Source organism: Myroides sp. C6-3 (genome assembly GCF_050522425.1).
Lineage (GTDB): Bacteria > Bacteroidota > Bacteroidia > Flavobacteriales > Flavobacteriaceae > Flavobacterium.
On the sequence record NZ_JBMVQP010000009.1, the window covers coordinates 1 to 57,671 of the forward strand.

The 57,671-nt window shown below is 37.1% G+C and carries 49 protein-coding genes (1 of these 49 running past the window's edge); 21 read left to right on the forward strand and 28 right to left on the reverse strand.

Annotated features, from left to right (window positions below):
* The 4 genes from ACPDG9_RS05430 to ACPDG9_RS05445 form a co-directional block, all read right to left on the reverse strand.
* Positions 1-1,822: S8 family serine peptidase (locus tag ACPDG9_RS05430; RefSeq protein WP_430526743.1), on the reverse strand; the 1,822-nt coding region annotated here is incomplete at its 3' end.
* A 134-nt stretch (positions 1,823-1,956) separates the two neighbouring features.
* Complete coding sequence (locus tag ACPDG9_RS05435) at positions 1,957-3,123, reverse strand: porin (protein WP_430526744.1); 1,167 nt, start codon at positions 3,121-3,123, stop codon at positions 1,957-1,959.
* A 258-nt stretch (positions 3,124-3,381) separates the two neighbouring features.
* Positions 3,382-5,040 carry a thiol-activated cytolysin family protein gene (locus tag ACPDG9_RS05440; RefSeq protein ID WP_430526745.1) on the reverse strand — a complete coding sequence of 553 codons (1,659 nt, stop codon included), beginning with the start codon at positions 5,038-5,040 and terminating at the stop codon, positions 3,382-3,384.
* Positions 5,041-5,585: 545 nt separating this feature from the next.
* The gene (locus ACPDG9_RS05445) at positions 5,586-7,586 is read right to left on the reverse strand and encodes a S8 family serine peptidase (RefSeq protein ID WP_430526746.1); all 2,001 of its coding nucleotides are present in this window, start codon (positions 7,584-7,586) and stop codon (positions 5,586-5,588) included.
* 140 nt (positions 7,587-7,726) lie between these two features.
* Between ACPDG9_RS05445 and ACPDG9_RS05450 the strand changes: the two genes are divergently transcribed.
* Entirely contained in the window at positions 7,727-9,829 is a 2,103-nt protein-coding gene (locus ACPDG9_RS05450) for a M3 family metallopeptidase (protein ID WP_430526747.1), read from the forward strand.
* A 119-nt stretch (positions 9,830-9,948) separates the two neighbouring features.
* Positions 9,949-10,422, forward strand: a complete 474-nt coding sequence (gene rlmH, locus ACPDG9_RS05455) for a 23S rRNA (pseudouridine(1915)-N(3))-methyltransferase RlmH (RefSeq protein ID WP_430526748.1) — start codon at positions 9,949-9,951, stop codon at positions 10,420-10,422.
* Between the two features lie 3 nt (positions 10,423-10,425).
* Here rlmH and ACPDG9_RS05460 read toward each other — a convergent pair whose 3' ends face one another.
* Both ACPDG9_RS05460 and folP read right to left on the reverse strand, forming a co-directional pair.
* Complete coding sequence (locus ACPDG9_RS05460) at positions 10,426-11,034, reverse strand: hypothetical protein (protein WP_430526749.1); 609 nt, start codon at positions 11,032-11,034, stop codon at positions 10,426-10,428.
* The gene (gene folP, locus ACPDG9_RS05465) at positions 11,031-11,855 is read right to left on the reverse strand and encodes a dihydropteroate synthase (RefSeq protein ID WP_430526750.1); all 825 of its coding nucleotides are present in this window, start codon (positions 11,853-11,855) and stop codon (positions 11,031-11,033) included. The genes ACPDG9_RS05460 and folP overlap by 4 nt, the downstream gene beginning before the upstream one ends.
* 126 nt (positions 11,856-11,981) lie before the next feature.
* On the opposite strand from folP, the gene ACPDG9_RS05470 reads away from it, so the two are divergent.
* From ACPDG9_RS05470 to ACPDG9_RS05495, 6 genes are all read left to right on the forward strand, one after another.
* Entirely contained in the window at positions 11,982-12,527 is a 546-nt protein-coding gene (locus ACPDG9_RS05470; RefSeq protein ID WP_430526751.1) for a DUF1599 domain-containing protein, read from the forward strand.
* 20 nt (positions 12,528-12,547) lie between these two features.
* Positions 12,548-13,648 carry a BT_3928 family protein gene (locus ACPDG9_RS05475; RefSeq protein ID WP_430526752.1) on the forward strand — a complete coding sequence of 367 codons (1,101 nt, stop codon included), beginning with the start codon at positions 12,548-12,550 and terminating at the stop codon, positions 13,646-13,648.
* Positions 13,649-13,655: 7 nt separating this feature from the next.
* A complete protein-coding gene (locus ACPDG9_RS05480) occupies positions 13,656-14,735 on the forward strand; it encodes an ABC transporter permease (protein ID WP_430526753.1) in 1,080 nt (359 codons plus the stop codon).
* A 12-nt stretch (positions 14,736-14,747) separates the two neighbouring features.
* Positions 14,748-15,326: a TlpA family protein disulfide reductase gene (locus ACPDG9_RS05485; RefSeq protein WP_430526754.1), complete on the forward strand. Its 579-nt coding sequence runs from the start codon at positions 14,748-14,750 to the stop codon at positions 15,324-15,326.
* Between the two features lie 2 nt (positions 15,327-15,328).
* The gene (gene tpiA, locus ACPDG9_RS05490) at positions 15,329-16,081 is read left to right on the forward strand and encodes a triose-phosphate isomerase (RefSeq protein WP_430526829.1); all 753 of its coding nucleotides are present in this window, start codon (positions 15,329-15,331) and stop codon (positions 16,079-16,081) included.
* A gap of 131 nt (positions 16,082-16,212) precedes the next feature.
* Entirely contained in the window at positions 16,213-17,079 is an 867-nt protein-coding gene (locus ACPDG9_RS05495; protein ID WP_430526755.1) for an AraC family transcriptional regulator, read from the forward strand.
* On the opposite strand, the gene ACPDG9_RS05500 is transcribed toward ACPDG9_RS05495, so the two are convergent.
* The 6 genes from ACPDG9_RS05500 to ACPDG9_RS05525 form a co-directional block, all read right to left on the reverse strand.
* Positions 17,076-17,612 (reverse strand): DUF4269 domain-containing protein, encoded by a 537-nt coding sequence (locus ACPDG9_RS05500; RefSeq protein ID WP_430526756.1) that lies wholly within the window; start codon positions 17,610-17,612, stop codon positions 17,076-17,078. The two genes, ACPDG9_RS05495 and ACPDG9_RS05500, sit on opposite strands and share 4 nt — an antisense overlap.
* Complete coding sequence (locus ACPDG9_RS05505; RefSeq protein WP_430526757.1) at positions 17,612-17,944, reverse strand: DMT family transporter; 333 nt, start codon at positions 17,942-17,944, stop codon at positions 17,612-17,614. The genes ACPDG9_RS05500 and ACPDG9_RS05505 overlap by 1 nt, the downstream gene beginning before the upstream one ends.
* 82 nt (positions 17,945-18,026) lie before the next feature.
* Positions 18,027-18,542 carry a GNAT family N-acetyltransferase gene (locus tag ACPDG9_RS05510; protein WP_430526758.1) on the reverse strand — a complete coding sequence of 172 codons (516 nt, stop codon included), beginning with the start codon at positions 18,540-18,542 and terminating at the stop codon, positions 18,027-18,029.
* Positions 18,543-18,709: 167 nt separating this feature from the next.
* Positions 18,710-19,966, reverse strand: a complete 1,257-nt coding sequence (fabF, locus tag ACPDG9_RS05515; protein ID WP_430526759.1) for a beta-ketoacyl-ACP synthase II — start codon at positions 19,964-19,966, stop codon at positions 18,710-18,712.
* Between the two features lie 75 nt (positions 19,967-20,041).
* The gene (locus tag ACPDG9_RS05520) at positions 20,042-20,605 is read right to left on the reverse strand and encodes a TetR/AcrR family transcriptional regulator (protein WP_430526760.1); all 564 of its coding nucleotides are present in this window, start codon (positions 20,603-20,605) and stop codon (positions 20,042-20,044) included.
* A gap of 223 nt (positions 20,606-20,828) precedes the next feature.
* Positions 20,829-22,451: a mechanosensitive ion channel family protein gene (locus ACPDG9_RS05525; protein ID WP_430526761.1), complete on the reverse strand. Its 1,623-nt coding sequence runs from the start codon at positions 22,449-22,451 to the stop codon at positions 20,829-20,831.
* Between the two features lie 251 nt (positions 22,452-22,702).
* On the opposite strand from ACPDG9_RS05525, the gene ACPDG9_RS05530 reads away from it, so the two are divergent.
* Complete coding sequence (locus ACPDG9_RS05530; RefSeq protein WP_430526762.1) at positions 22,703-24,151, forward strand: hypothetical protein; 1,449 nt, start codon at positions 22,703-22,705, stop codon at positions 24,149-24,151.
* Between the two features lie 167 nt (positions 24,152-24,318).
* On the forward strand, positions 24,319-25,116 hold the full coding sequence (locus ACPDG9_RS05535; protein ID WP_430526763.1) for a hypothetical protein: 798 nt from the start codon (positions 24,319-24,321) through the stop codon (positions 25,114-25,116).
* 74 nt (positions 25,117-25,190) lie between these two features.
* Here ACPDG9_RS05535 and ACPDG9_RS05540 read toward each other — a convergent pair whose 3' ends face one another.
* The 6 genes from ACPDG9_RS05540 to ACPDG9_RS05565 all read right to left on the reverse strand — a co-directional run bounded on the left by ACPDG9_RS05540 (position 25,191) and on the right by ACPDG9_RS05565 (position 32,811).
* Entirely contained in the window at positions 25,191-26,522 is a 1,332-nt protein-coding gene (locus ACPDG9_RS05540) for a DUF4374 domain-containing protein (RefSeq protein WP_430526764.1), read from the reverse strand.
* 34 nt (positions 26,523-26,556) lie between these two features.
* Positions 26,557-28,893 (reverse strand): TonB-dependent receptor, encoded by a 2,337-nt coding sequence (locus ACPDG9_RS05545; RefSeq protein ID WP_430526765.1) that lies wholly within the window; start codon positions 28,891-28,893, stop codon positions 26,557-26,559.
* Between the two features lie 234 nt (positions 28,894-29,127).
* Positions 29,128-30,021, reverse strand: coding sequence for a 23S rRNA pseudouridine(2604) synthase RluF (gene rluF, locus ACPDG9_RS05550; protein ID WP_430526766.1), 894 nt, complete (start codon positions 30,019-30,021; stop codon positions 29,128-29,130).
* Positions 30,022-30,070: 49 nt separating this feature from the next.
* A complete protein-coding gene (locus tag ACPDG9_RS05555) occupies positions 30,071-30,898 on the reverse strand; it encodes an alpha/beta hydrolase (protein ID WP_430526767.1) in 828 nt (275 codons plus the stop codon).
* 33 nt (positions 30,899-30,931) lie between these two features.
* Positions 30,932-31,714, reverse strand: a complete 783-nt coding sequence (locus tag ACPDG9_RS05560; protein WP_430526768.1) for a zinc ribbon domain-containing protein — start codon at positions 31,712-31,714, stop codon at positions 30,932-30,934.
* A 2-nt stretch (positions 31,715-31,716) separates the two neighbouring features.
* Complete coding sequence (locus ACPDG9_RS05565; protein WP_430526769.1) at positions 31,717-32,811, reverse strand: Nif3-like dinuclear metal center hexameric protein; 1,095 nt, start codon at positions 32,809-32,811, stop codon at positions 31,717-31,719.
* Between the two features lie 67 nt (positions 32,812-32,878).
* On the opposite strand from ACPDG9_RS05565, the gene lpxK reads away from it, so the two are divergent.
* Both lpxK and ACPDG9_RS05575 read left to right on the forward strand, forming a co-directional pair.
* Positions 32,879-33,916, forward strand: coding sequence for a tetraacyldisaccharide 4'-kinase (lpxK, locus tag ACPDG9_RS05570; protein ID WP_430526770.1), 1,038 nt, complete (start codon positions 32,879-32,881; stop codon positions 33,914-33,916).
* Positions 33,876-34,700, forward strand: a complete 825-nt coding sequence (locus tag ACPDG9_RS05575) for a purine-nucleoside phosphorylase (protein ID WP_430526771.1) — start codon at positions 33,876-33,878, stop codon at positions 34,698-34,700. The genes lpxK and ACPDG9_RS05575 overlap by 41 nt, the downstream gene beginning before the upstream one ends.
* Before the next feature lie 145 nt (positions 34,701-34,845).
* Here the strand turns inward: ACPDG9_RS05575 and ACPDG9_RS05580 are convergent, their stop codons facing one another.
* From ACPDG9_RS05580 to ACPDG9_RS05610, 7 genes are all read right to left on the reverse strand, one after another.
* Positions 34,846-36,627: a MutS-related protein gene (locus ACPDG9_RS05580; RefSeq protein ID WP_430526772.1), complete on the reverse strand. Its 1,782-nt coding sequence runs from the start codon at positions 36,625-36,627 to the stop codon at positions 34,846-34,848.
* Positions 36,628-36,844: 217 nt separating this feature from the next.
* On the reverse strand, positions 36,845-37,246 hold the full coding sequence (locus tag ACPDG9_RS05585; protein WP_430526773.1) for a DoxX family protein: 402 nt from the start codon (positions 37,244-37,246) through the stop codon (positions 36,845-36,847).
* Positions 37,247-37,257: 11 nt separating this feature from the next.
* Positions 37,258-37,902: a hypothetical protein gene (locus tag ACPDG9_RS05590; protein ID WP_430526774.1), complete on the reverse strand. Its 645-nt coding sequence runs from the start codon at positions 37,900-37,902 to the stop codon at positions 37,258-37,260.
* A 44-nt stretch (positions 37,903-37,946) separates the two neighbouring features.
* The gene (locus ACPDG9_RS05595) at positions 37,947-38,543 is read right to left on the reverse strand and encodes a Crp/Fnr family transcriptional regulator (protein WP_430526775.1); all 597 of its coding nucleotides are present in this window, start codon (positions 38,541-38,543) and stop codon (positions 37,947-37,949) included.
* Between the two features lie 15 nt (positions 38,544-38,558).
* Entirely contained in the window at positions 38,559-39,821 is a 1,263-nt protein-coding gene (locus ACPDG9_RS05600; RefSeq protein WP_430526776.1) for a hypothetical protein, read from the reverse strand.
* Between the two features lie 117 nt (positions 39,822-39,938).
* Positions 39,939-41,198 carry an FAD-dependent oxidoreductase gene (locus ACPDG9_RS05605; protein ID WP_430526777.1) on the reverse strand — a complete coding sequence of 420 codons (1,260 nt, stop codon included), beginning with the start codon at positions 41,196-41,198 and terminating at the stop codon, positions 39,939-39,941.
* A gap of 149 nt (positions 41,199-41,347) precedes the next feature.
* Positions 41,348-41,725, reverse strand: a complete 378-nt coding sequence (locus ACPDG9_RS05610) for an MBL fold metallo-hydrolase (RefSeq protein ID WP_430526830.1) — start codon at positions 41,723-41,725, stop codon at positions 41,348-41,350.
* A gap of 152 nt (positions 41,726-41,877) precedes the next feature.
* On the opposite strand from ACPDG9_RS05610, the gene ACPDG9_RS05615 reads away from it, so the two are divergent.
* A complete protein-coding gene (locus ACPDG9_RS05615) occupies positions 41,878-42,426 on the forward strand; it encodes a 5' nucleotidase, NT5C type (protein ID WP_430526778.1) in 549 nt (182 codons plus the stop codon).
* Positions 42,427-42,477: 51 nt separating this feature from the next.
* Here ACPDG9_RS05615 and ACPDG9_RS05620 read toward each other — a convergent pair whose 3' ends face one another.
* The 3 genes from ACPDG9_RS05620 to ACPDG9_RS05630 form a co-directional block, all read right to left on the reverse strand.
* Positions 42,478-43,365: a bifunctional 5,10-methylenetetrahydrofolate dehydrogenase/5,10-methenyltetrahydrofolate cyclohydrolase gene (locus tag ACPDG9_RS05620; RefSeq protein WP_430526779.1), complete on the reverse strand. Its 888-nt coding sequence runs from the start codon at positions 43,363-43,365 to the stop codon at positions 42,478-42,480.
* Positions 43,366-43,449: 84 nt separating this feature from the next.
* Complete coding sequence (gene ffh, locus ACPDG9_RS05625) at positions 43,450-44,787, reverse strand: signal recognition particle protein (protein ID WP_430526780.1); 1,338 nt, start codon at positions 44,785-44,787, stop codon at positions 43,450-43,452.
* 168 nt (positions 44,788-44,955) lie between these two features.
* Positions 44,956-45,528, reverse strand: coding sequence for a hypothetical protein (locus ACPDG9_RS05630; protein WP_430526781.1), 573 nt, complete (start codon positions 45,526-45,528; stop codon positions 44,956-44,958).
* Between the two features lie 178 nt (positions 45,529-45,706).
* On the opposite strand from ACPDG9_RS05630, the gene ACPDG9_RS05635 reads away from it, so the two are divergent.
* The 8 genes from ACPDG9_RS05635 to ACPDG9_RS05670 all read left to right on the forward strand — a co-directional run.
* Positions 45,707-46,282 carry a sigma-70 family RNA polymerase sigma factor gene (locus ACPDG9_RS05635; RefSeq protein WP_430526782.1) on the forward strand — a complete coding sequence of 192 codons (576 nt, stop codon included), beginning with the start codon at positions 45,707-45,709 and terminating at the stop codon, positions 46,280-46,282.
* A gap of 79 nt (positions 46,283-46,361) precedes the next feature.
* The gene (locus ACPDG9_RS05640) at positions 46,362-47,288 is read left to right on the forward strand and encodes a FecR family protein (RefSeq protein WP_430526783.1); all 927 of its coding nucleotides are present in this window, start codon (positions 46,362-46,364) and stop codon (positions 47,286-47,288) included.
* Positions 47,272-50,619: a SusC/RagA family TonB-linked outer membrane protein gene (locus tag ACPDG9_RS05645; RefSeq protein ID WP_430526784.1), complete on the forward strand. Its 3,348-nt coding sequence runs from the start codon at positions 47,272-47,274 to the stop codon at positions 50,617-50,619. Before ACPDG9_RS05640 ends, ACPDG9_RS05645 begins: the two co-directional genes overlap by 17 nt.
* Before the next feature lie 11 nt (positions 50,620-50,630).
* Positions 50,631-51,893, forward strand: coding sequence for a RagB/SusD family nutrient uptake outer membrane protein (locus ACPDG9_RS05650; protein ID WP_430526785.1), 1,263 nt, complete (start codon positions 50,631-50,633; stop codon positions 51,891-51,893).
* Positions 51,893-52,813, forward strand: a complete 921-nt coding sequence (locus ACPDG9_RS05655) for a phosphodiester glycosidase family protein (protein WP_430526786.1) — start codon at positions 51,893-51,895, stop codon at positions 52,811-52,813. Before ACPDG9_RS05650 ends, ACPDG9_RS05655 begins: the two co-directional genes overlap by 1 nt.
* A gap of 2 nt (positions 52,814-52,815) precedes the next feature.
* Positions 52,816-54,516 (forward strand): BACON domain-containing protein, encoded by a 1,701-nt coding sequence (locus tag ACPDG9_RS05660; RefSeq protein ID WP_430526787.1) that lies wholly within the window; start codon positions 52,816-52,818, stop codon positions 54,514-54,516.
* Positions 54,517-54,679: 163 nt separating this feature from the next.
* Positions 54,680-56,362: a pseudouridine synthase gene (locus ACPDG9_RS05665; RefSeq protein WP_430526788.1), complete on the forward strand. Its 1,683-nt coding sequence runs from the start codon at positions 54,680-54,682 to the stop codon at positions 56,360-56,362.
* A 434-nt stretch (positions 56,363-56,796) separates the two neighbouring features.
* Positions 56,797-57,671 carry the 5' portion of a DUF445 domain-containing protein gene (locus tag ACPDG9_RS05670; protein WP_430526789.1) on the forward strand. It continues 358 nt past the right edge of the window, so the window shows 875 of its 1,233 coding nt (coding positions 1-875); the start codon lies at positions 56,797-56,799; the stop codon falls past the right edge of the window.

The window sequence follows — 57,671 nt, forward strand, 5'->3', positions numbered from 1 at the left end:
CATTCAACGTTTCCATCACTGGATTCGGCCATACCGCAAACAGCGACTCATCAATTTTAAATTCTTCTGTTGATAAAGTATCGAAATCACCGGTACTTATAAGTAGAGAATACTCCTGTTTGCCTTCCTCTAGTGTTCCTTTATGGGAAACCACAATTGTATAAGTTCCTGCTTCAGCAGCATCGATTTCAATTTTCTCGACGTTATCTACATCATTATCTCCTTTTAATGCGACGAGATTATTAAAATCTTTATTTAACTTCCACGGAAAGAACTCTTCTCCGTCCTTATAGACACGTAAATCTAAATCATTTACTAAGGAAGGATTATGTAGTACATAATCTTCATCAAAATTTCTTCTGCTAAATTCCCCTTCTGGATCAGTCCATGTTAACGTTGCGATGAACTTACCACCCCCTTCTTGTACGGTAAATTCTCTTTCTAGTGTTTCTCCTTGTTTTAATTCACCTTCTTCCATCACTGCTTCCCCTTGGAGGTTTCCTAAAAGTACTTGCACTCCTGCTTTAGCATTAATCAACCCCCAACCAAATTGGTGGTCCGGCCCTGGAGCTATACCTGCTTCATCTGCGGTATGCACCAGTAAAGCGCGAATGGTTGCAGATTTCAATGGCATTTCTCTGTTCTCCATCGCCCATTGTTGCCACAGCGCAATAATACCGGTAACAGCAGGTGCTGCCATAGAGGTCCCCCCGATACTAGAATAGACATCTATTCGAGGTGAACTGCTAATTGGACTAGGCAAGCGGTAATAACTAGAATACACATCAACTCCTTTTGCTGTGATATCTGGCTTTATGCGAAAATCATTACTTGGTCCTTGACTACTAAAGTCTGCAAGACGAACACTTCCTGGACCTGTATAGTTGGACACCTGTCTTACAGCCCCAACAACAATAACGTTTTTTGAGACAGTATTACCTAAAAGCATATCTGCTCCGTTTTTCGTTGGATTTACTTTCCTAAAATCTCTTTGATCATTTCCTGCAGCAACTACTGGTTGATAATACTTATAGGTATGCGCAAGCCAATCGTAGAGCATTGCCGTATAATCATAGCTTCCAAAATAATATTCAGGAGCTAATACGCGTCCATTTTCATCAATTGCAGCCATTCCGTAAGAATGATTAGACACTAACAACCCATTAGTTTCAGCTTCTTCACTCATTTCATTTGCATCATTATCCCAATTGTAACTAACAACAACTGCCTCAGGAGCCATTCCTCTAGCATTAGCTGAGATTCCCCTTGCAGCGATCGTACCAATAACGTGGGTTGAATGAGAGTACCCTCTCACAAATTGATTCAAATCACTTCGATCTAATGCTGCAACGTTAGGTATATTGTCCTTTGCTAATACTCTTGAAGCCCCTTTCCCATCACCAAATTCCACATGGGTCGTTAAAGCCGAAGCCCCATCCCATACACCAACCGTCACTCCTCTTCCATCTAAATTTAATCCTAAACTCCCTCCTGCTGCAACATCATTCACCTTAGCTGTTATACGACTCCCTTCATTATGGGTAATATAATAGATGTAATTTCCAAACTCATCTACACGTTGCAAACTATACATCCTTCCCTCTTTGGTAACACCTCCTAATGTGATATTACTGTCTTTAGCCAACGCAATTGCTTTTTGCTTTTCTAAAATATAACTCTTTAAGCGTTCTCTTTTTTTGTCTATTGCAATACGCTCCTTATAACTCGTTGTTATTTTGTTTTTTTGAACTTGATTTTGTGCCGTTACACTCCATCCACAAAGCATTAAAAAACTAAATAAACTAACAATTCTTTTATTCATGATCTTATGTTTGTTATGCTTACCCTACCACTCAATGTTATCATCAAGACCGTGAAGTTAAAATTTAAATTACCCAAACAAATAACGTTTGGTTAATTTTAACAAAAAAACCTTTTCAAATGAACTGTATCGACTTAAAGTACTTTTAGAGGAGCTATTAACCCTATAGCGATACGTCCTGTGTTGTAATTTTGTTGATTTAAATTTTCTTTCGCATAATTTGAATAATTGTACCAACGCCCAACATAAGCAGCAAAAAAACGCAAATCGACCTTTTTAAAAGGGCGATATTGCACCATCGGGATTATTCCATAACTTTTTCTCAGGTGACTATATCCTGTATTTGTTGCTGTACTATTTTTTGCATATCCATTACTCGTCATCAGCGTTAGAGAAAGACAGAACTGCTTTAGTACTTTATAATCTATTCTTGTCCAATGATCAATATAAGCAACACTTTCCAACAATTCAGGTTCTTCTTTAGCAAACATTGCACTAATAATGCCGTTTTTATCTATTCCATTATGGCTATACTGAAAATCATACATCCAAACTAGTCGCTCATTTTCATATTTATTTCCTAAAGCAATGTATTGCATTCCTCTATTCTTAGCTTGCGTAAAATAGCTATAACTATAGGATGTTTGAAACTTGTCGTTCCAAAAACTACCTCTCCAATTTGCAACAAAAGCATAAGGAGTTTTACTTTCCACACTTCCTTTCGGCATTGAAAACTCACCTACTTCATCCAGTTTATTAGCACTCGCATTCATCAGCTGAAAATTAAAACGATGCTTGTCATTCGCTTGATAAGCAACGCCAAGTCCAACAAGGTAATTCTCGGCTCGACTAAGGATATCATTATACGTTAATACTTCAACCGCATTTAAATCGTATTCATAACCTCCCCAATCAGCACCGAGTTTTCCAAAAGAAACATTGATTTTCGGCAAGGCCTTCACCTCTACAAAAGCAAGATTTACCGCTGAGCTCATCATATCTAAAGTACCAGGAACAGGTTTCGCATTAAATCTATTTCTAAATCGAACCGACACCCTGTCGTGGATCTTTGCCTTAATATCGATTCGCAACTCATCTGCAAAAAAGCGACTTGTTTGAAGTTTATTCTCATCAAAATTAGCATCAAAACCCGATCGAGCATACAATCTTACATCAAAGTCTTTTATCAAACCTTGCTTTGTTTGGGGAATTAAGGGAGGTAAAGAATCATTTGTTTTACTTTGTTGTCCAAAAATAAAAGAGGACATCCCAATCATTACGAGACTAACTAATCGCTTCATACATTCGTTATTTAAACATTATCTATCTTTTTAATAATTTTTAATAAATTTTATTTGAATAATAAATCAAATAAATCACAAAAAATCACAAACAAAACCAAAACAAATAATATGCCATTTTTCAATTGACGTTAAATAAATACGCTTTATCGCTTAGAATAGCACTACAAGTGCTTTGTTCTACTTTCAAACAAAAAAAATCCCCTAAAGAAGATTCATCTTTAGGGGATCTCTGAGAAAAAGATTCTTACAATTAGTTTACTGTGTTACAGTAAAAAGAACATACGGACTATCTCCTGTATCGATTCTTCCTCTTATTCTTAAATTTCCTTTTGCTTTTTCAATAACAGGTCTTGTACTGTTATTATATAATTCTTGTTCGGTTATTTCTTTAAAGTCAACGAGGACATTATTGGTATAAAATTGTCCCCAAGGAGCATACGTTCCAAAACTTACTAAGCCATCTTTGAGTGTATAGGTAATCTGATTAAACGTTCCTGTAGCACTTCCTGTTCTATGAACCGCTAAACAGTACCCGTATTTTCTAGCTGGAATAATCGTCGGGGGACTATTGTAAAAGGAACTTCCATACCAAGGAGATGAGTTTTTTAAAATTAGCTCTTGATTGGTATTGTTGTGAATCAAAATTAGCGCTGAATTGGCAATTCCATATTCTGATTTCAATCTACCTAATGCAGCTCTAGCCTCATTATATGAACCAGCGACATAAGGAATATTTCTACATTCTTTATACTTATTTTTTGCCGTCATTTTGATCGTAACAGGCTGATTACTTCCTACGTGAACAGCAGCATATTCTATTGGATATCCTGGATTTTGTTTTGAGACTTCTGCTCCATTTACGACAAAATTTCTGATAGATTCGAAGTTACCCGCTTGACTTTCAAAAGCGGTTAATGCCCCACTTGTTGCATTCCCTCCAAGTTGCTTAACATATACCCTAGAACTAGATAACGTTTTGGCATATTTAAGTTTTTGTTCAGCCGTTAGTTCGATTGTTGGATTTTTATAAGCAAAATTCAGTGCTTGTTCCAATTCCATTGAACTTTCACTTGATTCATAAACAAGGGTATAAAGTCTACCATAACTAACAGAAGAAATGTAAACAGGTGGTCGATCTTTTCCCATGAATTTATCCAACTCATTAGAGGGATAGTCTGCTTTAACCCACCCTAAATCACCTTGTAAAGTTGATTTAGGATAGACAGAAACGGTAAAAAACTTTTGTTTTAATGTTACTGCATAATAGCTTTTATTCATATTAAAGTCTATTCCAAAACTAGCCCCTAGACTTACTCCTGTTCCTCCAGTGTAACCAACATTTAACGCAAGCTGAAGTTGAGAACTACTAAATGCTCGTTGTATATCTATGGTATAATTGGCTGGGAATTTTGTATCAGAACTATAGTAACTATCCAATGCAATCTCCAAAGCATTTTGTACGCGTCCCGCTGTGGGATTTGCAATAACTTGACTAGAAGATATGGTCGTATTAGAAGAAAAGGCATCCACTTTAACCTCTATGGGATTTCTGCCATTTTCACCTATAGGAATTGCTGCCAAAGCACCTGTTTTAATAGACTGACCTTGGATAAGATTTCCTGGCCACATCAGATGAGTCCCTGCACCAAATTTAGCGAAGTTATCAAATGTCTTTTCTTGATCTTCAATATTCTCCACACAATTACTATCCGTTTGTCTGGTAGTAACCAAAGGAACACTTATTCTATTCGTAATCAAAGCAGTAGGAGGACCTGCATTGATACTTTCCTGTACAGCCTCCTTTTTTATTCTCATCTGTTCTTTTGTTGTATTGTCATCGTGACTACAACTAAACAGTGCTATTTGTGCAACTGCTACTACTACTAATTTTACTCCTTGCTTTTTTCTATTCATATATTTAATTTAATATTTCCAATCAACTCAGCTGACCTTATTTAAAATAAAAGCAAAGTATATTTTTCCTTCTACCGGCTAAGACAAGGGGCCGAAATAAACTTGCTATTTACTTTTGAAATTATTCTAGTTGCTGCGAAACTATCCGATTTATCAGCTATAGGTGCGAAAGCTCATTTGGTTGCTATTTCTTCTTTATTTACCTACAAACTACTCCTTAAAAAAACTATCTACTGCGCTTTTTTCTCCATTTACATACCTAATTATTATTCTAACAGTATCTCTTTCTTAAAAGAGAATTTTCTTTTCTATTTCCAATGCTTTTAAATCGATTAAAAATTACACAAATCACATATAAAACATAATAAGATTAAATTATAAATAACAATTAAATGAAAAACAAATACTTAACTAAACTAAAACCTGTTTTATATAAAAATAAATCAGCGCAATTTAATTTTTTTCTCTAAAAAACAAATGATAAAGTATAAAAAACAAAAAATCCCTTTAAACGCACTGTTCAAAGGGATATAATTCTATAAAAATTACTTTTTGATAAACTTGATTTGATATTTTTGTCCACCTCCTTTTAGTTGAAAAAAGTACATTCCACTAGATAAAAAGGAGAGATTAAAACTTTGCCTATTTGATCCTGCGAGGGGGACGTCATATAACAGTCTTCCATTCCTATCGTGTACTGTTGCCTGCACTGCTGCAAAAGTAAGTGTCTTAGGAATTTCTACATGTAAGACATCCTCTACAGGATTAGGCCAAGCAACCAATTGTTGTACATTTTCTTCAAAGTCTTCAACTATCTTTTGCACACCTGAATACACATCTGAATTTATGATCAAACTAAAGTCTTGTATTTTATTCACTAAAGCCCCCTTATGAGAGATGACAACGTCATAGCTTCCGATTTCCGGTTGATCTATGTCAATGCGTTCTACATTATCAACGGTATTATCTCCTTGTACAGCAGGATCGTTTCCAAAACTTTCCAGTAATCGCCATGGCAAATAGATTTCCCCATCCTTATACACGCGAATATCTAAGTCATTAACTAATTGTTTGATTCCGGAGTACTCCTGAAAGTTTTTCTCTTGATAGGTTCCTTCAACATCCGTCCACACGATAGTAAAAGACAGGCGATTCACTTTTTCTGTGAGTTTGACCTGCACTTTTTTCTGCTGTTTATTTTGCAGGTATTCTTCACCTATAAACGCTTTGTCCTTTTTAGCGGCATCTAGGAGTTGAATACCATTCCATGCATTAATTACTCCCCATCCTGTTCGTGCATTAGGTCCTTTTTGGAAAGGCATTTCTTCCGCACTATTAATCATAATTCCCTTCATAGTAGCAGCTTTGTAGGGGAATTGGTTTTGGGTAATTGCCCATTGTTGCCAAAGCAAGAGAATACCTGATACTGAAGGAGCTGCCATTGAGGTTCCGCTTAATATGGCATAGAGATTATCTTTTTCAATTTCGCCTGTACTGTAGCGATATTGATAAGCAGATGAAAAGACTTCCTCTCCTATAGCAACTATATCGGGTTTAATTCGAAAATCATTTGTTGGACCAGTACTGCTAAAGTCCGTTTCACGTAAATCTCCCTCTTTTCCCATACCTATAGCGCCGACAACGATTGCATTTTTAGCATTTGCATGCCCCAACAATAAATCCATTCCATCCTTTGTTGGATTAATCAATGTTGCATACAGTTTGTCATTACCCGCTGCAACAACGGGTTGTAAATAAGGATAACGGTAAGCTATTTTATCCATATTAACAGCATCTGTTGTATAGGATCCAAAAAAATCAGCCGACAAAAGCGGTTGTTTTTTATCATCTACTGCGGCAATACCATAGGAGTGGTTTGATACCAAAATCCCCCTTTGTCCCAACGCTCCCATCTTTGCCATATCATTAGTCCACTTGTAACTAAAAGCTTCCGCTTGAGGTGCCATTCCTAAAGCTCTAGGACTAATTCCCTGTGCTACAATAGTACCTGTAACATGTGTAGCGTGATTTCTTCGGCGCTCTATTGTACTAAATTCTGTCGCTCCTTCCTCTACTTTATCTTCCCAATTTTCTAGTAATTTTACTTTTGTATGAGTGCCTTTTGAGAATTCAATCTGTCGATTAAAAGCTAAATCCCCATCGATAACCCCTACAATCATTTCTTGTCCCATTAACTGATTAAAAATTGGATCTTCTGCATTTGCCAATTGATCCACTTCGCTAATTAAACGAGAAACTTCATTGTGTGTCTTAAAATAAATAACAGCATTGCGTTCGATTCGCTGTGCCTGAAAATAGTTGAATTCATCAACAAATTCACTCTTAAAAGTCAGATGATTACCTTCATAAACCAACAATTCTCGTCGTCTTATTTGTTCTGTTTCTTCTAATTCCTTCAGTAAACTACGCGATTCGCTTGTCGTGTATTTTTTTTCTAATTGATTTCGAATCGCACTAGGCTGAGCAAAGACACTTGTTCCAACAAGAAAGCAAATACAAGTTAAACAGTATTTTATTTTAGACATAACTAACGGCTGTAATTAATAAAAAAGCACACTTAACAAATAAATTGTAGCAAAAGTGTGGTTTAAATTTATAATAAATTAAGTCAATTCCAATATATTTCTATCTTTGACAAACAGTAAATTTAAAACTATTCTACCTTATGTATGTAAAAAAAGTGATTATTGGCGTTGCGATTGGCGCTTCTTTATTTTCTATGTCTTGTAAAAACAAGACAAATTGGGATGAGACAAATGCTTTTTACTTGGAAAGTGATTTGCCTTACCATACGGCAGACTTTTCAAAAATAAAAAACAAAGATTTTAAACCCGCTTTATTAGAGGGGATGCGCCAACAAAATGAAGCTATTAAAAAAATTGTTTCCATTGCCGAAGAACCTACTTTTACGAATACAATGGAAGCATTAGAGCTATCAGGTCTCTTGCTTAATAGAGTAAGTAACGTTTTTCACCTATTGACAAGTGCAAATACGAATTCAGAACTAATTGCTATTAACAACGAATTGGCTCCCGTTTTTGCGGCTCATGAAGATGGGATTTACCTAAATGATGCTTTATTTGAGCGTGTTAAAAATTTATATTTATCCAAAGACGAACTTTCTTTAGAGCCTGAACAAGTGCGTTTAATTGAAGTTTATTATGAGCGCTTTATACAAGCAGGTGCAAATTTATCTTCCGATGCAAAAGAGCAATTGAAAAAAATAAATCAAGATATTGCTGCACTAACCGCTTCTTTTAGCGATAAACTTTTAGCTGCGACAAAAGAAGGAGGTGTTACTTTTAGTTTAGAAGAATTAGCAGGTTTATCAGAGGCTACTCTTTCATCGCTTGACCGCAAGGGCGAGGGATATAACCTTGCACTAAGTAATACCACACAACAGCCTATTTTAAAACAGTTGGATCAAGCGTCAACCCGTGAAAAATTGTTCCAAGCCTCTTGGAATAGAGCGGAAAAAAAAGATAAAAACGACACGCAAGAGCTCGTTTTAAAAATAGTTAAGAAGCGCGCTACAAAAGCCAAATTACTAGGTTTCAATACGTATGCAGAATGGAGTTTACAAGGCACTATGGCGCAAAACCCTTCTCGTGTTTTCGAGATGTTGAACACCTTAAATCCTCGTGCTGTTGAAGCAGCGAAAATTGAACTACAGGAATTGCAAACTATTGCTGCTGAAAAAGGAGAATTCACTTCTATAAAAGCAGCTGATTGTTCTTATTATGCTGAGAAACTAAAAGAAAGCAAATACGCATTGAATCAAGAAGAAGTCAAACCGTACCTTGAACTAGATCGAGTATTGAAAAATGGTGTGTTTTTCATGGCAAAATACCTATATGGACTTTCCTATGTTGAGCGCACAGATCTACCTGTTTGGCATGATGATGTTAAAGTATATGAATTCTTCAATAAAGATGAAAGTTCCCTTGGTTTATTTTATACTGATTACTACCAACGCGATTCAAAACAAGGAGGTGCATGGATGAGTAATATTGTTGATCAATCCTTCTTAACACAACGTCAACCTGTTGTTTATAACGTTGCCAATTTTGCTAAACCTGCAGATGGGGCTCCTACCTTGTTAACAATAGACGAGGTTATTACATTATTCCATGAGTTTGGACATGCCTTACATGGTTTATTTGCGGAGCAGAAGTATCCAACACTTTCTGGAACAAATGTAGCGAGAGACTTTGTTGAATTTCCCTCACAATTCCATGAGCACTTTGCCTTTCATCCCGCTATATTTAACAACTATGCGAAGCACTATCAAACAGGTTATGTAGTACCTACAGATATACTTGAAAAAATCAAAGCATCTGCTAGCTTTAACAAAGGCTTTAATTTAACCGAATTGCTGGGCGCTACGATTTTAGATTTAGCCTGGCATTCTATCGATGAAAATACGGTTATTCCTTCAATCGAAGAGTTTGAAATACAAGCATTAATGAAGAACAACATTTATTTAGAGCAAGTTCCTCCAAGATATAGATCTACCTATTTTAGTCACATTTTTGGTGGTGGATATGCTGCGGGCTATTACTCCTATAAATGGTCAGAAATGCTTGATCATGATACCTATGCTTGGTTAGAAGAGAACGGAGGAATATCGCCTCAAAATGGAAATACATTGAGAAAAATGTTATTTTCAAAAGGCAATACAGTTCCACTAGACAAACTGTACCACGCATTCAGAAAAAAAGATCCTACTATTGAAGCGTATTTAAAATATCAAGGATTTACAGAATAGTTTTACGAACAATAACCAGAAGAGGCGTCAAAAATGACGTCTCTTCTCGTTTTATAAATCTTCTTGCAAACCACTAGAACTAAAAGGAAAATAGTACCTTTGTCCCAAATTCAAAACAGATGAATATTAAACTACTCGCTATCGGAAAAACAGACAATAAAGAATTGCAAACATTGATGAATGATTACATCAAACGCTTGTCTTTTTACGTAAAGTTTGACCTGGAGATTATTGCCGATATCAAGAATGCTAAAAATTTGTCTGAAGCACAACAAAAACAAAAAGAAGGAGAATTGATTTTAAGTAAAATTGTTCCTACGGACTTTCTGATCCTACTTGACGAAAAGGGAAAAGACTTTACGAGTGTGGGTTTTGCTGATGAACTGCAAAAAAGAATGAATACAGGGATCAAGACTTTGGTATTTGTCATTGGGGGACCTTATGGGTTTTCAGACGAGGTATACCAAAATGCAAAAGGGAAAATATCACTTTCAAAAATGACATTTTCCCATCAAATGATTCGTTTATTTATTATTGAACAACTCTATCGCGGATTTACAATTTTGCGCAATGAGCCTTATCACCACCAATAGGTGTTAGTAGATTTTATCTTGATTTAAGAACTGTGGACGCAGTTTAGCTGCTTCAATCGAAATGCGCATTTGCAGATACTGTTCAAAGTTCAACTCCTTACTGAATCCTAATTGTAAGCTATCTCTATTTTGAACTACCTCTGTTAACTGCTTTCTGTCGATTGCATTTCCTTCAAAAAACACGTCATTTGAAGCATTTACATAAAGTAAATTAGCTGTTGACGTTGGGCGTTCAAAACTGTAATCAATAGTTTTAAACGGAAAGAACGACAAGTGTTTGTTTAGGGTATCAGCATAGCTATAAAAAACGCCCTTTTCATCTTGGTGCATGTTGTTTTTATCGTACTTTTTATTCTTTACTTCCGCTACCATTTCTAAGACCTCTTTGACATTGAGTTCTCTTTGCACGTGAAAAATGAAGTTTGTTCCTCCAATTCTATTGTTGTCATTTAGATGTGGGTGAATACCATCTTCAGCGAATTCAATATAAATAGGCGAATGATCGTCAACTCCTTCTTCTACGATATAGGCCGCACGTGCTAATTTCATTTCTTTTTTATCACAGCTTAAAAAAAGAAATAGAAAAGGTAATACAAACAGTAATTTTCTCATATCATCAATTGGTTTAAAATTTTTCTAACTTCATTTGCTTCTTTCACATCGTGAACACGCAAAATTTGGGCTCCTTTTTGCAAGGCGACTGTATGGAGTACGCTTGTACCGTTCAAGGCTTCTTGCGCTGTACATCCCAACAGATTGTATATCATGGACTTTCGAGAAACCCCTACTAAAAGAGGCAAGTCAAAATGGTGAAAGTGTTCTAGCTTTGCCATTAACTCATAGTTTTGCTGGCGTGTTTTCGCAAAACCAAAACCTGGATCAAGTATAACATCGTTGATTTTAGCAGCTCTAGCTTTAGCCAATCGCTCAGAGAAGTAGTAACGCATCGCTACAATTAGGTCTTCATAATCCGTTAACGATTGCATCGTTTGAGGATTTCCTCTCATATGCATCATAATATAAGGCACTTGCAATTGACCAACTACCTCCATCATTTGTTCGTCTAATAATCCTGCTGCAATATCATTAACAATCGCTGCGCCTGCTTCGATCGCTTCTTTCGCTACTTTCGCTCGAAAAGTATCGATAGAAATCTTTAGCTGAGGAAATGCTTGAACTAACAGAGAAACGACACCAACTAAACGCTTTAGTTCATCTTCTTCTTCCACAAATTCAGCACTTGGTTTTGAAGAATAAGCCCCCACATCAATGAAATCAGCACCCTCTTTTAGCATTTTTTCCGTTTGATTGAGAAAATCGATGTCTGTCTTATACTTACCTCCATCGTAGAAAGAATTGGGTGTTACATTTAAAATCCCCATAATACGAGGACGAGATAAATCAATCAATTCTCCTTTACAATTTATTGTCATACAACACAATTCAATATTTTATCCTATTTTTACTTCTATTAAATTCTTCAAAAGATGTAACATTTTTTTCAATGCCATCGTATTATTACTATTTTTGAAGAATAATCCATTACAAATATAGCTTAAATGAGTACTACTTCTATACAATACGATCAGGTAATTGCAATTTGCAAATCGTTGTTTCAAAAAAAAATGCACGATTATGGATGCGCATGGCGTATTATGCGTCTAAGTTCTTTAACTGATCAGATTTACATCAAAGCACAACGCTTGAGAAGTATTCAAGAAAACAGTGTACGCAAAGTAGATGAAGGCGAAGTTCCTGAATTTATAGGGATCATCAATTACTGCGTTATGGCTTTAATTAATGCTGAAATAGGAGTTGGAAAGTATCCAGACCTATCTGCTGAGGAAGTAGAGGCCCATTATGACAAGCAGGTTTTAGCAACTAAAACCTTAATGGAGAACAAAAATCACGATTATGGAGAAGCATGGCGCGATTTACGCGTGAGCTCTTTAACAGACTTGATTTTACAGAAGTTACTTCGCGTTAAACAAATTGAAGACAACAAGGGGAAAACCTTGGCTTCTGAAGGAATCGAAGCGAATTATCAAGACATGCTAAACTATGCTGTCTTTGCCCTAATCCACCTTGAATTAATAAATGAATAAATAACCATCAACCACTAACTATGAAAATCATCACGCAATTGTCGCGCATATTTGTAGGCGTATTATTTATTTTATCCGGTTTAGTTAAACTGAATGATCCTACAGGTTTCTCTTTTAAGCTAGAGGAATATTTTTCAGAAGCCGTTTTAAACTTGCCTTTTTTAATGCCTTATGCCCTATCCTTAGCTGTAGTATTGGTTATTGCAGAAGTAATTTTAGGAGTAGCCTTATTGCTTGGGTTTATGCGAAAATTGACGTTGACGTTATTATTCTTAATGATTGTTTTCTTCACCTTCCTGACCTTTTATTCGGCTTACTTCAACAAAGTAACGGATTGTGGTTGTTTCGGTGATGCTGTTCCTCTAACACCCTGGGGTTCATTCACCAAAGACATTGTCTTGTTGGTTTTTATCCTCATTTTAATCAAATTTAAATCTTATATTAAACCTATATTTCAAGCCAAAACAAATAACTTAATCATGATGATTACGCTTATTCTGTGTTGCTTCATGGGGTATTGGGTGTTGAATCACTTGCCATTAAAAGACTTTAGAGCCTATAAGGTAGGTACTGATATACAAAAGGGCATGGAAATTCCAGAAGGAGCTCCTAAAGCAGAATATCAAATGACGTTTTACTATAACGTCAATGGAAAAGAAGAAAAGTTTACGGATAAAGAATTAGGTAATATTCCAGAAGGAGCGGAATTTGTACGCCGTGAAGACATTCAATTAAGCGAAGGTTTTCAACCTGAAATCCACGATTTAACGATGGATTTAGATGGTGAGGAGCACTTAGATCAAATGCTACAAGAACCAAAGCTAATTTGGATTATTTCATATGACTTAGAGCGTGCGGATGCTGAAGGTTTACAAGCCATGAAAGATTTCGCCAACAAAGCCATTGTAAAAGGATATGTAGTTACAGGATTAACTGCCTCTAGTAATGCTATTATTGATGGGGTTATAAAGAAATACGAATTGCCTTTTATCTATTATACTTCTGATGCAACAACGTTAAAAACAATTGAAAGAGCAAATCCGAGTATTGTAGTCCTAGAAAAAGGAGTTATTGTAGAAAAAAGACACTGGAAAGATCGCGATCAAGTTACCTTAAAATAGATACGATTTGCTAGCTTACTTCATCAAAAAAATAGGCTATGCTGTACTAACACTTTGGGGTGTTGTGAGTGTAGTTTTCTTTTTGTTTACCATTCTACCTGGAGATCCAGCTCGTATGATGCTGGATCAAAATGAGAATGCAGAACAACTCTTGGCGATTAAAAAGAAATACGGATTTGATCAACCAGTTTCCAAACAGTATCTGCTCTATCTCAACGACCTCTCTCCCCTTTCTTTGCACAGCAGTTATTCCACTGATTATAGCTTTCGCCAGGAAAATAAATACAAGGGAGTGGTCTTGTTTCAAGCAGGGAAAACAGAGGTCATGCTAAAAGTTCCTTATTTGCGCGAGAGCTTTCAGAAAAACGGCAAAACGGTAAGCAGCATTCTAGCAGAGACACTACCTAATACGGTATTACTTGCTACTGTGGCGATTAGTATTGCGCTTTTTATAGGTGTCTTGTTGGGGGTAATTTCTGCTTTATATGTCAATAGTTGGCTAGATCGATTTATTTCTATTGTCAGCACATTTGGGATGAGTATTCCCTCATTTTTCAGTGCAATTTTATTTGCTTGGATCTTTGGATATCTCTTGCATTCCTACACACAATTACCCATGACAGGAAGCTTATACGAGGTAGATGATTACGGAACAGGGCGATACATTGCCTTAAAAAATATCCTTCTCCCTGCTATTGTACTGGGCATTCGCCCTTTATCTGTAGTTATTCAATTGATGAGAAATTCTCTTTTAGAAGTGTTGAGCTTGGATTATATCCGAACAGCTAAAGCAAAGGGAATGTCTACGTACCAAATGATCTACAAACACGCAATAAAGAATGCGCTTAATCCTGTAGTAACAGCACTTTCAGGTTGGTTTGCCTCTATGTTAGCCGGAGCCGTTTTTGTAGAGTATATTTTTGGTTGGAACGGATTAGGCAAAGAAATTGTAGAAGCACTCAATACCTTAGACCTACCTATTATCATGGGGGCTGTACTTACTATAGCAACAGCTTTCGTAATCCTAACAATTTTAGTAGATTTGATCTACGCTTATTTAGACCCTAGAGTAAAGCTAAACGAATAAAACTATCAATTTATGAAGAAATTTTTTATATTCCTATCTATACTTGCGTTAACCGCAACAGCTTGTAAACAACAAGCTGAGAAATTAGAAGTTATTTCTACAACAGATGCTACGGAAACTCCTGTAGCACCAGCAGAAACTACGGTTGATACAACACAATTTAATACAGAAGCACTCGATCAAGTATTCTACACCCTAGAGGGCAGTACTTTGACATTCAAAGATATCTTAGCGAAGTATACGGGTAAAAACATCCTTATTGACGTTTGGGCTGCTTGGTGTCCTGACTGTATCAAAGCGATTCCAGAAATAAAAAAAATAAAAGCTGATTTTCCCGATGTGGTTTTTGTCAATTTATCACTCGATAAAACACCAGAAGCTTGGAAAGAGGCAATTGAAAAATATGGAATTGAAGGAGAACAGTATTACCTAAATGACGAAAAACGCATGAAGGGAACATTCGGACAAGCCATTCAATTAAACTGGATACCGCGTTATATCGTGATTAACAAACAAGGAAAAATTGAGCTTTTTAATGCTACAGAGAAAAACTTTGAAGAGATAAAAGCCTTATTAAATACCATACAATAATGATGAGACACCAAATTGTTGCTGGAAACTGGAAAATGCATAAAAATTATCCAGAAACCCACGCATTATTAGACGAGATAATTGAATTATTGCCTACAGGTAAAGAAGTAGAAGTGATTGTCGCTCCTACCTTTACTAATTTAGCGAGCGCAGTTGTTCACTTAGAAGGGACCAATATTCAGGTTGCAGCTCAAAACATGCATCAAGCTGAAGGAGGCGCTTTTACAGGAGAGATTTCAGCTCAAATGTTATTGAGTGTTGGGGTGGAAACGGTCATTATCGGACACTCCGAACGAAGACATTACTTCAAAGAAACAGACGCTATTTTAGCAGATAAAGTCAATACGGCTTTAAAACACAATATGCGTGTGATTTACTGTATTGGTGAAGAATTGAAAGATAGAGAAAACAAACAATACTTGAATGTTATCTTCAATCAATTAAAAGATGGTCTTTTCCATCTGTCAAAAGAGCAATGGGCTAGTATTGTTATCGCCTATGAACCTGTTTGGGCAATTGGAACAGGAGAAACAGCAACACCGCAACAAGCTCAGGAAATTCACGCTTTTATTCGTCAAGAAATTGAGCGTAAATACAATCAAACTGTAGCAGATAGCACGTCTATTCTCTATGGAGGAAGTGTGAAACCTAGCAACGCAAAAGAAATTTTTTCTCAACCCGATGTCGATGGAGGATTAATTGGAGGAGCTGCTTTGGTCGCGGCGGATTTTGTTGCTATTGTAGAAGCCTTTTAATCGCATTTTATATGTAATTGATATAGCTAGCCTATCTGAAATGGATAGGCTATTTTTTTACCCATCCACATCTATTTATAAAGGTTCTAAATAATTTCCTTAACTTTGTCTGACAAAAATACAACAAGGCCATGTCTCACAATCAGGAAATCATAACATATAGTCAAGATAAATCAGTCAAAAACGGCGTTTATTTGAAAGAGTTAGCACCGCAAACACTAGAAGATGATATTGTAGGTTTAACACACCGAGACGATTACTATGTCTTTATACTTGTACTCAACGGTACCTTTAGAATCAACTGCGAACTGCAATCGCATGTTTTACAGAATCGTGATTTGTTTCTTATCAAACCGTATCAGATTCACACGATAGAAGAATATAGCGAGGATTTCTTTGCTTACTTTTTGAGCATTCAAGATTTTAGAATTCCAGATAATTTGACCTATATGCTTTTCAATTTACCCAATACAAATCAACGTATTCCCTTGCCTATGGAAGCTGTTCAAACGTTGCTCGACACCATTAATCTTTTGACAAAAAACGAAGCGAAAAAGGAAGAATATACCACAGAGATAACCAATGGATTATTTCAGGCAATAATCTATAAGATAGGTTCTTTATTTAAGGAAAATACGCGTATTCCGGAGCTTTCTGCTATCAATCAGTCGAATGTAATTACCTCGAAATTCAAGCGATTAATCACCACGCAAACACATTTAAGACAACCATCTTACTTTGCCAACCAACTCTTCATTACACCTGCACATTTGAATGATTGTGTAAAAAAAACAACAGGACAAACGGTGAGTTATTGGTTAAAGAAATCAATCATAGACGAAGCTAAACGCTTATTGTACTATACTTCAAAGTCGGTAAAGGAAATTGCCTTTGAACTGGGTTATGAAGACCACACCTATTTCTCGCGTTTATTTAAGAAACACGTGAAGCAAACACCTTTGCAATTTAGAGGAGATTTCATGGAAATGGTCCATTAGCTCTTTGCTAATTCATAGGTTAACAACTCCTCATAAGGATCACCCGTTAATCCTAATAGCAAGGCAAATGCTGGTTCTGTTTTAAGTCCTTTTCGTTTTAGCTCTACTATTTTGGCTTTAAAAAGCGGACCTTTTTCGATCAGTATCGCTTGTTCTATCACCATATGTCGAAATCCATATTGTTCCTTTACAGGTTTACGTTGAGCAAAAATCTCAACAGGTATGCCTTCCAAAACGAAATTTGCAACATAGTTTTTTTCGTTGCGTAATTCAAAATAAGAAGAGGTAAATGCTTCTCTTTCGCTAAAACACGATTCAACTATTTGACTAAAGGCGTGCATATCTTCACAATAACACGCGATATCAATGTCACTCGTTTCAATGGCAATATCTAAGGGAAACGTACCGACAACAACAGGTGTGAAATCACGTAATTTTTCCAGCAATTGATGGGTATGGAGCATCTCATAGATCTGTTGTTGCCTAGCTGTACCCCTTTGTAAATACGTTATTGTTGTAAAATCAATTTTCATTAATGTGCACTCATTTTTGAAAATAAATTTATAATCACAACCCCTAAAATAATAAAGGCCATTCCTATAAGAGCAGGTAAATCTGGTTTTTGTCCGTAAACAAGGATTGCGACAACTGTTACTAAAACAATCCCTACCCCTGACCAAATGGCATAGGCAATTCCAACGGGAATTGTACGAAGTGTAAGACTCAAAAAATAGAAAGCCACAGCGTACATCGCTACAGTAACAACACTTGGAACAATTTTCGTGAATTCATTTGAGGCTTTTAAAGCACTAGTCGCAATTACTTCACTGACAATTGCAACCAAGAGAAATAGGAAATTTTTCACCGTTTTACGTTTAAAAAGCAAAGGTAAACTAGATTCCTGAAAAAGGAAGAATTGCCCCTACATTTTAACTTCGTATGTATTTCTACTCTCTCATGTACCAATAGTGATCAACACCATCTAAATCAAAAGTATAAGCGGCATGAAAGCCAATTTTACCCAAAACGCGTATAGAACTTTCATTCTCAACTTCTGAAACGGCAAAAATAGGATGCTGTTGGAAATGATTAGCAGCATAATCCAAACAAGCCAATGTTGCTTCCGTTGCATATCCTTTGCCCCAGGCATCATAACGAAAACGATACGCTAAATCTAAGTATTCACGTAATCCATTTAATCCGTTTTCAACCAATTTAAATCCACACCAACCAATAAACGCATTGGTTGTCTTTTCGATAACTGCCCAACGTCCCACTCCAAAATCCGCATATTGTTTCTGAATAAATTCGATAATTTCATTGGCTTCTTCCATCGAGGTGATTACCATACTACCCACATATTTTACCACGCGCTCGTCGCTGTCTAATTGGAAAATTCCCTGTGCATCTTCTTTTGTGATTTCTCGAATGATCAAGCGATCTGTTTCAATAATTGTTGCCATAGTTGTTTTGTTTGTTACTAATTTAATAAAATTATTCTTATAAATCAGATGGCATACTAAAAACTACTGATTCCTCTTTTTATATAGAGAGAAGTTGAACATAAACGTCCCTAAATAAGATTAGTCACTTTTAAACGATCAGTTCACCAACTCCCTATCTCCCAAGATTACAGCGAAACAGCGTACAACTTCTTAAAAATAACACTTGAAGTATGACCTCCAAAGCCAAAAGTATTATTCATGGCTACCTTAACTTCTTTATGTTGCGCAACATTAGGTGTTAAATTTAAAGCCTTACTAATGGCTGGATCTAGGGTAGTTAAATTAATCGTAGGTGGTAGTACTCCCTCCGTTATACTCTTGACACACAAAATAGATTCAATAGCCCCTGCTGCGCCCAGAAGGTGTCCAGTCATGGATTTGGTCGCACTTACATTCAAATGAGTGAGGTGATCCTGAAACAAATGTTCTATTGCCTTGCATTCACTAAGATCACCAACAGGTGTAGAAGTTGCATGGGCGTTGATGTAATCTACCTCATGAGTTTGGAGGCCTGCGTCAGTTAATGCTTGCTGCATGGCTACAATAGCACCTTCTCCTTCGGGATGTGTTGCAGCTACGTGATAAGCATCAGAAGCTCCACCATAGCCTACCAATTCACAATAAATCTTAGCTCCTCTTTTTTTAGCGTGTTCTAATTCTTCCAACAATAAAATACCTGCTCCTTCACCTGCTACAAACCCCGTGCGATGCGCATCAAAAGGACGAGAAGCTTGATCTGGATTTTCATTCGCCGTAGAAAGCGCTTTCATCGCATTAAAGCCAGCAATGGCCGATTGGCAAATGGTTGCTTCCGTTCCACCCGCTAAAATTAAATCTGCTCTACCTAAGCGAATAGCATCGAAAGCGCTGCCAAGTGCATTATTCGATGCAGCACAGGCAGAAGCTACAGCATAACTAATTCCCTTTAAGTCATAGCGAATAGAAATTTGTCCCGCTGCCATATTTGAAATCATCTTGGTGATAAAAAAAGGATTAAATCGAGGTTGAGTTCTATCTTTTCCAAAATTCAATATTTCCTCCTCTAAGGTTTCTAAACCACCAATTCCCGTAGCGATAATAACCCCAAAACGGTGACGATTAATAAGGTTCCAATTTAATTGAGCATCCATAATACATTCTTCACTTGCCGCAATTGCATATTGAGTAAACAAGTCCATTTTTCTCGCTTCAGGTTTAGTGAAATAGTGCAAAGGGTCAAACCCTTTTACTTCGCAAGCAAAATTGGTTTTAAAATTAGTAGCATCAAAATGTGTAATCGGTGCAGCTCCACTTTTTCCTTGAATCGCATTGCTCCAAAATGCCTCTACATTATTTCCTAAAGGGGTAATTGCACCTAAACCTGTAATAACAACTCTCTTCATAATTTTATATTTTTTATACTTACTAATAAGTAAGTATAAGGGTTAAAAAAAATCGTTTATTTGTTGACAAACAAACTATTGCTCCTTCAATTGTTCAACAAGAGAATAACAATATCCTTTGTAATCGACATATTTATTTACTCTTGCCAATTGTAAACTAGCCACCAAACTTGACAATATTAAAAAAGCTCGTTGCTGCTGTTCTTCTTCAAAACGAAAAACTCCTTGCTTCTTTCCTTCCACCAGAACTCCTGCTAACCAATTGACGATTAAATCAACAATTTTCGTTACTGCTACTCGTGTAGTTGGAAACAACGTTTCAATATCCGTAGACAAAGCACCTACAATACAGAGCTTTCGCTCTCTTTGACTTTTAATATAGATTTTGATAAACGTCTCTATCTTTTTTTCAGGATCAAATTGTAAAGCTTCCATGTTCGCAATCATCTCTTCAAAACGCTGAATATTTGTTTTGACAATGCTCGTTCCCAAGTTTTCCTTACTTGCAAAATAATAGTGTATTGCCGCATTTTTAATTCCTAAAGCCGTAGAAATATCTTGATAGCTAAATCCATTATATCCCTTGGTTAAAATTAATTCTTCACCTAACTCTAAAATGCGTTCTCTAGTTCCCGACATATTTATTAATTTAATAACAGAACAATATTACTTACTAATTAGTAAGTAAACAATTTATTTAACTCTTTTTTTCGTCAGTTAGCTCTGAAATATAAATTGTTAACCGATTATTTTCTGCATGAAGTAAAAACAAATCTTCTCTATATAGCAAAAAAAACCACTCCTACAAAGGAATGGTTCTTCTTTTTACTTGCATGTTCATTCTGTAAACAGTAACCGTAAACTATTTCACATATTTAGGCGGAACAGTCGTGTGATTTCCATCGACATTTCGACTTACTATATAATGTGGTGAAGCCATTTCGATATTATTTTCTGCAAAAACATCTTGAGCATGTTGACGCAAATCAGAATAAATCTTCGCTGTTAATTTGGCTTCTTTGATGTAGACATTCAGCTGATAATCCACGTAAAAATCTCTAAATTGATCTTGTAAAATGAATGGTTTTTGACGTTTCAATACATGTTCGGTACGATTGGCTATTTCATATAACATTTCGTGTACTTTTTGCCATGGTACATCATATCCCACTGCAATAGTTGTATGTAAGATTAATCCGTGTTCTTTAGCTGACTGAGAATAATTGACCGTATGCGCCGACATGATGTTGGAATTTGGTATGGTAATAATCTCATTTTTAGGTGTTTTAATACGCGTAACCAAGGCTGTTTTTTCCAATACATCTCCCGTGTATTCTCCTAACTTAATGCGGTCGCCTATTTTAAATGGACGCATATAGGTAATTACAAGTCCTGCTACTAAGTTACCAATAACAGAAGTTGACCCAAGAGAAACAACGATACCCGCAAAAACCGAAACCCCTTTAAAAATCTCCGAATCTGAATTAGGTAAATACGGGAATATCAAAATAAACATGAAGATGAACATCAAAGCACTAATGATATTATAAGTTGGAAAAGCCCAATCGGGATAGAATCCTTTTAAGGTAATTTTATTATTGGCGATCTTTTCGGCTAGAGATCGCACGAACTTTTGAATGTATCTAAAAATAAACACAATTACTAGAATAGTGAATAGCTTAGGCATATACGCTTTGATACTTCTACCTACCGCTTTTAACGGTGACATCACATAATCTAGTAATTGATCAGAAATATGTTTCGTAAATGGAAACAATTTAAAAATGGCTAACAAGCCAAAATACAAAAAGATCAATACAATAAGGAAGCGGATTACTTTAGCCATAGTGATGGTCGTAAGCATGGCTCTATGATCATCAATGATACCAAACATCCCTTTAATTTTCTTTCCGCGTTGTTTCCAAATCATCACCTTGACTCTCCTATACCAATAGTAGATGTATTTGATAATAAATAGCTCGGCGATAATAATTCCCACAGTTCCTGCTATTTGCAACAATACTTGCTGCCAACTGGTGCTGCGTTGTTGTTCTTCTACTGTTTCTGTGATGATTTTTTTGTAGAACTGTGCAGCTTGAATTTTAGTTTTCTCTTCTTGAGAGGCTTGAATCGTATCAACACTCATCAATATTTCATTCTCATACATCAAATTGAGATAGTTCCCTGTATCAACCAGTTTAATCGAATCTCCTTCAAATAAGTAGTTATCCACTAATGAAGCTATCTTCTTTTCAATTGATCTTGCACGTTGCTTCGAAGTAAACGAACCAATATTGCCGTACACATTAAATAGCGTATCATGCATAACCACAACAGGTGTTTTTTCTAATACAATGAATGCAGGTTGTACGGCCTCCACTTTCTCAGGCGTAGTAGGTTTCTTATTCTTTGACCATGTCGTAAATCCCAAAAGGATTGTCAATACAAGAATAGAAAATCGAAGGATCGAAAAATAATATTTCATAGGTAAAGGACTTCTAAATATCCAAACAAATTTAACTGAAAATTTCGAATATAACAGCTTAATTTACGTCAACTACTTGATGCTTAATTTACTTTTTAACACTATTTACCATTCAAAAAAACTCGTCATTTTTTCGAACTCCTCCCTTTCTTCACTTTCATTTACAGCTAGTTACAAAACCCCTATTTCTAGGGATGCGATAAAGAGGGGAAGTAAAGTATATTCGTATGATCATGTCAAATAGACTTCTTATGCGTTTATCATGCTACTTCTTTAGTATTGTCTCGTTTTTGGGTTCTTTTTCAACGAAAGAAAAAATAGTTGGCCAACAAATAAATCAAGTATGTTATCCTTACTTGACCAAAGAACAAACCTATATCTATGTTGATCACACGAATAAACCTGTAATTTCAAGACCTTTTGCGACGGCTGATCTATTCACATCAACCGGTTATGCAGTTGTAACAGACGAAAAAGGACAAGCAGCTGTTATCGATAAAAAAGGAAAAATTATAGTTCCCTTTGAAGATCGCTATATCTCTTTACAGGTACTGAATAATCAACTAACGGCAATTTATACACGAGAAACTTACACCAAGAATTCTCGATTTTGGGAATGGGAATGGAGTATTTTTTCCGGATTAAAAACAGAAGTACAGCGACAAAAATTTGAGGTTTACCTCTTAGAAACGAAGCAAGTTCTCTTTTCTGAGCAATTGAGTACTAAAGCTTCACTACCCACCTATATAGCAACGGTAGATGCCGATCATTTCATCTTTAATAAAACGCTTTACAAACGCAAAGGGCAACGTTTAAGTAAGCAAAAAAACAATATTATTCACCAGTTTGAACCAAATAAACTTTTACAACAAAACGGTTCTCAGTTTGCCATTTTTTCGATTGAACGTAAAGCACCTATTCTCGAACACTTAGAGGCTACCAATCAACTTACTCTTGAGGTCAATGGCAAAGAGCTTCTGCTGACAGAAGTTAACAAAAGCAGATACTATACTGAGATTCCAGAAATACTCTTTAATCCAAAGACGAAAGAGTATTGGATTAAACCTTTGTTTGATAGGGCTTTTCCGAAAAAAATTAAAGCGCGAAATGAAACAGATCTCGCTTATCTACAAAAAGTGAGCTACATCAATACCGTTCCTGATTATCCCTATTTTATTTTAGGAGTCTTCGATTGCGATAGCTGGATGTTTCAATGGAAATATTTAGCTATGGATGGGACTCTTTTAGACCATATTGACGCACCTGACTTTTTTGTTGTCGATGCGCGTGCTCGCATTCAAGGACCTCATCAATCAGAACTTATTTCTACTGATGCTATTCCTTCAAATTGGTCGTTAGAAGCCGTAACGAAATACAAAGGCTTCAATACCCTTTTTAAAATCACACTCAAACAAGAAGGACAAAGCAACCGTTATGGCTTGTGGAATACGCAATCCAAACAATGGGAACTTCAACCCATTTACCGCGATTTTTACTGGTTAGATACAGAACGAGGATTAGTAGCTTTAGCAAAAGAAGATCATCAATATGTGATTTACAACTACAAAACAAAAAAGAATATCACAGAAGATATCTTTAGCTATATCGATTCTTCGGGTTGGGTTACCCAAGTAAACGAAGCTGGTAAAGAGATTCATTTTTATTTTGATTTTTCAACAGCCAAAGCTTATAAGGAATAACCTAAGTAGTTCTCCTACTATTGTAGAATACTTCATTTGATCCAGCAGAAAGAAGTAGTAATTTAGTGGAAAAAGTTTCACTCCTCTAAAAATTAGGGACAAATCAACTTTACTAGGTGTTTATCTAGCCAAAAAGTACAAACACCAACGTATGAACTAAATTAACTATGAAAAAAACGATACTCTTTCTTTGCTTAACCTTCCTTACAATTGGTTGTACAGATCATCTTTGGAATGAGGACCAAGTAACTTCTCCAAATCGTTGGAAAGCTCATTTTCAAATTCAAGATCGAGAAGTTCCCATCATTTTCCATTTAGATACTGTTCCATCAAATATTCATAGTTTTCGCGTGATTTTTACCGATGGTCCTAGTAAAAATCAAAAAGAAATTGTTCAACTATTCGGCGATAGTATACGCGTTGAATTGGATCGTTATAGAGGAATAAATTTAAAGGGAGTTTTTGATAATCAACAGATAAAAGGAGTTTATCGAAATCAAAAATTTACTCCTGCACTTGAGGTTCCCTTTACGGCACACCAAAGCAATGAAAAGCGGTTTACTCCTGTTCCTAAATCTAGTACTATTAATCCTACTGGAGATTGGGAATTTGTATTTACGACAAGTACTACGACTCCAAACATCGATTTATATCACAAACTCAGTCAGCTTCAATTGTATAAAACGGATTCAACTTTAGTGGCGTCTGGCTATTATTACCAAGGTTTTGAGGGCATACTAACCGAGAACGGTTTTGTCTTATCTTCGTTCTCAAGGGATCAACCCGTTTTATATGAAGCAACCTTTGTTACTCCAAACGAAGTCAAAGGCACGCTGTACACTTCATTGGAAGTAATTCCCTTTCGAGGAACAAAGAAAAGCAACCTCGAATCAACCGTAGAAAGCAGTAGCAATGGTATCGTTACCCTGTGGAATTTATTCAAAGCCTACCTTGCTTATCTCTAATAGAAAAAGGGTTTAAACTGTAGTTGTTTAAACCCTTTTAGCTAACTAATTACAAATGAATAATAATAAATAAACTATTTATACGCGTTGATTTTCACAATATTACCAACCGTTCCATCTCCTAAATCTTTAATTTCCAACCCTTTATTAAAGGTAGCTGTTGCTCTGTTTAACAAGTACACATAGGACTTGGCTGCTGATGTAATCGGTATAAATACCTCATTACCTTCTACGTAAGGTGTTCCAATTTCTGCAATTTCTTCTGGAGCATCTAAACCTTCAATCCATTTAAAGTCACCCGTTTTTGCATTGAATAGGGCTAATTTGTTAGCTGCTGCCATATTCCATGACTGATCGGTATTGGCGAACATATTCAAGATGAACTGATCTTTACCAACAGCATATACTTTATAAACTTTATGACCTCCTGATTTTGCTTCTAAATTATGGTAATAAGAAGGATCAAATTTCAATGTATTTTTATCAAATTTCAACACAGCAGAAGGCTTGGTAGAAAACGATCCTTTATCTTTGCTAATCATTGCAGAGGGAGAGAATACGTAAATATCTCCGCTTTCTCCTTTACCAATAGTAGATACGCGACTTGATCTATAACGAGCAACTGCGAAACTCATGCGGTCATCTTTCACTACACTTTCCAATACCACTCTATTTTCTGGTGCTTGCGACATATCCAATTTGAAAATAGCTAACCACACTCTATCTCTGAAGGATGAAGTATTGTCATCATCTGTATTTGCTGTAATTTTAAATGGTTCAATCGCCATTACGAAACGGTCATTTCCAATATCTTCTAACCCTGCAAAGTTTGCATATTCACCATCTTCGGCAATGTTTTCTACGTTGACAAATGAAGTAAACTCAATTCCGCCAGTAACCCCATTAATGAAATTAAACGCTTGTCCTTTTTTTCCATTTTCTAACTCAATTCCCCCTGTTGTAGAGATCATGAATCGCCCAAAAGGGGTAATAAACTCTTCTCTATTAGGTAAATCAACCAACGTATTCTGTTGCAAACGCAAATCTTTGTTCAACATCCAGCTTTGCATTCCTGAAGGATCTCCCTTTCTATATTCAAAAACATAAGCGCGTAAATCTTTGAATGTATAAATGTTTTTTCCCAAAGCCACTTGACCATTTCCTTTAACGCTAATTGATCCTTCCTTTAAATTATCGACTTCTAAAAGTAAATTTGTTTTAGAAGCACTTGCTCCTAAGATATACTTCGTTCCTACTAAGTCTTCTTTATTTCGAGTACCATCATCGATTGTTTCTTCTTCATCCCCTCCTCCAGGTTTTGAATTATCGTCACTTGAACAGCTTGTGAAGGTAAATGCACTAACTAGAAAAGCTAATACTACTGTAGATAAAACTCTTTTCTTCATTGTATATAATATTTTAGTTTATGGATTAATTTTTTTAATAACTGTAGCGTATTTTAAACATGAAGCTTCTACCTGGTTTTTGGAAGCTGTAATTGTCGTACGCCAATTTGTCAAATAGATTATTAGCTTCAACCGTAAGGTGTAACGTATTATTAAACAAGCTATACGAAGCGCTTAAATCGTGAACCACTTGAGAGGGAATCCAAATGGGTTCTGCTCCAATACTACTAAAGTCGTAGCTGTAGTGATCAATATATCTCAAGTTATAACCGACGTTTAGGTTGTTGCCTTTTTTGCCAAGGTCTTTGAATAAGAATCCTGCATCCAAAGCACCAAAGAAATAGGGTTCATTAGGGATTCGTTCGTTGTAATACGAATTGGCTACCGTCGTTCCGATGGCGTATTTTTGTTTACTTCGAATACTCTGTGTAGTCAAACTACCACCTAACTGTAAGACATCGTTATAGACATAGCGTGCTTCAACGTTTAAACCAATACTCTCCACCCCGCCTATATTCACACTAGAGGCCCTAGATCCTGATCCATAAGGGTTACTTCGGATATAATCCTCTGTTTTTCGGTAGACAAACCCAGCGTCTGCAAAAACAGCGTGAACTTTATCCCATACTTTAGAGTAACTTAAATTAAAATTGTAATTATTTCCCGCTTCTGGTTTTAGATCTGTATTTCCCCAAACCATATCACCATCTCCAAACAATTCGCTATCTGTAGGTAAACGATAGGTTTTTTCGAAAGACGATTTAATCTGAAAATCTTCCCATAAATAAGTAGCCGCTATTCCATAACCGCTTTTATCTACACTTGTACTTTCGCTTAAATACGTATGTTTAATAGAATAATGCTTACCAAATACAGATACATTGAAATTATCCAAGATGTTGTAACGATAGGATAAAGCCGTGATATTCTTTAAGCTTCGACGCGTTGTCTCACTTTTCTTTTCGCTTTCTGTCTCTTTAACCGCTAGAGGATCTTCTGTTTTTCTGTTGAAATAATAGATGACATTATTTAAGCTAAAGGCGTGTTTATCATTTACTTTATAGCTTACATTCGCTGTAGTAGATCCATTGTGATCGAAGAACTTCACCAAAGAAGGACCTCCTCCCGATTCTCCTTTCTTCATTGTTTTAATTCGCTCCCCAGCCCAATTGTACTTGTTTCGAGACGTGTCTATATTTTGATTATACCCTGCATTATATGTCGAGGTAATCGCTACATCTAAACCTTCTGTAAATAAATTGCGCTTGCTATATTCTAAGGAAGGCATAATCGTTACAGAACGACGCTTTTTCTGTCCGAATACTTTTTCCATAATCGTACCTGTTTGAACGCCTTTTTTTCCTTCTCCATAGGTAAATCCAATCAATAAACGATCAGCATACGATTTATCTAGCACCCCTACTTTAGTTACTACAGTGGCCGTTTGAAAACGGTCATTAAAGCGCTTACCCCATTGTTTTTCTTTGGAATAAACGCCTGTTTTCAAATTGGCTACTGGTACGTAAACTTTGTAATTGTTGTCTGAGTAATTTTGAAAAGCATTCACCTGAAAGGTCATTCCGTTATCAAATACTTTACTCACATTGAGGTGACTCTTATAGGTATTAAATGAACCCGTAGCAAAAGATGCGTCAATTTTAGTTTCTTTGGATTTATTGGTGATGATATTTACGGCACCTCCTAAAGCATCCGAACCGAACTCCACAGGAACAACACCTTTGTAGACCTCAATACGATCTACCATTGTAATCGGTAGATTATTAATTTTAAACTCACTTCCAAACCCTTCCATTGGCACACCATCCATAAAGAATCGAATATGGCGACCACTGAATCCATTCATGGAAAACGTATAATCCGAACCTTCTGCTCCATCCTTTCTCACCTTGACACCCGATACGCGATCAAGCGCTCCCGACACATCCAAAGATGAATTATACAAAGGCTTGGCATCGATAGCAATAACGTTGTATGCTGATTCTCTGACTTTTTCGACTGGACTCTTTACCTGTAAAACAACATCAGCCAAAATCGACTCCTTTGCTTTTAGAGTAATGCGTTTTCGCAACGCTTCCCCTTCTTCTACTTTCACAACAAGAGAAGTGGTTTCATAACTCACATGTTGGATTTGAAGCTTATAGGTACCACCTGTACCCATTTTAAGTTTAAACTCTCCTTGCTCATTGGTTAAATCACTTTTTTGGGTATCAAGCAATACAACCGTTGCAAAATCGACTGGACTTCCCTTTTCATCTTGTATGACACCCGAAATAACAGTGGGTTTATGTTGTGCATATGTCCCGTATAAGGCTCCTAAAACACAGGCTGTTAGTAGTAGAAATTTTCTCATTGAATGATAATATTGTGGCGAATTAAAACCATATTCTTATTTAGACTCAATACAAACAGATACAAATATATAGACTTTTTTAACATCTGTAAAATAAATTAGACTAAATTTAAATAAGCTTTTTTATCCTATGCGAATTGTGAACTGAGTAGTTCAAATAATCAAATAAAGAAAAGTAATAAGGGAGAAAATCTAATAATGTAGTAGTAAAAAACAAAAGAGAGAATTAATAAATTAATTCTCTCTTCGTCTTGAAATTCGTTCGTTTCTAAGTGTTGGACCTGTTTTTTTTGAATTATTTCGCTCTCTGTCGAACTTCTTTTTAGGTCTTCGCTCTTCTTGGTGGGAGGTAGTTGTTTGCGTATTGCGCGGTTCTTGTTTGTGCTGTACCTCAGCCAAACTAGCCTCTTCTGTCTTACTTGAAGGAGCGATTAATTGGTTCAATTCTGTCAATTCAGCTGCTGTTATCTCGCGATACTGACCAACGGGTACATCAAGGCTAATATTGATAATTCGAATGCGTTTTAACGAGACTACATCATAGTCAAAGTACTCACACATGCGTCGAATTTGTCGATTGAGTCCTTGTGTCAAAAAAATGCGAAATACAAAGCGACTAATACGCTCTACTCTACATTCTTTGGTGATCGTATCCAAGATGGGTACTCCTAATCCCATACGCTGAATAAAACGATCTGTAATCGGTTTATTTACCGTAACGATATACTCTTTTTCGTGGTTGTTTTTTTGGCGTAAAATTTTGTTGACAATATCACCGTCATTGGTCATGATAATCAATCCTTCACTGTCTTTATCTAGACGTCCAACGGGAAAAATACGCTTGGGATAATTGATAAAATCAACGATATTATCTCTTACTTTTTTATTTGTCGTACATTCAATACCCACTGGTTTATTAAAAGCTAAATACACAAAATCTTCATCTGTTTGACGAATTAATTTGCCATTGACGCGAATTTCATCTGCATCAGTCACTTTTAAACCTAGTTCGGGTTGTTTTCCGTTTACGGTAATGCGTCCCTCCTCAATTAAGCGATCTGCTTCTCTTCTTGAACAGTACCCTACTTCGGATAAATATTTATTTAAACGCGTTTCTTGATTTTCCATAAGGCAAAAGTAAATAATAAATTTCGTTACTTATACATCGAAATACGTTCTAGCGCAAAAAGGTTTGAATTGTATGGAAAACTGTTTCGTCTTGCAAGCTATGTCCCAAATTTTCAGTAGCTAGAACCTCATTATTTTTTCGTTGCAAAGCTTGATGAAAACGCTGCGCTTCTTCAAAAGAAACTTGAGGATCTTCTCTATCGTGTATACACAGTACTTCAACATCGACAAATGGGACAGCATCTGCACTACAATAGGTACTTATTGGTTTGTTGATCAAGTGTTCTATGTACGTATGATAAGCATCTTTAACGCGTTTAGAATAGCCTAGGAGATGATAATAATGAGAGAGAATCACCTCAAAACGATCAAATGCACCTAAAATAACGGCTTTTTTAAGTCCCGGGTACGTAGTCTCACTTAGTTGTTGAAAGAGGGCAAAAGCACCCAACGAATGACCGATCACAAACTGAGGTTGAAAAGTTTGAAGCGCGATATCAATTACCTCTTGGTAATTTTTAACGCTTAGATTTTTGCCATTGCTTTGTCCTAAACTTGGAGCATCTACCGCCACAAATCGGAATTGACCTTCTAAGGTTGTACACAAGGCTTCCCACCTCGCGCTATTGCTTTCCCATCCGTGAATGAGTAAAACTAAGGGCAATTCTGTTTGGGTAGACTTCCATTGGTAATAGTAAACTTTATTTTTCTTATACCAAAAGAAACCGAGATCTGCTTGCCTTAAGAATGCAGGCAGGGCTTTTGCATTTAGTTTTCCTTTGCGCGGTGTAGAAAATAGTCGATGAACCCAATGCAAGGCAGTAGGCATAGAAAATAGGCTTACAACATTAATTAGGGCACCAACTACTTTTTCCATAAAAAAGAAAAGCCTCTTAAAAGAGGCTTTATATTATTTTAAACTTGCAATAATTGCATCGATTTTTTCTCTTTCTTCTTCAGCTAAAGCGCTATCAACAAGAATACGTCCACTGTGCTCATCTGTGATAATTTTTTTACGCGTAGCAATCTCTACTTGCGTTTGTGGTGGAATTGTAAAGTACGATCCTACAGAAGCCCCTCTCTCTATAGATACCACTGCTAATCCGTTTTTTACTCCTTCTCTGATTCTCAAATATGCATTTAATAAACGCTCTTCGATATCTTGTTTGAACTCATCCGATTTAGCTAACAACGTTTGCTCCTCGCGTTCTGTTTCTGACATAATGTTTTTCAACTCTGCCTCAATGTGAGTCAAGTGCTCATTACGCGCAGCCAAACGCTCGTCTGTTTGTGCAATGTTGCTCTTTTTATTTTCGATACTCACTTTCATTTCACGAATGTGTTTTTCAGCAAGTTCGATTTCTAACTTTTGGAACTCAATCTCTTTTTCTAAAGAGTTGAACTCTCTGTTATTTTTCACTTCGTTTTGTTGCTCAGTGTACTTTTTGATTGCTTCTTTAAACTCTTCAATGGCATTCTTTTTTTCTTTAATACCACTTTCGATGCTATTTAAATCTGCATGAAGTTTCTCTAAGCGTTTGTTAAGTCCAGCAACTTCGTCTTTTAGATCTTCAACTTCAAGAGGTAGCTCTCCTCTCATATTTCTGATTTCATCGATTCTTGAGTCAATCAATTGTAAGTCGTAAAGCGCTCTTAATTTCTCTTCAACCGTTAATTCTTTTTTCTTTGTCATCGTTATAAGTAGTTAACTGGATTCGTATTTACTGTTGATAAAATAACTGCAAAATTAGGCATTTTTTTTGAAAGAAACTCAACTATATAATTTTTTGTATATCTTTCACTTTCAAAATGACCTATATCTGCCAAAACAAGCTGATTTTCAGCCTCATAATATTGATGATATTTTAAATCCGCCGTTATAAATGCATCGGCTTTTTGTTGGATCGCTGCTTTTATTGCAAAACTACCAGAGCCCCCTAACACCGCAACTTTTCGAATTGGTTTGTTTAATAAGGCACTATGGCGAATTCCTCCCGTACCTGTTTTGTCTTTTACCATTTGCAAAAAGGCTGTTTCTGCTATTGGTTCTTTGAATTCCCCAATCATTCCCATCCCTACATTTTGCAAGGCATTTTCAAGGTTGTAGATTTCATAGGCTACCTCTTCATACGGATGAGCTTGAAACAAAGCAGCGAGTATTTTTCCTTGTAAGTGTTTCTCATAGGTCACCTCAACCTTATGCTCTGCTACTTCTTCTTCTATGCCAACTTGACCAATAACAGGATTGCTTTTCTCATTGCCTTTAAAACTCCCCTTTCCTTCCGACACAAAACTACAGTGGTCGTAATTCCCTATTGCTCCCGCTCCAGCAGCAAATAGTGCTTGACGTACTTTTGCTGTGTCTTGTAGGGGTACATACGTAATTAATTTCTGAATGTAATTGGCTTTCGGAATCAAAATACGCGTATTTTCCAAGCCTAAAGTATTGCAAAATATTTTGTTTACCCCTTCTTGGTGATTGTCCAAAGCCGTGTGAATCGCATAAATTGCTATGTCATTTTTGATAGCTTTGATTACCGCACGTTCAACGTAGTTCTTTCCCGTAATTTTTTTCAATCCCGAAAACAGAATGGGATGAAAGCAAATAATCAGATTACATTTTTGTTCTATTGCTTCATCAACTACTGTTTCTAAAGCATCGTGACAAACCAATATTCCGCTTACTTCTTGCTCATAGCTACCAACCAATAATCCAACATTGTCAAAATCTTCCGCATAGCTCAAAGGAGCTAACTCTTCTAAAATGGGAATAATATTTTTTACTTTCATATTCTATATCGCACTGTTCTATTACTTATTTCTTTTTCAAAGATAAAAAAATTGATACTTTCGTAAGATGAAATTACTGCGTATCCTTCTTTTCCCCTTTGCCATTTTGTATGGTCTGATTACCAATATACGAAATTGGTTTTACACTATAGGTATCTTCAAACGTACCTCCTTTGCTATTCCATCTATTGTGGTTGGAAACCTCAGCGTGGGGGGAACGGGAAAAACGCCGATGGTGGAGTATATCATTCGCTTACTAAAAGATCAGTACCAAACCACCACATTAAGTCGAGGGTATAAGAGAAAGAGTGAAGGATTCTTTTTGGCTGATACAGCTACAACCATGGAACAGATTGGCGATGAGCCCTTTCAGTACCACTGCAAGTTTGACAACATTAACGTTGCCGTAGATGCTAAGCGTGTGAACGGGGTTGAAAACATTTTGCAACGCAAACCCAATACAGAAGTAATTGTCTTAGATGATGCCTTTCAGCACCTTGCCTTTCAAGGGGGATTATACATTTTACTCACCACCTATGACGATCCGTATTTCAAGGATTTCATGTTGCCTACGGGAAATTTACGCGAATCGAGAAAAGGAGCGAAACGCGCAGATATCATCGTGATTACCAAATGCCCTAAAGACCTAAGCGAAGCAAAGCAAAAAAGCATAACACAAGATTTACATCTAAAGCAAGGACAATTGTCTTTTTTTACGTATATTGATTTTAGTAAAATTGCATATTCAAAGTCTGATTCAGTGGAGGTTACTCAATTAATTCAGGACGACTTTATCTTAGTGGCAGGCATTGCAAAACCACAATCCTTTTTTGATCACCTCAAAAAAGAAGATACCTTGTGTTTAACCTTTCCTGACCATCATCATTTTTCGTCTGCGGATCTTGAACTAATTTTGAATAAAGCGAAAGGAAAGAAAATCATCACCACGGAAAAGGATTACGTTCGACTCCAAGGTCTTCTTCCTGAAAGCCAATTATTTTATTTACCTATTCAAACCGCTTTCCTAAACAACAGCGAAGCGTTTGATACTAAAATTTTAAACTATGTGGGAGAAAGTACAAGAAACCGTTCAATTCATCATTGAAAAAACGAATTTTAAACCTGAAATTGGTATTGTTTTAGGTTCTGGTTTAGGGAATTTAACTGCGGATATCGCTATCGAACATGAAATTTCGTATGCTGATATTCCCAATTTTCCAGTATCAACTGTTCAAGGACACAAAGGGGCTTTGATTTTTGGAACTTTAGGAGGTAAGAAGATTGTAGCAATGCAAGGTCGTTTTCACTACTACGAAGGATACGACATCAAAACTACGGTATTTCCTATTCGCGTGATGAAATACTTGGGTGTAGAAACACTTATTGTTTCCAATGCTTCTGGAGGGGTTAACCCGTCGTTTAAAGTGGGAGACATTATGATCATCAAAGATCACATTAACGCCTTCCCAGACCACCCTTTACGCGGTCACAATGACGAGCGTTTTGGTCCTCGTTTTGTCAATATGAACGAAGTGTACACCAAGAGCATTATTGAACAAGCCAAAGCAATTGCAAAAGCAAAGAATTACGACATCAAAGAAGGGGTATACTACGGTTTGCAAGGCCCTACTTTTGAAACGCTAGCAGAATACAAAATGGTAAAAGCAGTAGGTGGAGATTGCGTGGGAATGTCAACCGTTCCTGAAGTAATTGTCGCCCGTCACATGGATATGAAAATCTTTGGTATTTCTGTTATTTCCGACATGGGAAATGAAGAGGGAATTGCTGACGTCAACCACGACGAGGTTTTAAAAGCAGTACAAGCGGCTGAACCTATCGCTCGTGACTTAATCAACACCTTGGTTTCTAAATTAGAACAAATTAATTAAAATATAAAAAAGGCTCTTCATTGTATTGGAGAGCCTTTTTTGTTTTCTTGCAAAGTTTATGTTTGGCATTTGGTGTTTGTCGTTTAAAGAGAACATCACCTATTTCAGAAAAACCTACTGATAACAGATTTCTGATAACAGCTAACTAACTATCAATAATCTGCATTTTCTTCATAATGAAGGTTGCATTTTTATTTTGGCAAATACCATCGCGTATTTTGTAATCAAAATGCAAATCATCATTTTTAATTTCTACTTCAAAGCACTTATTCATCAAAATTTCAGGATGATCATTCGTGGTATTACAAACTTCCAAATCATGGGTAGCAATCATACCATAGGTTTGCTCTCGAATTAATTTTAGAATTACCCCTATCGTTCCACTTTGTTTATCATCTGAATTTGTTCCTCGTAAAATTTCATCCAATAGGACGAAACACGATTCACTTTGCACTTGTTCAATAATCATTTTTAGGCGTTTTACCTCTGCATAGAAGTAAGACTCACTGTCTTCTAAAGAGTCGGTCAAACGCATAGAAACAAGTAGAGGCAAAGGAAAGAAGGTTGCTTTTGTTGCGCAAATCGGCGCTCCAATTCCTGCTAATACGAGGTTCACTCCTATTGTTCTCAAAAACGTACTCTTTCCAGACATATTCGATCCCGTTAGAATCACAAAACGCTGATTGGAAAAATCAATGTCGTTGGTCACGCGTTTTTTCGCATGAAGCAACGGATGTCCTAAATTTTGGAAAGACATCTGTTTGGTCTCATTCAAAACGGGGAAGGTGTAACTTCTGTTGTTATACGAATAGTTTCCAAGAGAATTAAATGCTTCTACCTCTCCTACAAGATCAATTACAGTTAATACTAACTCTCCTTTTTCTTTTTTCCATTTTAAGAACTTATGTAGCACGTGCACGTGAAACTGAAACAAACCATTGAACAAAATCGAGACAAACAAATTAGCTACCGTTTCCAATTGTTCAAATAGTCGAGATAGCTTTTTCAACTCAGTACTCGCTTTAAAAGAATCGCTTTTAATTTTTTTCAAATTTGCTTTCATGCGTTCCGTAGCGAATTCTTCTTTTTCAATTCGCTTGATAATGGAGCTATAACTCTCAATGGTTTCGTGTATTTTATCAACGCCTCCTAATTCAATTTGAATAGCACGTACTTTAGAAAGTGCACAGATTAGGTTAAAGGAAAAAACGGTGGAAGCAATATACCCCCAAACCATATTAGTCGAATCAATAAAAAATCCTATCGAAGCAATGACAAAGATCAAAGGCAATACATAGGCTAAAACTAAAGAAACCTTACTTAGTTCCTTAACCTTGGATTGGCTCCAGGTTTTCAATCGCTCATATGCTTCTTTGTTAAGATTGGATAATTTACTATAGGCGTAAATCTCTTGTCGCCATTCCACTTTCTGAGATAATTCTTTAATTACCTCTTGGTTTTTTAGTATATCAGCTTTGTCACTTCTACTTTTTAAAAGGGTAGCTAAATATTCTTTTCCTTTATAAGAAGCGGTTCTATTGAGGTATTGGTAGATGGATTTAGGTCCAAAAATATCTAAATCATAAGTATAGGGATGATCAGGTGTATGAAATTCGGTTCCATCTTCAAAAACCCATTGATCTTCTTTTAAAAAAGCATCTTCTTCTCGATTGATTTGCATTAATGCCTCAGCATAGCGCATCTTCCATGAATACGAAGCGTGGATACGCAAGAAAACAAGGAATACAATAACCAGACCTCCTGTTACATATAAATACTGGTAATCTGCACGAGACACAGATAAATAAAAACAATACACAATGGCTAAAAAAGCTAGTAAACGCAAAGCGCCTATTAATTTGTATTTTTTTCGAATCTCATTGTATTTATGTTGATAAAGGGAATGTCTCTTGGCGTAAATTTCCATTGCTAAAGCGTTTAATTTAAAAAAGGTTTTTCGTATTAGTGTTAACAAATATACATAATAATGCTAGTGGAGACTTGATACAGAAGCAAAAGAATCACAAAGAATTTTAGACCTTAGAGAAATCGTGTATTTTTTAGCCCATATTGAATTCTACATCTATCGTACAACGCCATCCCCCTTATTTCTATTAAAAAAAGTTTCTATTCAGAAGCTTTTTTTAATCCCATTGATGAGTCGTTGATAGGGCGTATTTACCACCACCCGTGAAGAACAAGCTCACGGCAACTAAGGCATAGATCATCAACAATTCAATTTGCCAACCTCCATTATCATTGAGACTAAAGATGGCCGCACTTTGTACCAACAAAATCGCTGTTACACAATTGATGGCAAATACAGCCGCCGCCAAACGCGTTCTCCATCCCAACAACAATAGTATAGGTGCGATTACTTCTCCTACATATACACCATACCCAAAAAAAGCGGGTAATCCTTTATCTAGTAAGGTTTGTTGGATAAATCCAATCCCGTGAATTAATTTGCCAACCCCATAAAACAGCATAGGGAATCCAATGGCAATCCTGCTCAGTAGCAGTCCAGTGTCAATTTGTTTATTCATCTTATATCTATTTATAAATTTACTTTTACAAAAAACCCGTAATTTTTGAAGTGATCCCAGCTCATATTAAACTGCTCTAAATTCGCAGCTATCCCTATTGCAAGATTATCCTTCTTTACTCCTATTCGAATATGTTGAAATCCACGGGTATATTCGTGTCGATTGACATTTCCAACAGCAGATAATCGAAGTAATCCTTGCCATTGTTCTGTTAATTGAGGGGTATATTCCACTAACAAAGACTGCTCTAAGGTGAATCCCTTTTGATAGGTTGTACCTATGCCATAAACCAACTGAAGATCCTTTTTCTTCCATTGGTATTGGAGGTACACACTCGCAAACTTTCCGGGATTCTTCACACCAAAACCCGCATTTAAAATGAAGTTTTTCGGCAATTGATACGCAAGGGTATTGCGGATAAAAAAGATATTGTGGTTGTCGTCTTGGTATTCAGAATCGAATAAAACGAGGTTTTGCACGCTAAGTTTATCAGACAGTCGATGACTCAACGCATGGGTGTAACCGTACGATCTATTTCCGATCATCATATCAGGCGAAAAGGCAGTCTTCTGTCCAAAAACAACAAGTGGAAAGAGTCCGATTAGGACCATAAAAAAACGAGCGAATTTCATTTGTCTAGGCTTCTTTATTTTCACAGGACAAATGTATTCGCTCGTGTTAACGTGGTTCTTAAGATAGCTTAAGAAAGACTTTCTATGTTCTTTTTCTTGAGATGGCTCAAGAATTCAGGAGTCACCCCCAAGTAGGAAGCGATCATATATTGAGGCACACGCTGTTCAATATTGCGGTATTCTTTGATAAATCGCTGGTAACGCGAGTACACCTCCGTACTCATATGCTCAATCGTTCGCTCTTGTAAAGCGACATAAGCACTTTGTATTTTTAATCGAAAAAACGTAGACAGCGCGGGTATTTCCGTGTATAATTGCTCGAGATTCTCTCTGCTAATTTGAAGAATTACAGCAGGTTCAATGGCTTGAATATACAATTTTGATTCTTTTTGCGTCAAGTAGCTATATAAGTCATTAATCCACCATTCTTCGATGCCAATTTGCAAGGTGTGTTCCTGTGAATTTTCATCGAGGTAATAACAACGCGCACTACCTTGGGCAATAAATCGCATATGTTGAGATAATTGCCCTGGTTGTAAGACTAGTTCCCTTCGCTTTACTGTTACGATTTCTACTACCTCGTTAATTCGCTGTATTTCACTTTCATTTAACGTGATGGTTTGTTGTAAATGGCGCAACAACACCTCTATATACTTTTCTTGCATTCTCTCCTTCTTTTTTTACCAACGCCACACTTGCGGTTCATCTTTCCAAACAAGCCAACGAGATTGCTCGTATAAAGGACGCGTTCCGATCGTATGTGTATCGCGTATGGCTTTGTCTAATTCTAATTTGTGTATAGCTCCAGCATACGTTCCTACCCACAAAACTCTTTCATCGTCAGAAACCGTCATTCCGCTGATCGTTCCTCCAACAAAAAATTGACCAATATCTTCTCCTGCTTTATTGATAAAGCGAATATACCCATACGCATCACCTAAAACATAATAATCTTTTACTGCAACCCCTTGATAGACGCGCATTCCTTCATCCATATACACAAAGTCATCACTTTCTTCATAGGCTTCTACCTGCATACCTTCTAATTTCGTTGCATCTACGCCAATGGTAACCCCATTATAAAAGTGACACGAATTGGTAATTAGCTGTTGATCGTCTTTTGAAAACAAACAGAAATGAGGATAAGACGATTGAGGTCCTACGCTTCCCACTTCCTTTCCGTCAACGTGTAAAATGCGGTGATCGCGATCTTGATCTCCAACGACGATATAAGTATTATCATGAGATAAGGTTGCATTTTCCATATCGATATAGAAATCATCCCCTTCTTCTTGCTCCTCTTCAGATAAAACAGGATGAATCAATTGTTGTTTTTCCTCTTCCAAAAGATACACCCCTTCTGAAGTAACAAATAAAATGCGTTTTCCATCGTTAAAGGGAATTAATTTGGAGATACCTAAATTCGCTAATTCTCCCAATGGAAAGGTCGCGATCTCTGGACCATTCCATCCTTGATACGCAACAATTGTATCCGCATAAGCAATAGCAAATACCCCCTTGCGCATTGACTTTCCTAACCCTTTAATGGTATGATCCAATACGTGTACCGTTGTACCTGAAAGCAAATAAGCGGTACGTGCTTCATAGGAAGTACCCGCTAAGAAGGCAACGCTATCACCTTCAATAGCAACTAAATCTCCAATGTATTGAGATTTTTCGTCATAAAAAGGCAAAAATGGCGCATAAGAGGGAGGAAAGTGAGCTCTAAACGCTTCTACTTCTCCTGCTATATTCGCCTGTTTCAACAGTTCAAACACCTCTTTTCCCAAGTGTTCTCGTTTATCTTCAGGTTCTTCGCCTTTCCAATTATCCCAGCCGTGTTCTTTTCCAAAAGCAACCATTTCGTTGATTCCCTTGGCATATAACTCTCCTTTTGTAAACCACTCTTGTTGAAGGGCAGCATCTTTATCTTCTACTTTCATACTTGCTTTTTTTAATAGGGCAAAGATACTTCGAATTCCCTTTTCTTTTTATCCCTACAATTGTGGATATTCCACAAAAAAACGAGCGTCTCTGAAAGAGAAACGCTCGTTTATATCTTATACTTGCTCGCCTTTCATCATTTTTGACCAATACAAATAAGGCAGGAGATGTTTTTTTAGCATCCACAAACGCCAATGCTCTTTGTGACTAGAGAACACTAACATTTGCTTTAGTTTAGGATCGGGAATAAATTCATTTTTATAATTAAACTCAGCCAATACCATTTTGCCATAGCCCGTAACTAAAGGACAAGAAGAGTATCCGTTGTAATTGTTATTGGTTGCTTCTTGATTTTGTAGTAAACGCAGGAGATTATCGACAACAACAGGCACTTGCTTTCTAATGGCAGCTCCTGTTTTCGCTGTTGGCAATCCTGCCACATCGCCTAAACCAAAGATATTCTTATACTTATTGTGCTGTAAACTATGATGATTCACATCCAACCAACCTGCTGCATTGACTAAATTAGAATTTTGCACAAATTTAGGGGCCGTTTGAGGAGGTGCCAAATGCAAAAAGTCAAAAGACATCGCTACTACCCCATCTGCTAACACTTGTGTTTGCTTGTCATCAGAAGTAACAAAGCAATGATTGTCTTGTGCATTTGTCGGTTTGAAATACGCAATTTTTGCAGCCGCATCAATTCGAATGGGATTGTGCAACGGCATAAATTCAATCTGGTAACGATCAACCACTTTCAATAAGGTATCCGCTATCTTCTTGACGCCAAAGATCACACTTCCTGGCATTGGAAAATACACCTTTGTTTGGGTATGAATCCCTTTCTTTTTAAAGTAATCACAAGCTAAATACATGATTTTCTGGGGAGCACCTCCACATTTAATTGGCGTACTCGGTTGTGTAAAAATAGCCGTCCCTCCTTGAAACGCTTGGAGTTGTTTCCACGTGTATTCGGGATCAATATAATTGCTACACACCACGCCTTGTTCTACAGCTTCCGCTAGACCTTCGATTAAAGAATAATCATTGACCAAACCCGGACAAACAACTAGATACTCATAGGTTAAGCTACCTGTTTCCGTCGTCGTTATAGTATGGTGATCTGCATCGAATCCCGTAACAGCTTCTTTAATCCACGTTACACCTGAAGGAATTAAGGAAGCCATTGGTTTTATTGTTTTTTGCTTGTCATAAGCACCTGCCCCAACTAAAGTCCAAGCAGGTTGATAATAATGATCTGTTGCGGGATCAACGAGTGCAATATCCAGACTAGGATCTTTCTTTTTCAACTGAGCAGCCGTCATAATACCCGCTGTTCCAGCACCTATAATGAGAATTTGATAATGCGTTTTCATGTTGTGAGTTTTTGGTTTGATTCCCCAAAATAGGCATTACTATCGGAATAAGGTGTAACAAATGTTACACTTGTTTTTTTTTAGCCTACTACTTTCTTCTTCTGTCACAAGGAAACACTACAAATTGTCTACTACTCTAGTAAACTTTTTTACTGATACATTTGAATAACGGTTTCCAACTGCTGCTCAATTCCATCTTCTAAAATTCCACCGTGATAACAAATGATTTTCTTTGGTTTCAATTGTTTTATTTTCTTCACTGAGGCAACTGCTTGTCGCATATCTAACGTGAATTGTGGATTGGCAATATTGAGTTGTCCCTCCTCTACTACTAAAGCGTCATTAGCGATTAAAACACCGTTTACTGCATCCCATAAAGAAATATGACCTTGGGTATGCCCTGGTGTCTCGATCACTTGCAAACCTTCTACTACAGCATCTCCTTCGTTAAACGTTCGATTTACAGGAAAGCGCTTGATTTTTTTCAGTTGAGTTGTTAAGTTGTTGAGAGGATGAGGTGTAAAAATTCTCGTTTAAAAAAGTAATCTTGTATTTAAAAAAATCTACTAATCCCTTATCCCTCCCTTATTTGAGTTAAAACAACATAAAATTAACTTTTCTTCCTATTTTAAACAATCTAAAAGAATTATTTTTAATATGCCATTTAAATACTTAGCCAATGAATGCAAGAGAAATTTTAAAACCACTTGTACTAGCTGTCGACATGGATGAAGTTCTTGCAGATTCTATTGGATTAATATTAGAGCAGTATAATAAAGCTTATCATACGACTTGGAGTAAATTTGATCTCTTTGGAAAAACCGTTTATGATTGTTTCCCCCCATCTCACATCCCTTTTATAAAACAGCAACAAAATAGTGAGGGATTTTATCAAGAAGTTTCCGTTATAGATGGCGCACAAGAAGGCATCGCTATGCTATCTAAAAAATACGATATCTATATTGTATCTGCTGCTTTGGAATTTCCTAATTCTCTGGCTTCACGATGTGCCTTTATAGAAAAAAATTTCCCCGAGATTACGCTTAAAAAGTTGATTTTTTGCGCAAAAAAATCATTGATTAAAGCCGATTATATACTAGATGACATGCCCGAAAATCTGATTGAATTTGGCTCAAGAGGCTTTTTATTTACAGCTTATCACAATGCTACAATTGACTATCCGAATCGACTCAATTCGTGGGAAGAAGTTGTTGCAAAATTCGGTTAAAAAACAAACTTCACAAAAAAAGGGCGCATCAATGAGGCGCCCTTTTCGGTATTATTCTCCTTTTTTCGCTCTTCTTGAACGAGCTAAAAGTGTATTTTTCAATAGCATGGCAATGGTCATTGGACCAACTCCACCAGGTACTGGGGTAATGAATGCTGCTTTTTTGCTTACTTCATCAAAATCAACGTCTCCAGCGATTACATATCCTCTTGGGGCATTTGCATCTGGAACACGTGTAATTCCCACATCTACTACAGTTACTCCCTCTTTTACCATATCTGCTTTTAAGAAGTAGGGCACCCCTAAAGCGGAGATGATAATATCCGCTTCTCTCGTAATCGCTGCGATATCTTTAGTACGACTGTGTGTTAACGTTACTGTTGCGTCTCCGGGGTATCCTTTTCTACTCAATAAGATACTCATTGGACGACCTACAATATGGGAACGACCGATTACGACCACGTTTTTACCTGCTGTTTCTACTTTGTAGCGCTCCAATAATTCCATGATTCCATAAGGCGTAGCAGGTAAGAACGTTTCCATTTCCAAGGCCATTTTTCCAAAGTTTGTTGGATGGAATCCATCCACGTCTTTGTCTGCATCTACAGCCATTAGAATTTTTTGCTCGTCAATGTGTTTCGGTAAAGGTAATTGAACGATGTATCCATCAATCGCAGGATCAGCATTCAATTCTTTAATTTTTGCTAATAGCTCTTCTTCTGTCGTTTCTTCAGGTAGAGCAACCAAAGTAGATTCAAATCCAATTTGCTCACATGATTTTACCTTACTTCCTACATAAGTTAAACTTGCTCCGTTGCTTCCCACAAGCACTGCTGCTAAGTGAGGGACTTTTTCACCGCGAGCTTTCATCTGTTGAACCTCAGCAGCAATTTCATTTTTGATATCTTCCGATACCTTTTTTCCGTCTAGTAGTTGCATTAAATCGTAATAATTAGTGTGTTGTTGTATGTAAAATAAAGAAGGTTTAAACTTCGCGTTGAACCTTAAACCTTCTTTTTATTTTTATTGCATTCCTTTCATTTGTCCCATCATTCGCATCAAATTCTTTCCTTTTGCTCCTTGCATCATCTTCATCATTTTGCTCATTTGATCGAATTGTTTCAACAATTGGTTGACCTGTTGGATATCCGTTCCTGATCCTTTGGCAATACGCTGTTTTCGTTTTGCATCAAGTAAAGAAGGCGTTGCTCTCTCTTTGGGAGTCATCGAGTGGATAATCGCTTCGATGTGTTTAAAGGCATCATCTTCAATTTCTACATCTTTCAACGCTTTTCCAACCCCTGGTAACATACCAACTAAGTCTTTCATGCTACCCATTTTTTTCACTTGTTGAATTTGCGATAAGAAATCGTCAAATCCGAACTCGTTTTTCGCAATTTTCTTTTGGATTTTACGCGCTTCCTCTTCGTCGTATTGTGCTTGTGCACGCTCAACTAAGGAAATTACGTCTCCCATTCCCAAAATACGATCAGCCATACGCTCAGGGTAGAAGATATCTATTGCATCCATCTTCTCTCCTGTACCAATAAATTTAATTGGTTTGTTTACCACTGACTTAATTGAAATGGCAGCTCCACCTCGTGTATCCCCGTCTAATTTTGTTAGGATTACCCCGTCAAAATTTAAACGATCGTTAAATGCTTTTGCAGTATTTACGGCATCTTGTCCCGTCATGGAATCCACAACGAATAAGGTTTCATGTGGTGTGATTGCTTTGTGAATATTGGCAATTTCTGTCATCATCTCTTCGTCCACAGCCAAACGACCTGCGGTATCGACAATAACTACATTGAATCCATTTGCTTTTGCGTGTTTAATTGCATTTTCAGCAATTTGAACCGGGTTATTATTTCCTTCTTCCGAATATACCTCAACCCCTAATTGCTCTCCTACAACGTGCAACTGGTTAATAGCCGCTGGACGATATACGTCACACGCTACTAATAAAGGTTTTTTATTCTTTTTAGTTTTTAAGAAGTTCGCTAATTTACCAGAAAAGGTCGTTTTACCCGATCCTTGTAAACCAGACATTAAAATAACTGATGGATTACCCGATAGATTAATTCCAGCTGCTTCACCTCCCATTAATTGCGTAAGCTCGTCTTTCACGATCTTAATCATTAATTGTCCTGGTTGAAGCGTAGTCAATACATCTTGTCCTAAGGCTTTGTCTTTTACTTTATTCGTAAAATCTTTGGCAATCTTAAAGTTAACGTCGGCATCTAAAAGCGCTCTACGCACTTCTTTTAAAGTATCTGCAACGTTTACCTCTGTAATTTTACCATGTCCCTTAAGAATATGAAAGGCTTTATCTAATTTATCGCTTAAATTATCAAACATATCGGTATTATTTAATCCTTTGAAGCGCCAAAGATACTATTTAACTCCTTAAGTCACAAAAAGCAAAAGCAGGAAATATAGTCTTTTTTGAAAATAATCTTGTAATTGTGAGATTTACTGTCTTTTTTATAGACTTTACGTCTTTACTACTCTTGAAGGCGAATTTCATTAAGCCAACTCAAACTCGACAATCACCTGTCGATTTCCATACCGGTCAATCACATCGATTCCAAAGAAATCGAATCCATTGCGCTTCAATTCTTCTGCCGTGATTATAGCGCCAGAAAGCAATTCGATTTCCTTGTTCTCATTTAAAAACTCTTCCATTTCTTCGTTGTAATCAATGTTGTGATATGCATAGACCATAACTTCAAATGTATTTTCACCCTGCAAAACTAATTCTTGTAATTCACTTTCTCTAGATAAAAGTAATGCCTCTTCATACGCTTCACAAAACATTGCATCATAGCCGTGCTTCGCATAATCAAAGAGCAAAATTCGCTCCTTCGATTCCACATCTTCCGCATATACTACAACAGGAAAATCGCCTTGATCCACCAACAGTTCAATATCCTCGGCATAGGTTCCACAATAATAGAGTGTAAATGTTCGTCCCCCTGTAGAGGATTGGATTTGTCCTCTCCATTCGATGGCAATCATTTCCTGAAAATACGCTGGGGTATCATAGGATACAAAAGAGGATAAATGGGTAGGCGCTTGGTACGTGGATGGATTTTTCATGCTTTTTCATTTCAAAGGGACAAGATACTTCGTTTTTTACAACTGCTTTTCCTTTCCCTCTACTTTTTCATCTACGTTCTTTTAGCACAATACCACCTTTTATATAACGGTGCTTTAATATTCGCTTAATATTAGAATAGGCTACAAACCTTACTTTAGCCTAAAATATTTGATTTCAATGAATACAACAAAAGACAAATGGATTAACACCCATTACAATTTACACTGGGATGTTTTATACCAATATTCATACAACATTTTAAGAGATCACACCTTAGCTTCCGATGTTGTACAAGACGTTTTTATTTCTATTTGGGACAACTATGACTGCCTAACCATTGACAACGCTAAAGCGTATCTAATTACAGCTGTAAAAAACAAAAGCCTCTACTACCTCAAGAAAGTCCCGTTCAATACCATACAACTAGAATCTGTGTATCATGTTTTAACCGAACACGAATTACTTACCAATGAAGAAGAAAGTCTATTTAAGGAACAGTTGCTACAACTGATTTACAACAAAGCCCAAGAAGTACTACCTAAACGATGTTTAGAAATTTTTACGCTTCGTTTTTACAATCATCAAAGCTATAAAGAAATAGCCTCAAAACTAGCGATTTCAGAAAGTACAGTAGAGAATCAAATTACTAAAGCATTGAAAACACTAAAATCAACCTTACCTTATTCTTTAGATTTTTACTTTTTATTGCTCTATCTATTCCCTACTTCTGATTATTACCAAATTGTAATGTAGTTTAAGAAAACGTTAGTATTGTTTGGTTAGGTAGGGGCATGCTCCTGTTTTGTACTCTTTTCTATATAAGACCAAAACAATGGAGAAAAAGTTCAAAACTATTTTACAACAACACCTACAAGATTCAGCCTCACCTAAAGAAGAGGAAGCCATTGAATCGTTTGTAGAGAAAATGCAGGAGAACGGTATTCCTCTACAAGAAGTACAGCAAAATCTTCCACTCAAAAACGCCCTATATCGTTCCATTCTCGCCCAGTCTTCTGCTAAGAAGCGTTTAAAAAAGAGGAAAAATCAAGGGATAATAGCTGGGGTTTTAGTACTGTTCTTGAGTACCTTAGGCTACTATGTGCAAGCAAGTCTTCCTCAAACTTACACGTCAGCTGAGGATACTCAACTCATTACCCTAGCCGATCAATCTAAAATCACGTTATTCCCCCATAGTAAATTAACCGTTTTCAACTCATATAATCAAACAGACCGCCAGGTTCAACTGATAGGAAAGGCTTTTTTCTCGATTAGTACAAACAAACAACTCCCTTTTACTGTACGAACGAAAGAGCTGGAAACCTCTGTTTTAGGGACCTCCTTCCTTATAGAGGAGGACAAAACTTCAACGGCCATTGAGGTTCATACGGGAAAAGTAAAAGTGCAAACGAAAACACCCACTGACTACGTCATTCTTCTCCCCCAAGAGTCTGCTCATTTTGAAAACCAACGCCTTCAAAAATACAATGCACAAAACGACCGTATGTCTTCTTGGAACCAATCACTAAACATGGTCAATGCCTCTTTTGCCCATTGGAAAGCAAGCATTGAACGTGAATTTGACATCCTCATTTTATCAGAGAGCAAAGCGATTCAACACATCAAAATAACGGGAGATTATCGCAACAGTAATTTACAAGATATTCTGGATAGTTTTTGTTTTATCCACAACTTAAGCTATAGCAATCAAAACAATTTAATAACTATAAACGAAACAAACACACATGATTCACAACACTAAATTGAGCATACGAATACGCTTGTATATCGCTTGTTGTATTTTCTTAGGTGCTCAATACAACTATGCTTTTAGTCAAGATCATCTGAACAGAGCAACACCGATGAACATCGTACTGGCCGCGAAGAAGACAAATGTAAACCATGTTTTCAAAGCCATTGAAGAACAAACTTCGTATAAAGTCGTTTTTTCTTCTGAAATGATAGACATCAATACGGCTATTTCAGTTGAAAACACCTCGGCAACGCTCTACAGTTTATTGGATGTCATTGCCAAAGAAACAACAACAGCTTATCGCATCAACAACAATTTAATTTCCTTTAAACGCGAAGCTCAACGTACACAACGCCCAGAACAAGTAGCACAAACCATTACAGGAAAAGTAGTGGATTCAAATGGAGAGCCCCTACCTGGAGCTATTATTCAAGTACAGGGGAGTGCTGTTAGTACGCTGAGTGATATAGATGGAAATTTCAATATCAAAGCTGTAATTGGCAAAGACCAATTACAAATTTCTTTTGTTGGTTTTACCACACAAATCGTTCAAGCGAAAAACAACCTAACCATCCAATTAGGGGAAAGCACAAGTGATCTAGATGAGATTATTATTGTAGGATATGGGACACAACAAAAGCGATTGGTTACAACAGCCATTGACAAAATGAGTGTAACCAATGAAAACATGCGTACAGTTGCTTCTCCTGTTGAATTACTTCAAGGTAAAATGGCCGGGGTAAATGTCAATTTGAGTTCTGGAAACTTAGGAACAGGTGAACGCGTGTCTATCCGTGGGATATCTTCTATCAGTGCGAGTAACGAGCCATTATATGTTGTAGATGGTATTCCGCTATACAACCCTTCTGCGCAACTCTTCAACATGGGCGAAGGGATGAGCTCACTTAGCACTATTAATATGAAAGACATTGAATCTATCGAAGTATTAAAAGATGCTGCGGCCGCAGCCATTTACGGCTCACGTGCCAACAATGGTGTGATTATCATCACAACCAAATCAGGAAAGAAAAACAGCAGTGCTGTTCGCTTCAATATCAACACTGGAATTTCTGAATTCGCTAATAAAAACAAGCTAAAAATCACGAATTCAGACAAATATATCGCGCAATACAACGAAGGGGTATCCAATTACAACAAGCAGTATAATCTACAAGTAGGTGATAAAGATTATAAGAGTCCAATCAGCAATCCTTTCGGTAATCTTCCCGACACCAATTGGTTAGATATTATTACGCAACGCGGAACCTTTACTGATGTAGATTTATCTTTTTCTGGAGGATCTGAAAAAACAACCTACTACCTTGGTGCTTCTTATTTACAACAAGACGGAGTAATTAAGACCAACAGCATGAAGCGCTATAATTTAAATACCAAGCTTCAAACAGAAGTTACACCATGGTTGACAATTGGAACCAACAACAACTTATCTTATGTCCGCAACAATCAAGTACCAGGTCCGAATCTAGGAACAACCATTATTGCAAGAGCCATAGAACAACGTCCGTTTGACCGTCCTTACAAACCCAATGGCGATTATTATATTGGAGGTACGGAAGAATTATTGCGCCACAACCCCATCCAAATTTTAAATGAACAAAAAACGTATTTGGATTTATTTCGCTATGTTGGAAACTTATATGCGGACATCAAAATTTTACCGAATTTAACCTTTAGAAATAGCATTAATACAGATTTCAATTATACCTATGATTATTTGTATTACAACGAAAAACACCCTTATGGAACAGGTGTGGGACGTTTGGTCGATTCGAAGCGAACCATTTTAAATTTAGAAACGGAAAACATTTTAACTTACAATCAAAACTTCAATGATTTTGGTTTGACCGCTATGGCTGGGCATACGTTTCAGAAAGTAACAAATAATACGACAGGAATTGACGGTCGCGGTTTTCCTTCTCCTTCTTTTGACGTGATCAATGTAGCTTCAGAGATTACAGGAGCAACGGGTTATGTAACAGAATATGCCATGGAATCGTACTTCTCTAGGGTTAGCTTGGATTATAAAAGCAAGTATATTTTAAACGCGTCCATTCGAACGGACGGATCGTCAAAATTTGCTCCTGATACTCGTTGGGGTTGGTTTCCTTCTGTGTCTTTAGGATGGAACATCGACCAAGAGGATTTTATGCAAGACTTGGGAATTGATGCAAAGATGAGGTTGAGTTATGGTAGTACAGGAAACCAAGAGGGAATCAATAATTACGGCTATTTATCGCTGCTTTCAGGAGGCAATGACTACGGTTTAGAAAGTGGAATTTCGGTTTCTAGTTTTGGAAATAATGCTTTAACATGGGAAAAAGCAGATCAAACCAACTTCGGTATGGACCTCGCCTTTTTTGATAGACAATTGACTTTCAGCTTGGATATGTACAAGAAAAAGACAAACAATCTCCTTTATTCCATGCCTATTCACGCCACTTCAGGTATGTCGAGCATCTTAACGAATATAGGCTCTATGGAAAATAAAGGAATTGAGATTGCCTTGGGTACCGATTTTACATTCGGCCAATTTCAATGGCAATCCAATTTCAACATTGCTACCAACAAAAACAAAATCACCCAATTGATTGACAACAAAGGAGAGCCTTTATCTATTGGGGGCAATCGCGCCTTACAAGTAGGCAAAGATATTGGTTCATTCTATCTCTTTGTACAAGAGGGAATTTATCAATACGACGGAGAAGTACCGCAAGAGCAATATGAACGAGGCGTTCGTGCGGGAGACGTAAAATGGAGAGACAGAGATGGAAACAACATCATTAACGACAATGATAGAGAGGTAATCGGCAGTTCTAATCCAGATTTCTTTGGAGGTTGGAACAACAGTTTTAGGTATAAAAACTTTCAACTCGATATTTTAACCACGTTCTCTTATGGTAATGATGTTTATGCCGGATGGAAACCAGGGGTTCTTGGAAAGCTAGGAGATCGATTCCCTATTTTGGAAGAGTACTACGACAACCGCTGGACAGGACCAGGTTCTACTGATCGTTATCCTAGAGCTTTAATGGGAGATACCAACAACAATAAAAATTCCGATCGCTGGCTAGAAGATGGATCGTACTTTAAAATACAATCCGCTACTTTGGGGTACAACTTTGATCAAAAAGTATTGGATCGCCTTAAAATCAAAGGACTTCGCGTTTATGTTCAGGGAACCAACTTACTATTACTAACAAAATATTCTGGTTGGGATCCGAGTGTGAGCCCAAGTTTAGATGCGCGTTTCTACGGGAATGACGCCCTAGGTGTTCCACCTACTCGCACTTTCTCTATTGGTTTAAATGTCAATTTTTAATCGAAAACAAAATGAAAAAAATACTTTTATTCGCCTTTAGTCTTTCGCTCCTTTCATGTAGTAGCGAATTGGACTTACACCCTAGAACGGGGATTTCACCAGAAGCGATTACACCCAATGATTTAAAAGCCTTAGAAAATGGAATGTACAACAACGTTCAAAATGATCCAAGACGAGAATCGTGGATTATGTTTGATATCATTGGAGGTAATGTTCAAGGCTCTAGCACAACAAGTAAAGATGTTATTAACAACACACTAAATCCTTTAAATGGACTAGTAGTCAACAGTTGGAAAGGATATTACAGTGCGTTATATCAAGTAAACAACGTCATTGCTATAGCAGAGGCATTGCCCTTAGATGAAAACACACGTCGAGTAAGAGGAACCGCGCATTACTTTAGGGCTTATATCTATTATAGCTTAGTAACGCGATGGGGCGATGTACCACTCTTAACCCAAAACACTTTAGAAAAGCCTGCGCGTACGCCTAAAGCACAAGTATGGGAACAAATTGAAAAAGACTTAGCCGAAGCGAAAGATTTTCTAGCTCATGCTAAAAACTACTACTACGTTTCAAATGATGCAGTAACAGCCTTGCAAGCAAGAGTGATGTTGAGTCAAAACAAAATGCAAGAAGCATCAGAATTTGCAGAAAGCCTAATTACCAATGGTAAATACGCCTTAGATTCATTTGAGAAAATCTTCCGAAAAGAAGCTAACACCGAGATTATTTTCGCCTTTGAAAATCTAACACCTGAATCCTCTAATACGATCAGTACTCTATTTTACAACTATGGTCATCCCAACAAAGGGAGTTATGTATATGCTCCATCTAAAGAGATTTTAGCACTCATCACTCCGGAAGACAAGAGAAGAGCCATTTCCTTTGGTGTATTTGGAGGACAAGATTGCATCAACAAATACCCAAGCGGACAAACGGGTACAGATCCCGTTATTATTTCTCGTATTGCAGAAATGTATTTGATCAGTGCGGAAGCGTCTTCCCTTGCTTTAGGTACAGAGCGACTCAACGCTGTTCGAACAGCAAGAGGTTTACCTGAAGTTCATCCAGCAACACAAGAAGAGATGACAACCTGGGTACTCGAAGAAAGACGAAAAGAATTCTTAGCAGAAGGTTTTTCTTACTACGACTATGTGAGAACCAATACAGCCAAACAAAAATTAGGTCTTTTAGACTACCAACACCTCTTGCCTATTCCTGGTGGTGAACTACAATTAAATGAAAAATTAACTCCTAATCCTGGTTACTAATGAAATCACTAAATTATATCTTATTCAGCTTACTGATCAGCTTTCAAGTATCATGTCAAACAAAAACGGACGATACTTTTACAACCTATGAAGCCATCCCCAAAACCGAAATGGGGGCTCAATTAGTTAAAAATAGCAACTTGATTGCGCAGGTATTTAAAGATTCAACCTACACCTTAACGGAAGGAGTACAAGTAAATGAATTTTCGTATTTAGCTAAAAAAGGATATACGATGAAAACGTTTGTTTACACGGTTGACTTGAATAATCCAAGCGTATCTGTTGTTGCCTCTATGCCGCATAACAAACCTGAATTTGCTATGCAACCAATGACAGAGCAAGCTACAGCCCTCCTCAATCCAAATTTTGAAGTTGTAGGTGGAGTCAATGGCGATTTTTACGATATGACTTCCGGTGTACCAAGGGGAATATTCGTATTTAACGGTATGATCTTACGCGCTACCGCTTCGAATCGAAATGAAGGATATCTTGCTGTGGATAAGCAAAACAAAGTCAGCTTAGAAGAAATGGAAAATTTTGATCAACAAGCAGCAACTTTACAACAAGCCGTATCTGGTGGTGTTTGGTTGGTAAAAAATGGACAAACGGTAGTTCAATCCGACAAGGAAATTCACCCGCGTACTGCTGTTGGAATAACCAGTAAAAATCAACTGTTGTTAATGGTAGTTGACGGTAGAAACTACACCTGGTCGAATGGAATGAATTACGAAGATTTAGGAGATTATATGCGTAGCATTGGATCTGAGCGCGCGTTGAATCTCGATGGTGGAGGAAGTTCAACTTTCTTTATCAATCCAAACTTTACCGTTAATAAATTCCAAATTCGAAACTTACCTTCAGACAATGGAGGGATAGAACGAGCAGTAGGCAATGGAATCATCATTACTAAAACCAAATAAACATGCATACAAGAACGTTCAAACCTTTAGTAATTCTAGGTCTTTTATACTCTCTACTATTTGTTTTACTCAGTTGTAGTGCAGATGACAATCGCTATGGTTTTACACCAACTAATCCCAATTTATCACTGACCCAAAAAGAGTTTGAAGTGAGTAAAGAAAAAGGACAATTGGAAGTTAATTTTGAGTCTAATTTACCTTGGCGTGTTGAATCAAATGCCAATTGGATTTCCTCAGATCTCCTTCGTGGAGATGTGGGTAAACACACCTTAAAAATCACCTACGACAGAAATCTAGCTTTAGAAGATCGCGTAGGATCGTTGACGATCAAAATTACGGATGACAGCCAAGAGAAAATCACCCTCAAACAAGCTAAGGCAAGTATAGATGATACGTACACCCATTACTATGTCAAAGAAAACGGCCAAGGAGATGGTAGCAGTTGGGAACAAGCCACTACCCTAGACAACGCTTTACAACTCGCATTGAACAACAATGACATCATTCACCTAGCAGAGGGAACCTATCATCCTGGTGCACATGAATTAATTCCGAATGCAGCAGAGAAAGACAAGACCTTTTTAATTCAAGCCAATATCAAGCTTATCGGAGGTTATCCCAAAGAAGCTACCACAGGAAGTACCCCCAATCCTCAAGCACAGACGATCCTTTCTGGAAAAAATCAAAGTGTACACGTTATGACCATTTTAGCGCCTAAACTAACTGGCTTAAAGGTAACTTTAGAAAATTTAACCATCACAGCAGGAAATAGTGATGCTGGAGCGAGTAATTTAACCTTGAAAGGAATGAATATCCCTCGAGATCACGGTGCAGGCCTCTTGGTCATTGCTTCTGATGTGAGCCTAAACAATTGCAAAATCGTCAAAAACCAATCAGGACGTCATGCGGCAGGTATTTATGCAGACAAACAAAGTGTACTAACAATTAACCACTCTATTATTAATGAAAATACAGGGGTAAATGCCAACTCTAATGGGGGTGGAATTTTCTTAAACAACTCCAAAGCTTTTATTCATTTCTCTGATATTTCCTTTAACAAAGCAGGAGGTGTTTCTGGTGGAATACAAACCTTAAACAATTCGGAAATCAACTTAACGAATGTAACCGTAACGAATAATCAAGCAAGAGCTAATGGTGGAGGAATCTATCATCGCGATAATTCTAAATCGATCATGGTAAACACCTATTTCTACAACAACGTTGCTACTGCAGGAGAAGGTGGAGCCATTTCAACCCACAACGGAGCCGTAATTCATTTGATTAATTCGACCTTGTACAAAAATGAATCGAGCAAAAACTTTGGAGCAATCAACAACCAAGCAAACAATACCATTTACTTGTACAATAGTTTAGTATTTGACAATCCAAGTACGGCCAACAACAATGGTATTAACCCTATTGGAACCCTAACGGCAGTAAAATCAGGAATTCACAATCAATTATTTGGCGAAGAGAACGTGGTAACAGGAACTTTTTCAGCACAAGATGTTCAAACGGCTGATCCGGAGCAACTCACACCAAATAGCACATCTAGTCCCATTGCCACTCAAGGAATGAGTGTAGAGGAACTAATGGAGCTTCGCAATCAATTGAGTATTGAAGTTCCCATTGAAGTGTTTACTTCTGATTTAAATTCAAAAGCACGAACAGGAAGCAAAACCATAGGTGCTTATCGCTTATAAACTTAATTTTTATTTTCAATACACCCATACAAAGCCATCCCAATAAGATGGCTTTGTTGGTTAACTAAAAGTTTAAACGAGCTGATTTCTACGGCAAGAATATAGAATTCCAATTGCGCCTCAGCGAATAATCCGTAATTTTGCGGCAATCAAATTCAAACCCATGTCAATCTCTGATGTAGCTTTTAGACGATTTCAATCGGATATTTCCCTAATCAATAAACCCGAGAAGTTTACTTTTCCCTTTTATTACGAACCTCATCCGTTGAGTATTCTAGCGAGTGAGGAGTTGCAAGGCGAATTGGAAACCCATACTCTACTCGCCCCCTTGTTTGATTCAGCCAATCCTGAACGCTTAGCAGCGGGTAAAATGTTTGGGGTATTACTCGTAGAAAATTCAGACGGTGAATTGGGGTATTTACGTGGTTTTTCGGGTAAATTGGGAAATTACACCCATGTAGATGGTTTTGTACCACCTGTTTTTGATCTTTGGAATAAAGACAGCTTTTTCGCTCAAGAAGAAGCCGTTTTAAACAACATCAATGCTACAATTGAAAAGCTACAAAAGGACAATAGCTACCAAAATGCACAACGCCTTTTACAAGCGCAACTAGCAGGTGAAAAAGAAGCAATAGCCCAGAAAAAAAATGCACTAAAACAGCTCAAACAAGCGCGTAAAATCGAAAGAGATACACAAGTAAACGCAATGAGTTCTATTGAATTTGAAGCGTTTAATGAGGATCTGATTAAACAAAGTTTACGCGACAAACACGAATTGCGCGTACTTACCACCTACTGGCAAGAACAAATCGAAGCGACTCAACAGTTGATACTCGATTTTGACACGCATATCAATACCCTAAAAGAAGAACGCAAGCAAAAATCTAATGCTTTGCAACGCAAACTTTTTCAGCAATATCGCTTTCTCAACTACAACAAAGAAGAACAAGATTTACTCGATATTTTTGAACAAACAGCACTTCAACAACCACCTGCAGCAGCAGGGGATTGTGCAGCACCTAAGCTCTTGCAATACGCCTACCTCAACGGCTATAAACCCCTGGCAATGGCAGAATTTTGGTGGGGTGAATCCCCTAAATCAGAAATTCGAAAACACCAACACTACTACCCAGCTTGTCGCGGTAAATGTGAACCGATTTTAGGGCATATGTTGCAAGGGTTAGACGTGGATGATAACCCACTGTTGATCAATCCTGAACTACAACGTCCGATTGAAGTGGTGTATGAAGATGAGGACTTTGCGATTGTCAATAAACCAGAAGAATTCTTAAGTGTTCCTGGAATTTACATTCAAGACTCCGTCTATGAACGCATGAAAATACGATACCCCAAAGCAACAGGTCCCATTATTGTTCATCGCTTGGATATGGCAACCTCTGGTATTTTAATCATAGCCAAAAATAAAGAAGCACATAAAGCACTGCAAAGTCAATTCATCAAGAAAACAGTAACCAAGCGCTATGTCGCTTTATTAGATGGAATTATCGAAGGGAATGAAGGTTATATTGATTTGCCCTTACGCGTCGATTTAGAAGATCGCCCGCGTCAAATGGTGTGCTTTGAACACGGAAAACCCGCTAAAACCAAATGGGAAGTCATCGAACGAAAAGACGGTAAAACCAAAGTGTACTTCTATCCCATCACTGGAAGAACCCACCAATTGCGCATGCATGCCTCTCATCCAATGGGTTTAAATACCCCTATTGTCGGTGATGATTTATATGGTACAAAAAGCAACCGCTTGTTTTTACATGCGGAATCCATTACGTTTAAACATCCTAAAACCTATGAAATGGTTTCTTTTCAAGTAAAAGAACAATTTTGATCACGTTAACTGTTACTCCCCATACCTCATACGGACTTTAGTCCCACCATCTTCGGAATAAGTACACGTTACCTCCATGGTGCGTCCATAGTGAGTCTATTAAAAGTATCGTTTCAATGGACTCACTATGGACTCACCATGGACTCACTATGGACTCATCTCCTACGAAACCAATAGAAATAACAACTATTCCCCTTCTATGTCTATTGCGTTCCCCTCCCGCTTCATCCATCTTTTATCTCATTGGACTTCTGTTTTATTTTGGTATTCGGAGGATCTTCACTGCGTTACTATTTGATTTTGAAGTACAATAAATGGACACTTCACTTTGATTTGTTGCGTTACTTCGTTTAAAGAATCAACTTAATTTTCTAGAAAAATCATATCTTTAGTTCTAAATTAGATCACTCATAACTGATCACTCATAACTGATAATGCCAGATAAAAAAGCTCAACTTCGATTACATAAGCGAATTGCCACAGGATTGTTTCTAATTATGGCAGTGATTTACCTTGCGATGGTGTATTGGCTTAAATACCATCCGGCGAATTGGATGGGCTATGTCAAGGCATTTGCAGAGGCGGCTATGGTAGGTGCTTTGGCAGATTGGTTTGCAGTTACTGCCCTATTTCGTCATCCCATGGGATTAAAAATCCCGCATACAAACCTAATAGAAAACAAGAAAAATGACATTGGTGATAATCTCGGTTCTTTTGTAACAGATAATTTCCTAACACCGACAACAATTCGTCCTTATATCAATAAGCTAGAAGTGGCTCATTTTTTATCCACTTGGCTCAATCAACCTAAAAGCCAACAGCTCGTAGAACGAGAGCTCATTTTCTTGATGCAATCCATTATTGAGGACCTCAATGAAAAGCAAATCATCGATTTCTTGACTAAAAAAGCACAACAAGGCATCAACCAAATCAACCTGCAACAGTTTATTGCCCAAGGCGTGCGCTATGCCATAGATCAGAATGAACACAACCGTTTGATTACTTTGGTTTTACCTAAAATTCAGACCTATGTAGAAGAACATCGAACAGAAATTTACAATCAAATTATAGAGAAAAAACCTCTTTTGGGATTAGTAGGTGGAAAAACAGTTACAAACCAATTAATCAAAGGGTTACACACTTTCTTGGAAGATATTCATACCCATGAACAGCATAAAGTACGAGCAGAAATTACCACACAATTGGCTCAATTCGCCACGGATCTCGAAACATCTCCTGCTTGGAAAGAGAAATTACACGCGCTCTTGCATCAATTTGTAACAGAAGACGTCATTCATCAATACTTGAC

Bases quoted from the DNA above. Each gene is read 5' to 3' on its own strand.
- ACPDG9_RS05435 (WP_430526744.1), bottom strand. From the start codon at position 3,123: ATGAAGCGATTAGTTAGTCTCGTAATGATTGGGATGTCCTCTTTTATT.
- ACPDG9_RS05440 (WP_430526745.1), bottom strand. From the start codon at position 5,040: ATGAATAGAAAAAAGCAAGGAGTAAAATTAGTAGTAGTAGCAGTTGCA.
- ACPDG9_RS05445 (WP_430526746.1), bottom strand. From the start codon at position 7,586: ATGTCTAAAATAAAATACTGTTTAACTTGTATTTGCTTTCTTGTTGGA.
- ACPDG9_RS05450 (WP_430526747.1), top strand. From the start codon at position 7,727: ATGTATGTAAAAAAAGTGATTATTGGCGTTGCGATTGGCGCTTCTTTA.
- rlmH (WP_430526748.1), top strand. From the start codon at position 9,949: ATGAATATTAAACTACTCGCTATCGGAAAAACAGACAATAAAGAATTG.
- ACPDG9_RS05460 (WP_430526749.1), bottom strand. From the start codon at position 11,034: ATGAGAAAATTACTGTTTGTATTACCTTTTCTATTTCTTTTTTTAAGC.
- folP (WP_430526750.1), bottom strand. From the start codon at position 11,855: ATGACAATAAATTGTAAAGGAGAATTGATTGATTTATCTCGTCCTCGT.
- ACPDG9_RS05470 (WP_430526751.1), top strand. From the start codon at position 11,982: ATGAGTACTACTTCTATACAATACGATCAGGTAATTGCAATTTGCAAA.
- ACPDG9_RS05475 (WP_430526752.1), top strand. From the start codon at position 12,548: ATGAAAATCATCACGCAATTGTCGCGCATATTTGTAGGCGTATTATTT.
- ACPDG9_RS05485 (WP_430526754.1), top strand. From the start codon at position 14,748: ATGAAGAAATTTTTTATATTCCTATCTATACTTGCGTTAACCGCAACA.
- tpiA (WP_430526829.1), top strand. From the start codon at position 15,329: ATGAGACACCAAATTGTTGCTGGAAACTGGAAAATGCATAAAAATTAT.
- ACPDG9_RS05495 (WP_430526755.1), top strand. From the start codon at position 16,213: ATGTCTCACAATCAGGAAATCATAACATATAGTCAAGATAAATCAGTC.
- ACPDG9_RS05500 (WP_430526756.1), bottom strand. From the start codon at position 17,612: ATGAAAATTGATTTTACAACAATAACGTATTTACAAAGGGGTACAGCT.
- ACPDG9_RS05510 (WP_430526758.1), bottom strand. From the start codon at position 18,542: ATGGCAACAATTATTGAAACAGATCGCTTGATCATTCGAGAAATCACA.
- fabF (WP_430526759.1), bottom strand. From the start codon at position 19,966: ATGAAGAGAGTTGTTATTACAGGTTTAGGTGCAATTACCCCTTTAGGA.
- ACPDG9_RS05520 (WP_430526760.1), bottom strand. From the start codon at position 20,605: ATGTCGGGAACTAGAGAACGCATTTTAGAGTTAGGTGAAGAATTAATT.
- ACPDG9_RS05525 (WP_430526761.1), bottom strand. From the start codon at position 22,451: ATGAAATATTATTTTTCGATCCTTCGATTTTCTATTCTTGTATTGACA.
- ACPDG9_RS05530 (WP_430526762.1), top strand. From the start codon at position 22,703: ATGCGTTTATCATGCTACTTCTTTAGTATTGTCTCGTTTTTGGGTTCT.
- ACPDG9_RS05535 (WP_430526763.1), top strand. From the start codon at position 24,319: ATGAAAAAAACGATACTCTTTCTTTGCTTAACCTTCCTTACAATTGGT.
- ACPDG9_RS05540 (WP_430526764.1), bottom strand. From the start codon at position 26,522: ATGAAGAAAAGAGTTTTATCTACAGTAGTATTAGCTTTTCTAGTTAGT.
- ACPDG9_RS05545 (WP_430526765.1), bottom strand. From the start codon at position 28,893: ATGAGAAAATTTCTACTACTAACAGCCTGTGTTTTAGGAGCCTTATAC.
- rluF (WP_430526766.1), bottom strand. From the start codon at position 30,021: ATGGAAAATCAAGAAACGCGTTTAAATAAATATTTATCCGAAGTAGGG.
- ACPDG9_RS05555 (WP_430526767.1), bottom strand. From the start codon at position 30,898: ATGGAAAAAGTAGTTGGTGCCCTAATTAATGTTGTAAGCCTATTTTCT.
- ACPDG9_RS05560 (WP_430526768.1), bottom strand. From the start codon at position 31,714: ATGACAAAGAAAAAAGAATTAACGGTTGAAGAGAAATTAAGAGCGCTT.
- ACPDG9_RS05565 (WP_430526769.1), bottom strand. From the start codon at position 32,811: ATGAAAGTAAAAAATATTATTCCCATTTTAGAAGAGTTAGCTCCTTTG.
- lpxK (WP_430526770.1), top strand. From the start codon at position 32,879: ATGAAATTACTGCGTATCCTTCTTTTCCCCTTTGCCATTTTGTATGGT.
- ACPDG9_RS05575 (WP_430526771.1), top strand. From the start codon at position 33,876: ATGTGGGAGAAAGTACAAGAAACCGTTCAATTCATCATTGAAAAAACG.
- ACPDG9_RS05580 (WP_430526772.1), bottom strand. From the start codon at position 36,627: ATGGAAATTTACGCCAAGAGACATTCCCTTTATCAACATAAATACAAT.
- ACPDG9_RS05585 (WP_430526773.1), bottom strand. From the start codon at position 37,246: ATGAATAAACAAATTGACACTGGACTGCTACTGAGCAGGATTGCCATT.
- ACPDG9_RS05595 (WP_430526775.1), bottom strand. From the start codon at position 38,543: ATGCAAGAAAAGTATATAGAGGTGTTGTTGCGCCATTTACAACAAACC.
- ACPDG9_RS05600 (WP_430526776.1), bottom strand. From the start codon at position 39,821: ATGAAAGTAGAAGATAAAGATGCTGCCCTTCAACAAGAGTGGTTTACA.
- ACPDG9_RS05605 (WP_430526777.1), bottom strand. From the start codon at position 41,198: ATGAAAACGCATTATCAAATTCTCATTATAGGTGCTGGAACAGCGGGT.
- ACPDG9_RS05615 (WP_430526778.1), top strand. From the start codon at position 41,878: ATGAATGCAAGAGAAATTTTAAAACCACTTGTACTAGCTGTCGACATG.
- ACPDG9_RS05620 (WP_430526779.1), bottom strand. From the start codon at position 43,365: ATGCAACTACTAGACGGAAAAAAGGTATCGGAAGATATCAAAAATGAA.
- ffh (WP_430526780.1), bottom strand. From the start codon at position 44,787: ATGTTTGATAATTTAAGCGATAAATTAGATAAAGCCTTTCATATTCTT.
- ACPDG9_RS05630 (WP_430526781.1), bottom strand. From the start codon at position 45,528: ATGAAAAATCCATCCACGTACCAAGCGCCTACCCATTTATCCTCTTTT.
- ACPDG9_RS05635 (WP_430526782.1), top strand. From the start codon at position 45,707: ATGAATACAACAAAAGACAAATGGATTAACACCCATTACAATTTACAC.
- ACPDG9_RS05640 (WP_430526783.1), top strand. From the start codon at position 46,362: ATGGAGAAAAAGTTCAAAACTATTTTACAACAACACCTACAAGATTCA.
- ACPDG9_RS05645 (WP_430526784.1), top strand. From the start codon at position 47,272: ATGATTCACAACACTAAATTGAGCATACGAATACGCTTGTATATCGCT.
- ACPDG9_RS05650 (WP_430526785.1), top strand. From the start codon at position 50,631: ATGAAAAAAATACTTTTATTCGCCTTTAGTCTTTCGCTCCTTTCATGT.
- ACPDG9_RS05655 (WP_430526786.1), top strand. From the start codon at position 51,893: ATGAAATCACTAAATTATATCTTATTCAGCTTACTGATCAGCTTTCAA.
- ACPDG9_RS05660 (WP_430526787.1), top strand. From the start codon at position 52,816: ATGCATACAAGAACGTTCAAACCTTTAGTAATTCTAGGTCTTTTATAC.
- ACPDG9_RS05665 (WP_430526788.1), top strand. From the start codon at position 54,680: ATGTCAATCTCTGATGTAGCTTTTAGACGATTTCAATCGGATATTTCC.